59 protein-coding genes and 1 tRNA gene (2 of these 60 only partly in view) are annotated in these 57,671 nt (G+C 40.8%); 25 read left to right on the plus strand and 35 right to left on the minus strand.

Translation table 11 applies throughout. The features are described 5' to 3' along the window. The 3 genes in view from J0X13_RS01360 to folP are tightly spaced (at most 44 nt apart) and all read right to left on the minus strand, a layout consistent with a single transcriptional unit that may run on beyond the window. Positions 1-602, minus strand: the 5' portion of a protein-coding gene (locus J0X13_RS01360; protein WP_207069695.1) for a DUF3667 domain-containing protein. Its footprint begins 166 nt before the window's first position; the window shows 602 of its 768 coding nt (coding positions 1-602); the start codon lies at positions 600-602; its stop codon lies off the left edge, out of view. Continuing rightward, positions 599-1,387: a diadenylate cyclase CdaA gene (gene cdaA / locus J0X13_RS01365; RefSeq protein WP_207030517.1), complete on the minus strand. Its 789-nt coding sequence runs from the start codon at positions 1,385-1,387 to the stop codon at positions 599-601. Before cdaA ends, J0X13_RS01360 begins: the two co-directional genes overlap by 4 nt. A gap of 44 nt (positions 1,388-1,431) precedes the next feature. Next, positions 1,432-2,265: a dihydropteroate synthase gene (gene folP, locus J0X13_RS01370; protein ID WP_207069696.1), complete on the minus strand. Its 834-nt coding sequence runs from the start codon at positions 2,263-2,265 to the stop codon at positions 1,432-1,434. A 95-nt stretch (positions 2,266-2,360) separates the two neighbouring features. Here folP and J0X13_RS01375 point away from each other — a divergent pair, with 95 nt between their 5' ends. From J0X13_RS01375 to J0X13_RS01400, 6 genes are all read left to right on the plus strand, one after another. Continuing rightward, entirely contained in the window at positions 2,361-2,903 is a 543-nt protein-coding gene (locus J0X13_RS01375) for a DUF1599 domain-containing protein (RefSeq protein ID WP_207030519.1), read from the plus strand. Then, the gene (locus J0X13_RS01380; protein ID WP_207069697.1) at positions 2,900-3,994 is read left to right on the plus strand and encodes a BT_3928 family protein; all 1,095 of its coding nucleotides are present in this window, start codon (positions 2,900-2,902) and stop codon (positions 3,992-3,994) included. The genes J0X13_RS01375 and J0X13_RS01380 overlap by 4 nt, the downstream gene beginning before the upstream one ends. A gap of 30 nt (positions 3,995-4,024) precedes the next feature. Further along, positions 4,025-4,774 carry a triose-phosphate isomerase gene (tpiA, locus tag J0X13_RS01385; protein ID WP_207069698.1) on the plus strand — a complete coding sequence of 250 codons (750 nt, stop codon included), beginning with the start codon at positions 4,025-4,027 and terminating at the stop codon, positions 4,772-4,774. Positions 4,775-4,777: 3 nt separating this feature from the next. Beyond that, positions 4,778-5,611, plus strand: a complete 834-nt coding sequence (gene prmA / locus J0X13_RS01390; RefSeq protein ID WP_207069699.1) for a 50S ribosomal protein L11 methyltransferase — start codon at positions 4,778-4,780, stop codon at positions 5,609-5,611. A gap of 22 nt (positions 5,612-5,633) precedes the next feature. Beyond that, positions 5,634-5,909, plus strand: a complete 276-nt coding sequence (locus J0X13_RS01395; protein WP_207030523.1) for an ATP-dependent Clp protease adaptor ClpS — start codon at positions 5,634-5,636, stop codon at positions 5,907-5,909. Positions 5,910-6,074: 165 nt separating this feature from the next. Beyond that, complete coding sequence (locus J0X13_RS01400; protein WP_207069700.1) at positions 6,075-6,686, plus strand: hypothetical protein; 612 nt, start codon at positions 6,075-6,077, stop codon at positions 6,684-6,686. Positions 6,687-6,744: 58 nt separating this feature from the next. Here J0X13_RS01400 and J0X13_RS01405 read toward each other — a convergent pair whose 3' ends face one another. Next, a complete protein-coding gene (locus tag J0X13_RS01405; RefSeq protein WP_207069701.1) occupies positions 6,745-8,352 on the minus strand; it encodes an amidohydrolase family protein in 1,608 nt (535 codons plus the stop codon). Between the two features lie 210 nt (positions 8,353-8,562). Here J0X13_RS01405 and J0X13_RS01410 point away from each other — a divergent pair, with 210 nt between their 5' ends. The 6 genes from J0X13_RS01410 to J0X13_RS01435 all read left to right on the plus strand — a co-directional run bounded on the left by J0X13_RS01410 (position 8,563) and on the right by J0X13_RS01435 (position 16,761). Continuing rightward, positions 8,563-11,334 carry a TonB-dependent receptor gene (locus J0X13_RS01410; protein WP_242535588.1) on the plus strand — a complete coding sequence of 924 codons (2,772 nt, stop codon included), beginning with the start codon at positions 8,563-8,565 and terminating at the stop codon, positions 11,332-11,334. Between the two features lie 41 nt (positions 11,335-11,375). Further along, positions 11,376-12,662: a DUF4249 domain-containing protein gene (locus tag J0X13_RS01415; RefSeq protein ID WP_242535589.1), complete on the plus strand. Its 1,287-nt coding sequence runs from the start codon at positions 11,376-11,378 to the stop codon at positions 12,660-12,662. Further along, positions 12,647-14,017: a DUF4249 domain-containing protein gene (locus tag J0X13_RS01420; RefSeq protein WP_207069704.1), complete on the plus strand. Its 1,371-nt coding sequence runs from the start codon at positions 12,647-12,649 to the stop codon at positions 14,015-14,017. Before J0X13_RS01415 ends, J0X13_RS01420 begins: the two co-directional genes overlap by 16 nt. 11 nt (positions 14,018-14,028) lie before the next feature. Beyond that, entirely contained in the window at positions 14,029-15,804 is a 1,776-nt protein-coding gene (locus J0X13_RS01425) for a hypothetical protein (protein ID WP_207069705.1), read from the plus strand. Between the two features lie 48 nt (positions 15,805-15,852). After that, complete coding sequence (locus J0X13_RS01430; RefSeq protein ID WP_207069706.1) at positions 15,853-16,293, plus strand: hypothetical protein; 441 nt, start codon at positions 15,853-15,855, stop codon at positions 16,291-16,293. Positions 16,294-16,374: 81 nt separating this feature from the next. Beyond that, a complete protein-coding gene (locus tag J0X13_RS01435; RefSeq protein ID WP_207069707.1) occupies positions 16,375-16,761 on the plus strand; it encodes a VOC family protein in 387 nt (128 codons plus the stop codon). 66 nt (positions 16,762-16,827) lie between these two features. Here the strand turns inward: J0X13_RS01435 and J0X13_RS01440 are convergent, their stop codons facing one another. The 20 genes from J0X13_RS01440 to J0X13_RS01535 form a co-directional block, all read right to left on the minus strand. Beyond that, positions 16,828-17,163, minus strand: coding sequence for a GIY-YIG nuclease family protein (locus J0X13_RS01440; RefSeq protein ID WP_207069708.1), 336 nt, complete (start codon positions 17,161-17,163; stop codon positions 16,828-16,830). Between the two features lies 1 nt (position 17,164). Then, positions 17,165-17,581 carry an ester cyclase gene (locus J0X13_RS01445; protein ID WP_207069709.1) on the minus strand — a complete coding sequence of 139 codons (417 nt, stop codon included), beginning with the start codon at positions 17,579-17,581 and terminating at the stop codon, positions 17,165-17,167. Further along, complete coding sequence (locus tag J0X13_RS01450) at positions 17,578-18,267, minus strand: DUF6624 domain-containing protein (protein ID WP_242535590.1); 690 nt, start codon at positions 18,265-18,267, stop codon at positions 17,578-17,580. The genes J0X13_RS01445 and J0X13_RS01450 overlap by 4 nt, the downstream gene beginning before the upstream one ends. A 28-nt stretch (positions 18,268-18,295) precedes the next feature. Beyond that, positions 18,296-19,366, minus strand: coding sequence for a serine hydrolase domain-containing protein (locus J0X13_RS01455; protein ID WP_207069710.1), 1,071 nt, complete (start codon positions 19,364-19,366; stop codon positions 18,296-18,298). A 1-nt stretch (position 19,367) separates the two neighbouring features. Then, positions 19,368-19,802: a MarR family winged helix-turn-helix transcriptional regulator gene (locus tag J0X13_RS01460; RefSeq protein WP_207069711.1), complete on the minus strand. Its 435-nt coding sequence runs from the start codon at positions 19,800-19,802 to the stop codon at positions 19,368-19,370. Positions 19,803-20,931: 1,129 nt separating this feature from the next. Next, positions 20,932-23,109, minus strand: coding sequence for a TonB-dependent receptor (locus tag J0X13_RS01465; protein WP_207069712.1), 2,178 nt, complete (start codon positions 23,107-23,109; stop codon positions 20,932-20,934). Positions 23,110-23,620: 511 nt separating this feature from the next. Beyond that, complete coding sequence (locus tag J0X13_RS01470) at positions 23,621-23,995, minus strand: group III truncated hemoglobin (protein WP_207069713.1); 375 nt, start codon at positions 23,993-23,995, stop codon at positions 23,621-23,623. A gap of 44 nt (positions 23,996-24,039) precedes the next feature. After that, positions 24,040-24,363, minus strand: a complete 324-nt coding sequence (locus tag J0X13_RS01475) for a hypothetical protein (protein WP_207069714.1) — start codon at positions 24,361-24,363, stop codon at positions 24,040-24,042. 8 nt (positions 24,364-24,371) lie between these two features. Then, positions 24,372-25,088 carry an iron-sulfur cluster repair di-iron protein gene (gene ric / locus J0X13_RS01480; RefSeq protein ID WP_207069715.1) on the minus strand — a complete coding sequence of 239 codons (717 nt, stop codon included), beginning with the start codon at positions 25,086-25,088 and terminating at the stop codon, positions 24,372-24,374. A 79-nt stretch (positions 25,089-25,167) separates the two neighbouring features. Further along, on the minus strand, positions 25,168-25,602 hold the full coding sequence (locus J0X13_RS01485; RefSeq protein WP_207070782.1) for an RrF2 family transcriptional regulator: 435 nt from the start codon (positions 25,600-25,602) through the stop codon (positions 25,168-25,170). A 143-nt stretch (positions 25,603-25,745) separates the two neighbouring features. Further along, a complete protein-coding gene (locus tag J0X13_RS01490; RefSeq protein WP_242535591.1) occupies positions 25,746-26,909 on the minus strand; it encodes a hypothetical protein in 1,164 nt (387 codons plus the stop codon). A 72-nt stretch (positions 26,910-26,981) separates the two neighbouring features. Continuing rightward, positions 26,982-27,764, minus strand: a complete 783-nt coding sequence (locus J0X13_RS01495) for an ABC transporter permease (RefSeq protein ID WP_207069717.1) — start codon at positions 27,762-27,764, stop codon at positions 26,982-26,984. Continuing rightward, positions 27,757-28,467 carry an ABC transporter ATP-binding protein gene (locus J0X13_RS01500; RefSeq protein ID WP_207069718.1) on the minus strand — a complete coding sequence of 237 codons (711 nt, stop codon included), beginning with the start codon at positions 28,465-28,467 and terminating at the stop codon, positions 27,757-27,759. Before J0X13_RS01500 ends, J0X13_RS01495 begins: the two co-directional genes overlap by 8 nt. Then, complete coding sequence (locus tag J0X13_RS01505) at positions 28,464-29,714, minus strand: nitrous oxide reductase family maturation protein NosD (RefSeq protein ID WP_207069719.1); 1,251 nt, start codon at positions 29,712-29,714, stop codon at positions 28,464-28,466. The genes J0X13_RS01500 and J0X13_RS01505 overlap by 4 nt, the downstream gene beginning before the upstream one ends. 76 nt (positions 29,715-29,790) lie before the next feature. Further along, positions 29,791-30,246, minus strand: a complete 456-nt coding sequence (locus J0X13_RS01510) for a pyridoxamine 5'-phosphate oxidase family protein (RefSeq protein ID WP_207069720.1) — start codon at positions 30,244-30,246, stop codon at positions 29,791-29,793. 10 nt (positions 30,247-30,256) lie between these two features. Continuing rightward, the gene (locus J0X13_RS01515; RefSeq protein ID WP_207069721.1) at positions 30,257-30,691 is read right to left on the minus strand and encodes a nitrous oxide reductase accessory protein NosL; all 435 of its coding nucleotides are present in this window, start codon (positions 30,689-30,691) and stop codon (positions 30,257-30,259) included. A 10-nt stretch (positions 30,692-30,701) separates the two neighbouring features. Continuing rightward, entirely contained in the window at positions 30,702-31,310 is a 609-nt protein-coding gene (locus tag J0X13_RS01520) for a hypothetical protein (protein WP_207069722.1), read from the minus strand. 123 nt (positions 31,311-31,433) lie between these two features. Next, positions 31,434-33,386: a Sec-dependent nitrous-oxide reductase gene (gene nosZ / locus J0X13_RS01525; protein ID WP_207069723.1), complete on the minus strand. Its 1,953-nt coding sequence runs from the start codon at positions 33,384-33,386 to the stop codon at positions 31,434-31,436. Positions 33,387-33,424: 38 nt separating this feature from the next. Then, positions 33,425-34,006 carry a fasciclin domain-containing protein gene (locus tag J0X13_RS01530; RefSeq protein ID WP_207069724.1) on the minus strand — a complete coding sequence of 194 codons (582 nt, stop codon included), beginning with the start codon at positions 34,004-34,006 and terminating at the stop codon, positions 33,425-33,427. A gap of 5 nt (positions 34,007-34,011) precedes the next feature. After that, positions 34,012-34,524, minus strand: coding sequence for a c-type cytochrome (locus J0X13_RS01535; protein WP_207069725.1), 513 nt, complete (start codon positions 34,522-34,524; stop codon positions 34,012-34,014). 115 nt (positions 34,525-34,639) lie between these two features. Here J0X13_RS01535 and J0X13_RS01540 point away from each other — a divergent pair, with 115 nt between their 5' ends. Then, the gene (locus J0X13_RS01540) at positions 34,640-35,071 is read left to right on the plus strand and encodes an RrF2 family transcriptional regulator (protein WP_207069726.1); all 432 of its coding nucleotides are present in this window, start codon (positions 34,640-34,642) and stop codon (positions 35,069-35,071) included. Between the two features lie 60 nt (positions 35,072-35,131). Here J0X13_RS01540 and J0X13_RS01545 read toward each other — a convergent pair whose 3' ends face one another. Together J0X13_RS01545 and J0X13_RS01550 are read right to left on the minus strand one after the other, a co-directional pair. Then, on the minus strand, positions 35,132-36,361 hold the full coding sequence (locus tag J0X13_RS01545; protein ID WP_207069727.1) for a site-specific integrase: 1,230 nt from the start codon (positions 36,359-36,361) through the stop codon (positions 35,132-35,134). 229 nt (positions 36,362-36,590) lie between these two features. Continuing rightward, positions 36,591-36,664: transfer RNA gene (locus J0X13_RS01550), tRNA-Arg, on the minus strand. A 64-nt stretch (positions 36,665-36,728) separates the two neighbouring features. Between J0X13_RS01550 and J0X13_RS01555 the strand changes: the two genes are divergently transcribed. Next, positions 36,729-37,241 carry an adenine phosphoribosyltransferase gene (locus tag J0X13_RS01555; RefSeq protein ID WP_207069728.1) on the plus strand — a complete coding sequence of 171 codons (513 nt, stop codon included), beginning with the start codon at positions 36,729-36,731 and terminating at the stop codon, positions 37,239-37,241. On the opposite strand, the gene J0X13_RS01560 is transcribed toward J0X13_RS01555, so the two are convergent. From J0X13_RS01560 to J0X13_RS01570, 3 genes are all read right to left on the minus strand, one after another. Next, positions 37,238-37,381 carry an SsrA-binding protein gene (locus tag J0X13_RS01560; RefSeq protein ID WP_207027830.1) on the minus strand — a complete coding sequence of 48 codons (144 nt, stop codon included), beginning with the start codon at positions 37,379-37,381 and terminating at the stop codon, positions 37,238-37,240. The two genes, J0X13_RS01555 and J0X13_RS01560, sit on opposite strands and share 4 nt — an antisense overlap. 521 nt (positions 37,382-37,902) lie before the next feature. After that, a complete protein-coding gene (locus J0X13_RS01565; RefSeq protein WP_207069729.1) occupies positions 37,903-39,681 on the minus strand; it encodes a M56 family metallopeptidase in 1,779 nt (592 codons plus the stop codon). Further along, the gene (locus J0X13_RS01570; RefSeq protein WP_207069730.1) at positions 39,681-40,040 is read right to left on the minus strand and encodes a BlaI/MecI/CopY family transcriptional regulator; all 360 of its coding nucleotides are present in this window, start codon (positions 40,038-40,040) and stop codon (positions 39,681-39,683) included. The genes J0X13_RS01565 and J0X13_RS01570 overlap by 1 nt, the downstream gene beginning before the upstream one ends. 151 nt (positions 40,041-40,191) lie before the next feature. Here J0X13_RS01570 and J0X13_RS01575 point away from each other — a divergent pair, with 151 nt between their 5' ends. Then, complete coding sequence (locus J0X13_RS01575) at positions 40,192-41,130, plus strand: calcium/sodium antiporter (protein WP_207069731.1); 939 nt, start codon at positions 40,192-40,194, stop codon at positions 41,128-41,130. 63 nt (positions 41,131-41,193) lie between these two features. On the opposite strand, the gene J0X13_RS01580 is transcribed toward J0X13_RS01575, so the two are convergent. Then, a complete protein-coding gene (locus J0X13_RS01580; RefSeq protein ID WP_207069732.1) occupies positions 41,194-42,204 on the minus strand; it encodes a glutamine synthetase beta-grasp domain-containing protein in 1,011 nt (336 codons plus the stop codon). Between the two features lie 211 nt (positions 42,205-42,415). Between J0X13_RS01580 and J0X13_RS01585 the strand changes: the two genes are divergently transcribed. The 7 genes from J0X13_RS01585 to J0X13_RS01615 all read left to right on the plus strand — a co-directional run bounded on the left by J0X13_RS01585 (position 42,416) and on the right by J0X13_RS01615 (position 49,346). Then, positions 42,416-44,602 (plus strand): glutamine synthetase III family protein, encoded by a 2,187-nt coding sequence (locus tag J0X13_RS01585; RefSeq protein WP_207069733.1) that lies wholly within the window; start codon positions 42,416-42,418, stop codon positions 44,600-44,602. Positions 44,603-44,681: 79 nt separating this feature from the next. Then, a complete protein-coding gene (locus tag J0X13_RS01590) occupies positions 44,682-45,860 on the plus strand; it encodes an AIR synthase related protein (RefSeq protein WP_207069734.1) in 1,179 nt (392 codons plus the stop codon). A 47-nt stretch (positions 45,861-45,907) separates the two neighbouring features. Continuing rightward, positions 45,908-46,348: a QcrA and Rieske domain-containing protein gene (locus J0X13_RS01595; RefSeq protein ID WP_207069735.1), complete on the plus strand. Its 441-nt coding sequence runs from the start codon at positions 45,908-45,910 to the stop codon at positions 46,346-46,348. 19 nt (positions 46,349-46,367) lie between these two features. After that, positions 46,368-46,805 carry a thioredoxin family protein gene (locus J0X13_RS01600; protein ID WP_207069736.1) on the plus strand — a complete coding sequence of 146 codons (438 nt, stop codon included), beginning with the start codon at positions 46,368-46,370 and terminating at the stop codon, positions 46,803-46,805. Continuing rightward, a complete protein-coding gene (locus tag J0X13_RS01605) occupies positions 46,802-47,797 on the plus strand; it encodes an FAD:protein FMN transferase (RefSeq protein ID WP_207069737.1) in 996 nt (331 codons plus the stop codon). The genes J0X13_RS01600 and J0X13_RS01605 overlap by 4 nt, the downstream gene beginning before the upstream one ends. 12 nt (positions 47,798-47,809) lie before the next feature. Then, positions 47,810-48,019 (plus strand): DUF4266 domain-containing protein, encoded by a 210-nt coding sequence (locus tag J0X13_RS01610; RefSeq protein ID WP_207069738.1) that lies wholly within the window; start codon positions 47,810-47,812, stop codon positions 48,017-48,019. Positions 48,020-48,050: 31 nt separating this feature from the next. After that, positions 48,051-49,346, plus strand: coding sequence for a DUF3570 domain-containing protein (locus J0X13_RS01615; protein WP_207069739.1), 1,296 nt, complete (start codon positions 48,051-48,053; stop codon positions 49,344-49,346). Here J0X13_RS01615 and J0X13_RS01620 read toward each other — a convergent pair. After that, positions 49,327-49,992: an ATP-binding cassette domain-containing protein gene (locus J0X13_RS01620; RefSeq protein WP_207069740.1), complete on the minus strand. Its 666-nt coding sequence runs from the start codon at positions 49,990-49,992 to the stop codon at positions 49,327-49,329. The genes J0X13_RS01615 and J0X13_RS01620 overlap by 20 nt on opposite strands. A gap of 355 nt (positions 49,993-50,347) precedes the next feature. Between J0X13_RS01620 and prfA the strand changes: the two genes are divergently transcribed. Both prfA and pyrF read left to right on the plus strand, forming a co-directional pair. Next, on the plus strand, positions 50,348-51,424 hold the full coding sequence (gene prfA / locus J0X13_RS01625) for a peptide chain release factor 1 (protein WP_207069741.1): 1,077 nt from the start codon (positions 50,348-50,350) through the stop codon (positions 51,422-51,424). Positions 51,425-51,465: 41 nt separating this feature from the next. Continuing rightward, complete coding sequence (gene pyrF / locus J0X13_RS01630; protein WP_207069742.1) at positions 51,466-52,287, plus strand: orotidine-5'-phosphate decarboxylase; 822 nt, start codon at positions 51,466-51,468, stop codon at positions 52,285-52,287. Positions 52,288-52,294: 7 nt separating this feature from the next. Here the strand turns inward: pyrF and J0X13_RS01635 are convergent, their stop codons facing one another. After that, entirely contained in the window at positions 52,295-52,486 is a 192-nt protein-coding gene (locus tag J0X13_RS01635; protein ID WP_207027786.1) for a hypothetical protein, read from the minus strand. Between the two features lie 202 nt (positions 52,487-52,688). Between J0X13_RS01635 and J0X13_RS01640 the strand changes: the two genes are divergently transcribed. Next, positions 52,689-53,201, plus strand: coding sequence for a hypothetical protein (locus tag J0X13_RS01640; protein WP_207069743.1), 513 nt, complete (start codon positions 52,689-52,691; stop codon positions 53,199-53,201). A gap of 195 nt (positions 53,202-53,396) precedes the next feature. On the opposite strand, the gene J0X13_RS01645 is transcribed toward J0X13_RS01640, so the two are convergent. The 3 genes from J0X13_RS01645 to J0X13_RS01655 form a co-directional block, all read right to left on the minus strand. Further along, positions 53,397-54,101, minus strand: a complete 705-nt coding sequence (locus tag J0X13_RS01645) for a DUF4197 domain-containing protein (protein WP_207069744.1) — start codon at positions 54,099-54,101, stop codon at positions 53,397-53,399. Positions 54,102-54,178: 77 nt separating this feature from the next. Further along, on the minus strand, positions 54,179-56,038 hold the full coding sequence (locus tag J0X13_RS01650) for a glycoside hydrolase family 13 protein (RefSeq protein WP_207069745.1): 1,860 nt from the start codon (positions 56,036-56,038) through the stop codon (positions 54,179-54,181). A gap of 31 nt (positions 56,039-56,069) precedes the next feature. Next, positions 56,070-57,671, minus strand: the 3' portion of a protein-coding gene (locus tag J0X13_RS01655; protein ID WP_207069746.1) for a glycoside hydrolase family 65 protein. Its footprint extends 693 nt past the window's final position; 1,602 of the gene's 2,295 nt are visible here — the last part of the coding sequence; its start codon lies off the right edge, out of view; the stop codon is at positions 56,070-56,072.

Here is a 57,671-nt window from a genome sequence, read left to right on the forward strand (position 1 = left end):
TAGAACTGATAAAGTACCACAATCAGCAGGAAGATATAATTGAACAGGTCATAGCGAACATTAAAAAATCCGAAAATAAGAAGTCCTGATAATACTTGAACAAAGGATACTTGCCCGAAAATAAAGGCATTTGCCACCAAGTGTTCCGTGTAGTTCAGTTTTTTCTTGTCCAGGAACAGGAGCCATGTGAACATGGCGTAAATTGGTATGATCAGGTAAGACATCAGACCTTGGTAGTCAAAAACAAAATCCAGGTCGGGTGTTTTTTGGTTGTTCAGACTGTTTTGGGTGAGATGTATATGGTAAACATTTCTTAAAACATAAAACAGGATTCCGGAAAGCGTAACCCCAATGGCAAAAAAGCTGATCGGGTTCATATATCGTTTTCTGGCACCGCTGATATAACTATTGATTACTTCATCGGGTCGGGTAAATAAATGTTTTATTGTTTTAAACAGTGTGTTGTCGAGGTTGAAGATTTGAAAACTGATGTCTTCCCAGACATTCTTAAAGGTCAATCTATGGCGAATTACTTTTGCTCCACAAGTTGGGCAATAACTAAAATCTGTTCTCAGGTCGTTATCGCAATTCTTGCAGATCATTGCTCCAAATCCTTTTTGATTCGCTTTATCAATTCTTCCCTCGCTTTGAAGGGAACAAACTCACCGTTTTTAATATAGGATATAGAGCCCGTCTCCTCACTGACCACTAAACACAGTGCATCGGTTTTTTCTGTGATTCCCACGGCCGCCCTATGTCGCAACCCAAAACGAAGGGGGATGTTACGATCATTGGAAACGGGAAGGATTACCCGCGTTGCGGTAATAAAATTATCTTGGATCACAATGGCTCCGTCATGCAAGGGGCTATTCTTGAAAAAGATACTTTCCAAGATGGGTTGGGTCACCTTTATGTTCATGGCATCCCCTGTAGATTTTACAAAATCCATGGAATTGTTGCGCTCGATAACAATAAGGGCTCCCGTTTTTGAAGTTCCCATCCGTTCGCAAGCACCTACAATGGCCTCTACATCCGTTTTGGTGGAAATTGCCTCCTGTTTTAGAAATTTAAAATGCTTGAAAATATTACGTTTCGAAGCAAAATTGGTAGACCCGATCATTAACAAAAACTTTCGGATTTCCTGTTGGAACACAATGATGAGGGCAATAAGGCCAATGTTCATGAAACCACCGACCATGCTACTGATCATTTTCATCTGAAGCAATTCGGTAAGTTTCCATAGGGCCCAAACGATTACTATCCCGATAAAAATATTGATGGCAACGGTACCCTTGACCAATTTGTAAATATAATAGAGCAATGCGGCCACAAGGACAATGTCGATGACATCCGTAATCTTAAAGTCTAGAAAATTTAGAAAATCCAACCGCAGCGTTTTTGTAAAATTAGCAAAAATAGAAGAACCTCAAATTAGAGCGCATTCTCTTTTAAGGCCTCTACAAGTTTAACACATTCCACGGCTTCTTTTACATCATGCGCCCTAATAATATTTGCACCTTTTAAAAGAGCGATGGTGTGCAAGGCCGTGGTGCCGTTCAAGGCCTCTTTTGGTGATGATTCCAAAACTTTATAAACCATCGATTTTCGGCTCAAGCCTATTAAAATGGGCAAACCAAAGGTTTGGAAAATATCCAGGTGGTTGAGCAGCGTATAGTTTTGTGCCGTTGTCTTGGCGAATCCAAAGCCCGGATCTATAATGATATCGTTGATTTTTTTTGCCGTGGTCTCTTTTACTTTTTCAGAAAAGTAAAACCTGATATCATTGATCAAGTCGTCGTAAGTTGCTTCTTTTTGCATGGATTGCGGGGTACCTTTCATATGCATCATAATGTACGGCACTTGATATTCGGCAATGGTGTCAAACATCACTTGATCCAGATTTCCTGCTGCAATATCGTTGATGATGGCCGCGCCATGTTCAATACTTTCCGCAGCAACTTTACTTCGAAATGTATCTACGGAAATAATGGTATCCGGAAATTTTTTTAATATAAGTTCAATAACGGGAACCATCCGTTTCAACTCTTCTTCTTCCGGAACGTGCTCTGCACCAGGTCGGGAACTGTAGGCGCCCATATCTATAAAAGCAGCCCCATTTTTGAGCATATATTCAACTTGGTTGAGGATGGAAGCTTCGTCCTTGTACTTTCCACCATCGAAAAAAGAATCGGGTGTAAGGTTGAGTATACCCATTACCTTGGGGGTTTTTAGGTCTACAAGTTCACCTTTGCAGTTTATGGTCATAAAAAATATATGCTTTGTTGGGTTTCATTATCTTTGGCAAAGTGCTTGTGGGCACAGATAAGTTGGACGAAATTTACGCAAATTAGCAACAATACATGCAGCAGACTTCCCAACAATACGATGCGGTAATACAAACCTGTCGTGAATTGTTTTCAAAAAAGGCCAAGGATTATGGTACCGCTTGGCGAATCCTTAGGTTACCTTCCTTAACGGATCAGATTTTTATAAAGGCACAGCGGATTCGCGGTCTTCAACAAAACGATGTGCGCAAAGTGGACGAGGATGAGCGTTCCGAATTTATCGGAATCATCAACTATTCCATTATGGCTCTCATACAGATCAAAAAGGGAGTGGTGGAACAACCGGACCTTACCGCAGAAGAGGCCATTGCACTATATGATGAGGAAGTCGCTATCACCAAAAAATTGATGGAGGACAAAAACCATGATTATGGCGAAGCGTGGCGAGATATGCGGGTAAGTTCACTCACGGATTTGATTTTGCAAAAATTACTCCGGGTAAAACAGATTGAAGACAATCAAGGGACGACTTTGGTGAGCGAAGGCGTGGATGCAAACTATCAAGATATGGTTAATTATGCGGTTTTCGCATTGATTCATTTAAACGAAGAAGAATGAAATATTTGGTCTGGATATCAAGAATTATAGTAGGGGTGTTGTTCATTATCAGTGGACTGATCAAGTTGAATGACCCCATGGGTTTCTCCTTTAAATTGGAGGAATATTTTAGTCCAGGGGTATTGGATTTACCTTTTTTAACCCCATTGGCATTGAGCATCTCCATTTTTGTGGTCATTGTTGAGGTAATTTTGGGCGTTTTACTGCTGTTGGGCTTTAAACCCAAATTTACCGTGTGGAGTCTTTTGTTAATGATCGTCTTCTTTACATTCCTCACGTTCTATTCTGCCTATTTTAATAAAGTGACCGATTGTGGGTGCTTTGGTGATGCCATTAAACTAACGCCGTGGGAATCCTTTACCAAAGATGTAATTCTGCTGGTATTTATTTTGATCCTATTTTTCGGTAGAAAATATATTACACCCTTGTTCAACCCCAAGACCAATTGGATTGTTGGTGGAGTGGCTTTGTTGGCGTGTATTTTGTTCGCCAATCACGTATTGGCCCATTTACCTTCGGTGGATTTCAGGCCCTATAAAATCGGAGCAAACATTCAAGAAGGGATGTCCGTTCCCGAAGATGCCCCAAAACCCATTTATGAGTATGCATGGCGTTTTAAGGTGAACGGGGAGGATCAAATTTATGTTACTGATGGTGATTACCCCTCGGTGGATGGGGAGTTTGTCGATGTGGAAACCACAGAGATCCAAGCAGGATATGAGCCGCCGATTCATGATTTTACCATTGAGCAAGAAGGACAGGATTATGCTGGCGAACTACTAGAAGTGGATAAACTGGTGATGGTGATTGCATACGATATAGCAAAAAGTAACCTTGATGCCTTTGAGGGAGTTGCCGAGGTTACAGCAAAAGCTAAACAAAATGGCTATAAGGTCATTGGCATGTCCGCTTCGAGCAGCGATATGGTCAATCAGATAATCGATACCTATGGGCTTGATTTTAAATTCTTTTTTACAGATGAGACCACTTTGAAAACCATTGTGCGTTCCAATCCCGCTATTTTGGTGCTCAGCAAAGGAACTATTCAGCAAAAGGTCCATTACAACGATTTTGACGAACTTACTTTCTAATCATAACACTAAAGAAAAAACCAAAATAACATGAGAACAAAGATTGTAGCAGGAAACTGGAAAATGAACAAGAACCTTCAGGAAACAGAAGAGTTGTTGGCCGAGCTTTCCGCTAAACTACCCGATACCGATGCCGATGTAATTGTAGCGCCAACGTTTGTAAACCTTCAAGCCGCAAAGCAAGCACTTCAGGATTCCAAAATACAGGTTGCGGCCCAGAACATGCACTTTGCCGAAAGCGGAGCCTACACAGGTGAGATTTCTGCTGATATGCTGCTAAGCTTGGGTGTGGATGTTGTGATCTTAGGTCACTCCGAAAGACGTGCCTACTTTGGTGAAGACGATGAATTATTGGCCAAAAAGGTGAAAACCGCTATTGATAAGGATTTGAAGGTGATTTTCTGCTTTGGTGAAGAATTGGAAGATAGAAAATCCGATAACCACTTTGCCGTAGTGGAAAACCAATTAAAGAATGCCTTGTTCGACCTTGATGCCGGCGCTTGGAGTAAAATAGTACTTGCTTATGAACCTGTTTGGGCCATTGGTACCGGCGAAACTGCAAGTCCGGAGCAAGCCCAGGAAATGCATGCGTTCATCAGAAAAACCATTGCAGATGGATTCAATGCGTCCATAGCCGAGGATGTATCCATCCTATACGGAGGAAGTGTAAAACCTGCCAATGCAGCTGAAATATTTTCCAAACCTGATGTTGATGGAGGTTTGATCGGGGGTGCTTCATTAAAGGCGGAAGATTTCACGGATATCATCAAGGCGATTTAAAAAATGTCCTTGGTTTACCTCGAATACGATTTTAAAGTAAGTCCCCTCCAACCTGCAACCGATATTTTGATTGCGGAGTTGGGGGAATTGGGATTTGAAAGCTTTGTGGAAAACGAAACCGGTCTTTTGGCCTACATTCTCAAATCCGAATGGCAGGAAGATGTATTGGAGAAACTTTTTGTTACTCAGAATCCAAATTTTGAAATCAGTTGGACCAGCAAGGAAATTGAACAGCAGAATTGGAATGCCGAGTGGGAGAAAAACTTCCATCCGATAAAGGTGGGCGACCGTTGTATGGTGCGTGCGCCCTTTCATGAAGCTGATGAGGTGGAGTACGATATTGTGATAGAGCCCAAAATGAGTTTTGGAACGGGCCATCACGAAACTACGCATATGATGCTACAGCATATTCTGGATAATGATTTCGAAGGAAAATCGGTCCTGGATATGGGGTGCGGGACCGGCGTTTTGGCCATTTTGGCCAAAAAGAGAGGAGCTGCTGATACGGAAGCCATAGATATTGATGAATGGTGCTTTCTAAATACCCAGGAAAATGTGGAACGAAACGACTGTTCCGATATTAAAGCCTTTCAAGGTGACAGTAGTTTGCTCAAAGGCAAAAAGTTTGATGTTATTCTGGCCAATATCAACAGAAATATCTTATTGGAGGACATTCCTGTTTATGCAGATTGCCTTAATAAGGGAGGGACACTATTTTTAAGTGGCTTCTATTTGAGGGATTTAGATGCAATTTCTTCAAAATGTGGTGCCTACGGTTTGGAATTTGAAAAAAATCTGGAGAAGAATAACTGGGTTGCAGCAAAATATGTAAATTAGAAAGTAGTAAACTTCGTTAGCTATGGGTACTAGAGAAAAAGAGTTGGAAGATGTCCTTCTGGAGGAAGAAATCACTAATGAACATGAGATAGTTCTTTTTAATGACGATGTAAACACTTTTGATCACGTCATAGAAACCCTTATAAAAGTATGCGAGCACACCCCTGAACAGGCAGAACAATGTTCCTTGATCGTACATTACAAAGGAAAATGTACGGTAAAAACCGGGGAGTACTCTTTTCTAAAACCCAAATGCAGCAAGCTGTTACAGGCTGGCTTGAGCGCTGAGATTGTTTGAAGCCATCGTTGTGTATTTTGTTAATTTTAGAATAATTGAATTTTGAATGATACTTCAAAACAAAAAGTTGATGAATTCTTTACCCTGACTTAGAGTAGCTTACCGTCCCATTTCTTTACATTTAGCCACAATAATCAAAAAAACACTAACCACCCATTCTGAAAAATGAGTGAATTTTTTAAGGCTGAACTAAAAGATCGTTTTTTGGAATATGCTCTGGAGCGAAGTGACTATTTTGAAATCCAAACTCTTTACGACGAATTTTTGAGGCCCAATTACAGTCTGGAATACGTTCAGAAACTGGTTAAGGAAATCCAAACGTACGACCCGGATTTATTGGATGTAATGAGCGGCAATGGAATGGACATATTTATGTTGGCATCCACACCAAGTACAGAAGATTTTTTGAATGAGGGAGGGTTTATGAATCTTTATGTAAAAGAAGAGGAAAAATGGGATACGTTTTTGGGACAATTGTCCAATACCCCAAAACTCTCCAAGGATGAAAAGAGGCGCCTTAAAAAAAGCGCACCAACTTTGAAACGGGAAAAGACATTGCTTATTGGTTTAATTACGGCGGTGGCCATAAGTTTTTTGTTTACCGTGGTCAGTATTTTTAAAGAAACATTGTTTGAACCGGAATATGTTCCTGCCGATGAGTTTGAACGTAAAATGGACCAACTACGGGAGCAATATATTTTAGAGAACGAGAAACTTCAGCTAGAACTAAAGGAAACCCAGCGGATACTGGATTCTTTGGAAAACAAGAAGCTATAAAAAAAGCTGCAACCTTTAATTTGCAGCCTTTTTTGTTTGCGGAAAACGTAATGTTCGGCTAAGGCTTCATCCCTGGCTGAACTATTTTATAATTGGATTCAGCCTTGGCTTCCTCCACAATTTTCCTTACATCTTCCAATAGCTTTTTGGCATCATAAATAATACCATCCTTTATGGTGTACTTTACGCCCCCTACACGTTCAATGGTATTGTCTTCCTGTAGTTGAATTGCACCGGTACCGTAAAGGGATTTAAAGTTTTCCAACGGATTTTCCTCGGTAATTACAAAGTCCGCCAATTTCCCCACTTTAATGGTTCCAATTTCATCGTCCAATCCAAGGGCTTCAGCTCCGTTCAGGGTAGCTGCTTTGATTACTTCTAGCGGATGAAACCCTGCTTCGCGCATGAGTTCAAGCTCCCTGGGGTAAGCGAATCCGTATAGTTGATAAATAAACCCGGCGTCGGTACCAATGGTGACCCTTCCACCTCTGTTCTTGTACTCGTTCAAAAAGGTCATCCAAAGCCTATAATTTTCTTTCCAGTTTATTTCTTGTTCCGTTCCCCAATAATGCCAGTAAGAACCATGGGACTGTCTGCTGGGAGCATAAAACTCCCAAAGGGAGGGCAGTGTGTATTCTTCATGCCATTCGGCGCGTCTGGCTCTTTGCAGGTCCCTGTTGGCTTCGTATATGACCATGGTAGGGGAGATGGAAAAATCCAAGGAAATCAGTTCCTCCATAACTGCATTCCATTTATCGGAAAAAGGTTTTGCGGCTTGTGCCCACAGTTGACCGGCTTCACCAAAACGATCTTGTTCGTTTTGGTAATTGTAATCCAAAGAATAGTTCTGAACTGTTTTGTCATCGAACATGGCTTCGGGCAAACCGTACCAATGTTCCATGGAGGTTAGCCCAGCTCTTGCACTGTTCAGTACGTTCCATCTGCCTACGTACAACTGAGCGTGGTGTGTCTTGGATCGCAATCCCAATTTTTTGTTCTCGTCCAATGCGGCTGTCATCACTTCTGGCAGGCCTCCTCCAAATTTAATACCGTCGGCACCTTTTTTAGCGTTGGCACGTACCCATTCGCGGGCAGCTTCAGGAGTTGTGATGTCCGCACGGCGGCGCTCACCGTTCAAACTGTTTCCAAACCAATTGTATGCTTGAATTCTTGGGGCGGTAATTTCGTTTTTGGCACTTTTTTTCTTTTGGTCAAGTACCCAATCAATTCCGTTTCCTGATCCTGGATCGCAAATAGTGGTAATGCCGTGTCCCATCCATAATTTAAAAACATATTCCGCAGGAGTTCCTTGTGAGCTGCCACCGATGTGTGCGTGCGTATCCACAAATCCCGGCATTAAATACATTCCCTCGGCATTGAGCTCCTTTCCACCTGGTTTTAGTTGAGGTCTTCGGTCGGGGTTAATGTCCATTCCCGGGAAACCTACTACTTGCACCGATGCGATTCGGTTGTTCTCCACTACAATATCCACTGGGCCGATAGGTGGGGACAGTGTACCGTCAATAACCGTAACACCTCGAATGATCAATTGTGACCATGGGCCTTCGCCTTCCGCTCTAGGTGGGGCTTTTTCGATTTGGGCATTGGAATAGAATCCCAACACTAAACAGACAATGAATAAAGTTTTGGTTGTAAATGTCTTCATATGATTGGCTTAGTTGTTTTTTTTAATCAAATATAATTCTCGTGGCAATCTAACATTCTTATTGATGAAAATTTAATGTTTTTTGAATTTAGACTGAAAAGAATAAAGATTTAATGAGCTAATTTAAGCAACCTATTGAAATTTTGTTAAATTGACGTATGCTAATTCAACAAACCATTGACACTTTTTCTTAGACCTCATTCTTTTTTTTTGAAAAAAGGAAGTTTATTGACCATTTTTTTGATGGTACAATTGACGTTCTCACAAAATACATCCATTACTATTTCGGGTGATTCAAAAACACCTTCCGAATTCTTTGCCGAATTGGAGGACAAATCCAATTATACCTTTTTCTACCTCGATGATTGGATTGAAGATCTAGAGATAAAAGAAAACTTTGTGGATGCATCGATTTCCGAAATCCTTGATACAATTCTATCGGGCACAACATTGAACTTTTACCTATTGGAGGAGGAAAAACGCGTGTTTTTATTGCAGAATACAGTGGTTTATGATCAATTGCCCCCGAGCTTCTATCAACAAAATGATTCAATGGCCAGTGTCCAGATTGCCTCGGAAAGTAGGGGTAATCTTCCCCCGCCTACATTTTATAATGATGAAGTGTCTCAAACAGCACAAAAATTGCCTGTTGTGCGCATCGGTAGGGCCGATGAACAGAATTTAAAGTCAACCTATCAATTGTCGGGAAAGGTAATTAATGCCCAAACGGGTGCGCCAATTCCAGATTTGGCCATAAGGGTGCGAGGAAGCGGTCGTGTTGCGGTAACCAATGAGCAAGGGGAGTATGAGCTCGTTCTTCCAGCTGGCTATAATTTGATATCAACCAGTGCTATGGGGATTCGAGATTCGGAACGTGAAATTATAATGTACAACAATGGCACCTTGGACCTTCAACTGCAAGAGAGTTTGGAGCAATTGCAAGAGGTTGTGGTCGAGGCGGATGCCGTAAGCAATGTGGAAGATGCCGTTTCGGGGAGTGAAGAGATAAGTTCCGAGGAATCCAAGGATATTCCGTTGGTACTCGGTGAACGAAATATTTTAGAAGTGGCCAAAGCACTTCCAGGAATTTCTTCGGCAGGTGAAGGTGCTACAGGACTAAATGTACGTGGGGGTAAAACCGATCAAAACTTGGTGCTGTTGGACGATGCGGTTATTTACAATCCAACGCATTTCTTTGGAATTTTTCAAGCCTTGAACCCGTTTACCACAGAAAAAGTGAATATTTATAAAGGAGCACCTCCAGTGGAATTTGGCGGACGGCTTTCTTCAGTACTGGATATCGAGACCAAAAACGGGGATACGGAAAAAATTTCGGGTGAAGGTTCCATTGGTCCGGTCACAGGCAACTTGGCCTTGGAGTTTCCGATAAAAAAGGATACCTCTTCCTTAGTTGTAGGTGCCCGTGGAGCTTATGCCGATTGGATTTTAAAAGCATTGGATGAAGAGTCCTTGAACAATAGCGAGGCTTCCTTTTTTGATGGTATCATAAAATACCATCATAAGTTCAGCGAGAACAGTGAAATCAGGGGAACTGCCTATTACAGCAAGGATAATTTTAGTATAACCTCGGACTCGCTTTACAATTACAGTAACAGATTGGGTTCTGTTCGGTGGGCCCACAAGCTTAACGAGAAAAGTACCGGAGTGCTTACGGCAAGCAACAGTAACTATAATTTTGGTATTGATTATGAAGGTGAGGGCAACAGTAATTTCGAATTGGATTACACCATAAATGAATCGGAGTTGCGCTATAAATTGAACACTCGATTAAATGAGACGCACACTCTGGATTATGGTCTATCGGCAAAATATTACGGAGTGGAACCGGGAAATGTTGAGCCTAAAGGTCCCAACTCCAACGTGGAACGCATTTCCATTGATAAAGAACAGGCGTTGGAGGGTGCCCTCTTTATAGGTGATGAATTTAAGGTATCGGAAAAGTTGCTTTTAAATGTTGGGGCACGATATGCTTTTTATGCGGCCATGGGAGAGGCAACACAAAATACCTACCAAGAAGGTGCACCACGGAGTGAATCCACCGTTCAAGATACTATAAGTTACGACAGCGGTGAGTTTATTAAAACATATGGTGGTCCAGAAGCCAGGGTATCGGCAAGGTATTTGTTCACCCCCGATTTCTCGGTCAAAGCCAGCTTCAACAACTCATATCAATTTATCCACACGCTCTCCAATAATACCACGGTGTCCCCCATAGATACCTGGAAATTATCGGATTTGAACATTAAGCCCCAAAAAGGATATCAGGCCACTTTTGGTTTTTTCAAAAATCTCAATGACAATATGTATGAGTTGAGTTTGGAAGGGTACTATAAACAAATGGATGATGTACTTGATTTTAAAACAGGGGCGGACCTTTTGCTCAATGAAAATGTGGAGACCGAAGTGCTCCAAGGAGAAGGTAAAGCCTATGGCGTTGAATTCTTATTGAAGAAGAACAGGGGCGACTTCAACGGCTGGTTGAGCTATACCTATTCTCGTTCTAAGTATAGATTTGATGGCGATACCAGTGAGGAACGTATCAATAACGGGGAGTTTTTTCCATCTAATTTTGATAAGCCCCATGACCTAAGTGTTATTGCGAATTACAAGTTTACAAGACGATATAGTGTGTCCATGAACTTTGTTTATCAGACGGGAAGGCCCATTACCTATCCCGTGGGGACCTTTAGGTTCAATAATGCGGATTATGTAACCTTCAGTGACCGGAACAAATTCAGGATACCCGACTACTATCGATTGGATTTAGGAATCAATATCGAAGGGAACCACAAAAAGAACAAACTAGCGCATAGTTTTATCACCATTCAGGTGTACAATGTGTTGGGCAGGAACAACCCATATTCTGTCTTTTTTGTAACGGAAGATGGTGAAGTTAAAGCATTGCAAAGCTCGATATTTGGAGTTCCAATTCCTTCCATAACCTATAATTTCAAGTTTTGATGAATTGTAAAGGAGGCTTATATCGAATAATTTTGGCTATCATGCTCCTTACATTACTTGGAGCATGTCTGGATGAATTGGAAATAGAAACACTCAACCAAGATGAGCAATCCGCTGCCTTGGTTGTGGAGGCCGTTCTTACAGATGAGATGATTACCCAGAAGGTATATTTAAGCCGAAGTAGTTTTCGCTTGGATCTGGAGACCGATACCGTTTATAACCCGTTTATCCCTTTGGGAAGCCGTACCCTTGATTCTGTGGATATGGAAGGAGGGGCCACCGTACGTGTGCTGGGAGACGATGGTGCCGAGTATCAATTTACGGAAGGTGACGAGGGCGTCTATCTTTCCAATCAACCATTTGCTTTGGAAATGGGTGTTGGGTATACCTTGGATATTACAACAAGAAATGGTGTGGAATACATATCGGACCCATTAACTGTTCAGGGAAATTCTCAATTGACCAACATCTACGCCGAAAAGGCTGTTAATGATAATGGAGAGGAAGGAGTGGCCATTTATGTGGATAGCCAACCAATGGAGGGGGAAAGTCAATTTTTTAAGTATGTTTATGAGGAAACTTATAAAATAATACCGCCGTTTACCAGTGATTTTGAGTTCGTTTTAACTGATTATGACCCTTGTGCCCTTCCAGAACCCACCTATAATTTGGAAGTGGTCGAAAAAACCGGGGAAAGCGTATGTTTTAATACCGTTGCATCCGATCAAATAGTGCAGGGAAGTGCATTGGGTGTATCAAACTCCAATGTAAGCAGGCAAATGGTGCGGTTCATAGGGAAGGACAATTTTATTATTTCCCATCGATATAGCATTCTGGTGCAGCAGCAAGTACAGTCGGCCGATGCCTATTCTTTTTATGAGACCCTAAATAGTTTTTCCCAGTCCGGTGATATATTTTCCCAGATTCAACCAGGGGCATTGTACGCCAATGTGCAAAGAAAAGATGGAAGTGCAGAAAATGTTTTGGGTTATGTGGAAGCCGTAGGGGTGTCGGACCAAAGGCTCTTTTTTAATTACGAGGATTTTTTCCCTGATGAGGAATTGCCCCCTTTTCCTTTTAACTGTAATTTATCAAGTCCACCAGAATCTCATATATCGTATTGTTTTTCAGGACCAACAGGGCCTAATCCATGTCCTATTTCAATAATTGAGAGTGTGGACCAAGGTATTATAAGTTTTTATGCATATTACACTGAGGGATCGGTCCCTACCGCCACCTGTCCGGGTCCTTATATTGTGGTCCCTAGAATTTGTGGTGATTGTCTTTTGGGACAAAAAGAGGTGCCGGATTTTTGGATAGAAGGATGAGTTACAGAACATACATATATGGTTTGGTACTTATTTTCTCTGTATATGCCTGTGTAGAGCCTTTTGATGCAACTTCGGACATATTTTCCGACACCAGCATGGTTGGAACTTTGGTGGTAGAGGCCAATATAACAGATGTAGCGGCTGTTCAGAAAGTATTCTTAAGTCGAATGCAGCGCGTGGAAAATGATAGTACTGTGAACGTGGAAGAGCAAAGTCTATTTAATGTGCACACGCCCATTATAATTGAACGCGGACTTGAACCTGAATTTGAAAATGGAGCAAACGTTGAAATTAGAACGGATAATGGCACGGTGTATCCATTTGAAGAAACCGAAGATGGAACATACGAGTCCATAACTCCATTCAGGGCCATGCCAAATAGCTCGTACCAATTGTATGTGTCCACTGCAAATGGGGAAGAATATACTTCTGAACCCATGATGCTTCCCCAAACTTCGAATATTGATAATATATATGCCGAAAGAATGACCAGTGATACAGGGGTTGATGGTGTTGGTATTTTTGTGGATGCTTCCTTTTCGACCGATGGAAGTAAATTGTTCAGATATGCCTACGAAGAGACCTATAAGATTATAGCGCCTTATTGGACTCCATATGAATTCGAAATTATACGTGACCAAACTGAATTCGTTTATGATGATTTGGGGAATGTAGTGGAAACTTTATATCCAGATGTGCAATTGGTTCCTAGGGCAAGGGAAGAGGGTGTGTGCTATAGGACGGATTTTTCTACCGGAGAAGTTTTGTTGAATGGGAACGTGCTTAACGGAAATAGGGCAGAAAGGACCATGGTACGTTTTATAGCCACTGACAATCCCATCATATCCCATAGGTACAGTATATTGGTCAAACAGAGAGGCGTTTCCAGAGCGGCATTCGATTTTTATGAGAAGCTGGTAGCATTTTCTCAGAGCCAATCACTATTTAGCCAGGTGCAGCCTGGTAGCTTGGAGGGAAACGTGTACCATATTGATGGCGATGCCCCTGTTATTGGTTTTTTTGATGTGAGTTCGGAGGTAAGTCAACGTCTGTATTTCAATTTTGAGGATTTGTTTCCTGATGAACCACTTCCGCCATATTTTGGAACCATCAATTGTGAAAATCCAATTGCCCCAATTCTTGGTAATCCTGAAAGGGATGGACCTACCCCTCCAGAAGACCAATGCTCAAGTGGTTTAATAGGTCGAGTAAAACAAGGATTAGTGGAATTCTACCTCGATAATGATGATCCACCTGGCGAATGTGAAGGGCCTTATTTGGTGGTCCCTGCGATATGTGCTGATTGCAATGTGGTAGGGTCAAACGTAAAACCCGATTTCTGGATCGATTAAAAACACAGCTTATGAAAAAACAATGGACAGTATTTTTGATTCTCGCAGCTTTGGCCTTTCCGATCCAAGCTCAATATGTAATAAGCAGTGTGAACGAGTTGCAAAACTTGAAAAGTCTACCGCAGGAAAAAGTCTATGTACACCATACCGGTCCCATTGTGTTCACGGGAGAGTATTTGCACTATTCCTTTTATTGTTTCAATGCACAGAACAATCGGGCCAGTACAATTAGTTTTGTGGGGTATGTGGCCTTGGTCAACCAACAAGGAGAGTATGTAATGGAACAAAAAATCCGTTTGGAAAGGGGTAAATCCCAAGGGGATTTTTTCATCAATACCGATGTGCCCTCTGGAAACTACAAATTGCTTGGGTATACCCAGTGGATGAAAAACAATGGGTTGGAGCAAGTGTTCAAGGATGATTTGGTGATTATCAATCCATACCAAGTGGATCAGTCCCAACTTTTGCCCGATACCTCGGGTGAGATAACTGCCGATAACCCCCGGTCTTTTAGTCGACCAGTTGACTCGTCGGTTGTACAAATAAAAATATCCGATACGAATTTTGGAACTCGTGAAAAGGTAAATTTCACCCTAAAAAATTATAAGGCACAATTGGGGCAGGGGAGTTACACCTTAAAAATCCAAAAGAAAGATGAAATGGCCGTACAACCTCCTAAAAACGCCATAAGCTATGCCAATGATTATTTGGATGTAAAAGGAGAGTTGAACAAAACAGTGGGCGATAGCCTCTTTTTGCCAGAACAACGGGGCGAACTTTTATTTGGTAAAGTTACGGATGATACTGGAAATCCGGCGTCTGATACTAAAATGGTGATATCCATTCCAGGTGAGGAATTTCTTTTAAAATTTGCCACTACCGACAATAATGGGAATTTTTATACCTATCTGAGACAAGATTACAAACAACCAAGGGCTATTATGCAGATAGCGGAAAATGACCCGGACGTTGAAGTGTCACTCGGCTCATTGCCAAACCTTGATGCTACTGGATTGAACTTTGGTCAATTTTATTTAAAGCCACAATACTCGGATGAAATAGAGTCGCGTAGCGTTTATAATCAGTTGGAGAACCAGTTTTTCTCTGTAAAACCCGATTCCATTCTTTTAGGAACGCCTATCGATCCTTTTAATGGTGGGATTCCGGAAACCATAAATTTGGATGATTTTACACGTTTTCCCACTTTTCAGGAAACTCTTGTGGAAGTATTCAATTACGCGGGCTATCGGAACAATCCGAATGGTAGCGATTATATACGAATTGCTCAGGATTTTGAGACATACAATGAGCAGGCCAATGATTTTCCAGCAATTGTATTGTTTGATGGTGTATATATTCCGGACCACGAAAAAATAAAGGACTTTGATGCCAAAAAAATTGAGTCCATTAGTTTGGTAAGGGACCAGTTTAGACTAGCTGGCAAGGATTATCAGGGAATGATGGTGGTGAAAACAATTGAAGGGGATTATTTTGAAAACTATGCTCCCGAAAATGGAATCAATGTGCCTTTAGAAAAGGCTGTTTCGAAAAAAAATTATTTTAAACAGCGTTACGTAGAGGGAAACAGCAAACAATCTAGAATTCCTGATTACCGAAGAATTCTATTCTGGGAACCTCACGTTGAGGTTGGTAATACCGATTTGCAATTTGAATTTTATACTTCAGACCTTACTGGGGAATTTGAAGTGGTTTTGGATGGATTTACCACTTATGGTAAACCGATTACGGTCTATAAGACCATTGTTGTGGGAGAAGATAGCCAATAATTGTATTTTTACTGATAGCAATTCTGCTAGAATTAATTCCATACTACAATGAAAACACTCCGAGCATTTATTATCCTGAGCGTATTTACAACTTTGACCATGTCCAGTATTTATGGACAACGTAAGCTCGATGAACAAACCGTTGCCGATTTACAAAAGACGAACCAATATGCAATTGGGGTCAGTGATGAGCGCTTTTTTAAGGGAGCCTTGAATATGTATGATTTTCTATTGGAGAACGGAGTGGAAATTAAGGATTACGAAGTGGTCGTTAAAGGAAAGGTAGTGGCCGATTTGGTAAAAGGTTCTGAACTGGAAACCTTTTTTCAAAAATATAAGGGCAAAGTGCGTATAAGTATTTGCAGTGTGGCCATGGGAAAATTAAATGTTTCGGAAGAGGATCTGATCGATGGAATGGAGCCCATACCGACCTGGTCTGTTCGAATATTACAACTACAGGCCAAAGGATATAACACTTTGACTTATTAATAGGTCCCAATTAACGAAAGCATATCAATAAACCTTGCAATGACCACTGCAAGGTTTTCTTTTACAGAAAGCTATAAACAAATGAACTTAAACCAAGTTAACGTTCCATCTTTGGATTTGGAAAAATCAATCCCATTCTATGAAAAATTGGGTTTGACATTGATCGTTAAATCATTGCCCCATTATGCGAGATTTGAGTGTCCTGATGGTGGTTCTACTTTTTCGATTCATCTAACGGATAAACTGCCAAAAGGCGAAGGTATTTATGTGTACTTTGAATGCGATGATCTGGACGAGCGAGTTGAAAAACTCAAGAAAGAAGGGGTTCAATTTGATCAAGATCCAGTGGATCAAAAATGGTTGTGGCGAGAGGCTCGGCTGAAAGACCTTGATGGAAACCAGCTCATCCTGTTTTATGCCGGTGAAAATAGGTTGAACCCACCTTGGAGAATCAATGATGCGGATTAGTTTGGATACAAACAAATAATTTATCGACCTTTTCTTTGAAAATAGATGTTCATGGACTATAGGTAATCAATAAAGATTTCTATTATCCAATTCCTGAAGCACAATGTCTTGAAGGGTATTTAATTCTGAATTATAATTAGTGTTTTCCCCTTCTTCGATTTTAAGCTCAGAAAGCACTTCAAAAGTAAAGTTTTCCTCTCCGTACCTATTCCAGTCCGCTTGGAGGTCCTTGTTTCTGTGGTTACCAAATTTCAGTTCCATTTTATGTCTGTTCCATTTGGATTCCATGTCTGGGCTGTTATCGATAAAAACCCTGTTATTCGAAATATTTTTAATTTGGAAAACCCCCATAGGAAATTTCATTTGTTTGTATTGGTCCTTCAGTTCTTTTCTGGTCATCATGTTATAAAAATCCTAATTGTTCCATTACTGTTTTCCGGTCAAAAATTTGTGTGTGGCCGCTGATTAAATTGTCCTTAAAATGATATATGGTCATCCCTTTTGTTTCGATTGATTTATTCGTAGGTGGAATTTCTCCTATGTTACCAAGGTTGGTGCCCGTCAATATCCAAGTGGCTGCAACATAATGCTCGTCCTCGATTGTTGAAGTTATTTCAAAGTTCATGTCGGGAAATGGGCCAAACGATGCTGATTCCATTCTGTGTATAAATTCGGAATGTGATAGTGTTTTTCCCTCCCATGGGTCGGTTGGGTCTAGATGGATAGTGTATTGTTCATGAATATAGTTTTCAACATTATCTAGATGCTTTTTATTCCAAATCTCATCCATAAACTCTCTTAAAAAAAGGGCTTTGTTCATTGTTCTTTGATTGATTTGCTTTTAAATGCAGCGGTTCTTTTTATTTGGTTTTCAAGGTTCCATTCCAAAGGAAACCTTCGGTTTTGTAAATACTCATCCATTGGCTCCAGTCCGATTTCAGCTCTTCTTTGATCTACGTTTTCTGGGTCGGCGATGGGCCAAACATCAAAGGTGTTGGTTTCGGGATAATATTTGATTTGCCCCCCATAAATTTGTAGCTCCCCTCGGTCGGTTGCGATCCTGTCTTCCGTTCTTGCCAATAACCAAGGACTTAATTGCTTGTTTTTGGTGGCTTGGTGCATTAACGGAAGATACTTTAGGCGTATTTCGGGACTACTGTGCTGCAGTACATTGCAGATGGTCAGGTTGCCCTGCTCCCCGATTACTTCTAGTTTTGGCCAGCCATCTTTCAAGATTTCAGCTATTTTTCCCTCGTTGACCTTATGGTTCTTTTTATACTTGGCCTGATATTTTTTATACTCTTCTGATTCGTCACCATATTTATGGAAAGCCGAATCCCGTTTTCTAATTGGTGTTTGTTCCATTTCCCAAATGGTATCCAATACAGCAACTACATCAATCCTTTGAGGTGTTGCTGCCTCATCTTGCTTTTTTGGATCCTTTTTTCCGACACAACCCATTATTGTAATCACACAAAATAAAAGTGCTGGCTTACATCTTATCATTGTAGATTTTGCGAATTTGTATGTTACTTTATCGGCCATCATATATTTCAACAGCTTTTTGCATGACCTTCATTTGGGTTTGAATGGAGTTTCTTCTTCTATACACACTATTGGTTTTAAAGGCCAAAACAACATCTATTTCAGGATAAACTGTAATGTTTTGTCCTAGGGCTCCTTGGGCCGAATAGGCATTCTTTAATCTGGGGTCGTTAGTGTTTTCAATGAGCCACCACATATAACCATAGCCTAAGTCCAGGCCATCTTCCTTAAGTAGGGGCACACTTTTTTGCGCTTCCGAATAAGAGGTTCTCTGTTTTGTGATTTCTTGCACCCAATCCTCAGAAATTAGTTGTGAGTCCTTCCATTCCCCATTACGGAGCATTAATAGTCCAATACGGGCCATATCCCTAGTAGAAAACCACATGTGGTATGCAGGAAACTTGGATATGGTGTTGTTGCCGCTTTTCTTTTGAAGGGTTCTGTCCCAATCCTGCATTTGCAAGGGTTTGGCCAATTGGGCTTCAATTTCATCGTAGATATTGCTTTGGGTCTCTTGCTCAAAAATGTATCCGGCCACATTAAAGTCCCAATTATTGTACAGCCAATGACTTCCCGGAGCAACTGAACCTCTTTCTGGAGCAAATCTTCTGAAATCACCACCATTTGAGCCTCTTAGGTATACTCCAGAGCGGGCAGCTATTAAATCCTTTATCGTGGCCTTTTTTTCTTCGGGTAAGAGTTCGGTAACATCATTGATGTTGAGTTCGTCCAATGTGTTGTCCAAATCAATGGTGCCATTTTCCACATATGTACCGTACAACATGGAAAGAATGCTTTTTCTACAGGATGCTATGTAGCTATTTTCACTAATGTTTCCATATTCCAATACAATTTGTCCGTTATGTACAAGGACCAGACCGGTTATGTTGGTACTGTCTATGATATATCTTTTGAAATTGGTCCGATCGGTATCGGGCCAACCCGTTGCTTCCGGATTTTCGGCTCTGGACCATGTTTCATCGGGATAGGTTTGTGCTTCACTTTGGCAACTTGACAAAAGGAAGGTCAAAGAGCAGATTATCAATAATGCTTTTCGCATATTACGCTTTGTTTAAATTGGAAACTATTTTATTCAGTGTCTGCTCTAGTTGAACAAGTTCTTCTTCGGATATTCCGGCAAAAGCCCTTTTTCGGTTTTCAGCAATTACCGGTGCCAGTTTTTCCAGCACGTCTTTTCCTTTGGAGGTCAATTCAATATGGAATCTTCTACGGTCTTCTGGGTTAATGGACCTGTCCAGGAAACCCTTTCGAACCATAAGGTCGATCATGCGTGTTAAGGAAGCATTATCTTTAAAAACCAATTCTGCAATTTCATTTTGACTTAATTCTGGACGGTCATTCAAGTATTGTAAAACCAATTTTTGGTCTACGGTGATATCATCTACAACCTTTAAAAAATTCTGTCTGGAGAACTTCCTATATGTTTTGATGGTACGTTCTATATGATAGAAAACCGATTTTGCTGGAACTTTCACGAAAAATTATTTGATACAAATATAATTGATATATCAAATAAATAAAGATTCCAATGAAAATTTAATGTAGACCTTATTAAGGTCAATTGATATTAAATGATTGGGCAATACTTTGTTTTTTCCGGGCAAAGCCCAACTTTGAAAATGGTCCAAAAAAAAACGCTCAAGCAAGCTTGGCGTTTTTTTTATCGAATGATGTCTTCGTGACCGCGGCAGGATTCAAACCTTATTCCACAAGCCCTATATCTAAAGGATTTTAAGACCTTACAAAATCTGTTGACCGAATTACTGCCCTTTAATTTGGGCAAAATTCTAGATGATTCAACTTTCAATGTAAAGGTAACAATTTCAAATGCATGAAATTACTTCCAATAAATATTTGTCTTTTTGAATTCCCAAATACTTACCCTTAACTTTTGCAAGTGGTTCCTGTTTCAATTTTATAGTGTTCGATTAGATAAGCGTGAAGTACAATTGAAATAGGGTGCAATAACCTATTTCCAATAATTGAAGACTTCAATGTTCCATCTTATTGAACATGGCTATTTATGTTTTCTTTGCTAGCAAAGAAAATATGAAGAGCAAGAGGATAGCGTGCTAGCGCATCGCTATTGATTCATTTTCCTTCGGAAAAGCCCATGTTTTAGGGGTTTTTGAAGAATACCCGCTCTGTGGGTTTACTTCACTTTTAGCTTAAAAATACTCTCAGCCCAATAGAATCAAGGAATTTTTAGCTTAAAAATTGAATTTTGATGCTTTGAATCAAGAGATCTCAAGTTCTTTAAATGTCATGGTTTTGAATCTTGAAAAAGTTATCTTTTCACGGAAAAGGAGGTTTAGCCCAGTAGAATCAAGGTGTTTTTCAAGGAAACTGGCCAATAATAAGGTGCTTTTGATTAAAGTTTACCTCGCGCAGTAGTATTAGTTAGTGGTAAGATTTGGGGCTTGCAGCACTCCACTTCGTTGCGTTCGCTTTAACATAAACCTTAAAATAAGCCAATAGTTGTTATTTCAAGTTTGGTTTATATTCTGATTAACTAGTACTCATTCAATTCTACTGCTTTAAATAAATTGTTGTTGATTATAACTGGTTTTGAGTTTTGAAAATCCATTTTATTAGCCGATGATATCATAGTTTTAGTTTGAACCCACCATTGATCACAAACCCATCTACTGGAGCATATATCTCAGAAAATTGCGGGTCGCTTAAATTGCCGGAGTATATGGTATCGAAACGTGTTTGCCGAGTATCCAGAAAGTTTTCAAAATTCAGGAAAATAGAAAAACTATCGCTCAGCTTCTTTTCACTCATCAAGCCCACAATCCAATAGGATTGGCCAGTCTCCTCGGAAGAGAGCTTTTGGGGACTGTAATAATAGCCTTCCAGCCCGACCCATAGGTCACCTTCCTTCTCATACATCAGTACGTTGTTCAATCGATGTTTTGCCACTAGTGGAAAATCGGAGACTGTTCCATTTTGATGTTGCTTTACATTAGCATGGGTATATCCGGTAAACAACTTGAAGTTCCCGTATTTGATTTTGAGATTGACCTCCGCACCGCGGGTATCCACAAATCCATTGGGTTGTCTAAAGGAATAAAAACCATTCCCTTCCGATTCCAACAACATGGGATCATCGATTCTGGTATAAAATAATAGAGTATTGATGGACATGGTCATGCCCGGCATGGGCACCCATTTATAATTAATGTCAAAATTACCACCCAAGGATCGTTCCAAATCGGTTTGATCGATATCAATGGGTAGCACGTTCCTAAACTGTAAACGTTCTGCATCCTCCGTAAAAACCGTTGGGGTCTTATAGCCCATTCCACCGCCCAATCGAAATGTCAGTGTTTGACTTGGTTCATAAAGTAAGGATAATCTGGGCAAGGCCAGAGCGCCATAATTGGAATGGAAGTCGGTACGAAGACCGGTTTCCAAACCAAGTTCTTCGTTGATTTGCCATACATTTTGAGCGAACAATCCAAAAATCTGATAGGATTGGTCCAGTGCAATGGACTGATCTTCCCTAGTATCGTTAAAATATTCCGTCCATAGATTGGTCCCGAACACCCATTCAGGACCATCCTCTGTACTGGTTGAAAAGTTCACTTCACTAAAGGAAGAACGTTGATAACCCGAAAAGGTAAAATCCGGAATCTGGATTGTACGATCGTAAAAACTGAAGCTGTTTTTGACTTCCAATCGATTTTGTTTGTTAAAAGTATGTTTGAACCCCAATTGAGTGGAAACCCGTTCGGTTTGATTCGACTCAAAATATGGATTGTCCACAGGCTCTCCCTTTACATAGTCCATATTACCGCCGAGACGGTCTTCCCAAATGGCATTGATTCCGAATAACAGTTCGGTTTGTTCCTCGAGGTACCAATATAGTTTAGGGTTCAACGTGAATCTATCGAACTCTGGAATGGCCGTAAGCCCAATATCGGCTGGGTCATAGGGAGTTCCCAAATTATAGGAGGCGAATACAGTGGTTCCCAGCTTTTTGAATTTCTGAGAATAGAAGCCGCTCAGGTCCAAGCCTAAGGCCGAAGTACCATTGGCCATGAAACTGAGTTCGGGCTCATCTTCAGGGGTCTTGGAAATCAGATTGACAAGGCCGGCTATTGCACCACCACCGTAGAGGGTGGAACTGGACCCTTTGATGACCTCCACTTGTTTGAGGTCCAAAGGCGCTATTTGCATCAGGCTCAACCCACTGGCAAACCCGGAATACAAAGGGAACCCATCCCGAAGTAACTGGGTATACTTCCCATCCAGCCCCTGGATACGGATACTGGAATTATAACTGGTGGCCGAGGTTTGCTGTGTTCGGATACCCGTACTTTCGTTGAGTAACATGCGGATGTCCCCAGGTTTCATATTGCCCTTTTCCGAGAGCTCCTCCCCGGCAATGACCTCCACCCGTGTTGGGATGTCCTCAATGGTTCGGGTGCTTCTAGTGGATACTAAGGTGATCTCTTCCATTTCCTCGGTCTGGGGAACAAGATAAATGGTCTGATTTTGTTGTGTTGTATTCAAAGGAAAACGAAAGCTTCGCTCCAGCTTCGCATAACCAACATAACTCAATTGCAATTGATACGTTCCATTGGGTATATTTTCAATATGAATTTTACCGGACGCATTGGATATAGCCCCAATATCAAGTGAGGGCAAAACGGCGGTTACGCCGATCAAGGGTTCTTTATCAATGGAATCCTTGACCACAATATCAAGGGTATTCTGTGCTAGAACAGGTACCATCCCCAAAAAAGAGAGTACCAGAAATACTTTGAATTTCATTTTTATGGTTTTTGAAGTATGATTTTCTTGGCCGAATCCACGGCCAAGCTTATTTTGTTAATGTAGACTATACTTCAAAGTGACGGGGCGGTTTCAAGGTGTGGAAATAGACTTCTTTTGGGTTCAATTCTTGAAAATAATCTATAGTGGATTTGATAAGCATTTCGCTTGTAACAATATCCAGGAACCCATAATAGGTCAATGTAAATCCGGAACATCTTCCACAAGTGTAGAACGGTGAACAAGGAGCCTCTTTTTCATGTCGGTCGTCACTTGATTCATTTTCACCGCTGTCCCTTATTGATAAAGTCTCAATGCAGTTACCAGTTTCCTGACAACAAGGATATGACGATAGGAATATCGTGAGTAAAGACAGGAGTACACAGAGAAACTTCATAGCGTAAAGATAACAAATGCTATAAAAATCTTGAAGTTTAACGAGGGTTGCCCTTGTTTATAAACGGGGGTATAAGCAAGAAATAATAATAGGAAAGGGAATGGAAATACTTTTTTATTGTTGTAAATAAGTAATTTTAATTTGGAACATTTCAGCCATTTTCTCTGCCCTTAGCTTGGCTACCTTGGCTTTTTCCCCTAGGAAGTTTTCATCCACGGTCTCAAAAAACAATTGTTTCCAACGTTCAAAATGTTCACCCTTAACTGGAAGTTTCACATGGGGTGCAAATGGACTTCCAGAATAGGTGTGCTCCTCTAATAGAATCGTTTGCCAAAACCTGTACATCTTTTCTAAATGTACAGGCCAATTATCTTTAATAACACCATTAAAAATAGGGGAGAGCAGCTCATCCTTCCTCACCCGATCGTAAAAGGTATCCACCAATATTTTGATGTCTTCCAAACTTTCAATTTTGGTTCTCCGTGTCATATTCTTGTGTATTTAATGAATGTCCAAGTTGTGAATTGGATAAATCATATAAGATTAATAACTATAACAATAAGACTGAAGAGTGTAGTAAGGATTAACAGGTTAAAAGTAATCAAGGGCTTTAACTGTGCCAGCACAGCGCCATTGAATGCCATACAGAATATAGTTACAAAAAACAATAAGATCATTTTGAGCAACATATCCATATCCCCCATTAAAAGCATCATGGCAGCTGCCGAACCAAGACAGCTTTGACCAATGATGGCTATGGTCGAATACCCCATCTGGCCTTTTTTGAACTCCAAGAAAAGCTGATTGTGCAAGTTCGTTACCCTATTATTGCTTCGATTGACTCCATTGGTAGCCATAGGAATGTTTATTTGTTAGAGAGTTTACTTTCCAATGTTTCCGCTTTTGGGAACAAGATGTTGTTTTCCAAATGGATGTGTCGATGGAGGTCTTCCTCAAATTCCTGAAGGAGCGAAAAGGTGACCCGGTAGGTGTTGCAAGCATCGGCGGGGGGCGTGTAGTCATTGCTCAAATCAGCTATTTTTCGGAATCGTTCTCCTTCATTGTCATGCTCTTCCATCATCATTTTGATGGGATTTTTTACGGTTCCAAAATGAGATTGCTCCATAGGCGAACCTTTAGAAGACCCATTGACCATTTTACGTACCCAAGGAAAGAGGACCAACTCTTCTTTTTTCATGTGCATGGCCAATTCTCCAGCCGAGGTGTGAAAATATTCCGAAATTTGATGTAATTCAGGATGACGGTCTCCGTGCACCTTGCAAAGTTTGACCAGATATTGCTTTAGAATTGGTATTTGTTGCTCCACATACCTATGGTGTTTTTTCTCAATATAATCGATTAACAAATCCAGAGGCCAAGTCTTAAAATCGGGTTGATCATCTTGGTCTTGCTGCTGTACGATATCAAGTTCTTGTATCAAGCCTTTCAAATCCAATCCTTTTCTATCCGCAATTTCTTTGAGGGTACGGTTGCCTTTACAGCAGAAATCAATTTTGTGGTTTTTAAAGATTTGTGCGGTACGGTAGTCTTCCGCCACCATTTGTCCAATAGTTTTTTCCATGTTTCAATTTTTTTATGCTATACAATCAGTTTATTCACATTAATCGGATAAAATTGTCCGAAATAAAGTCAAAAATTTTTTAACGTTTCAAAAAGGTCATACCAACCTCCAACCCCATGGCCAATTCATATAAGTTTGTGCTTGCCAACATTTTACTTAAATTGGTTCTAATATCAACGAATTTATCGTGCAAGGGACAAGGCTGGTTCGCATTACACTCCTTGAGTCCCAGACCACAACCCTTAAAGATTTTATCCCCATCGATAGCCTTGACGATCATATTCAATTTTACATTGTTCATTTCCTCTCGATCAATTTCAAAGCCACCGGTAGGCCCTTTTACCGATTTTACAATATCGTTCCTAGTAAGTAATTGTAGGGTTTTGGCAGTAAAAGCAATGGGTGAATCTATTTCCTCGGCGATCTCATTTACGCTGACACGTCTTCCTTCCAAAGATTGGAGTGTAATATATACCGCAGCGCGTATGCCATATTCACAGGCTTTTGAAAACATCATGAGGAAACTTTTATAGATACAAAGATAACATTAAAAATAAATCGGACAAAAATGTCTTTTATTTATTTTAAATCAAAAATTCACTTGATAATCAAATATACTTTATTGGAGGGTAATCCAACACAGATTGACAATATATCTTAGGTTAGAGCACGGTTTTTTATGAGCATGATGGCAATGCCGATAGGAATCAGGAGAGTTGCCCAGGCCATTAGCTTCCCTTGTCCCTCGAATATGCCCCATCCCTGCCAAGCAGCAATACCCTTGTAGAATATCAGAGCTTCGGTAAGGATAAAACCCACGAAATACCACGGAAAGGATTTTGTTGATATTCGAAACATCTCAAAATAATCCATGAAAAAGAACAAAGCCATGCTGATGACGCCCAAAAAAGTCAAGTGCAAATACCCGATTGTAAAGTCTAGATACTTAGCTGCCATAGTTGAAAAATAAGGGAGTACGGTCAGTAATTGAAGCACGATTTTAATCAAACCCATCGCCACTACTAATTTAATGAGCAGGGTTTGCAATTTTGTTAGTGATAATTCAAAGAACTGATTCTTGATCATTCCCCACAAGCATGCAAATGCATAGAGTTGAGCCATCGCACCAAATCCAGCCAGTGTATAAAACCCAAAAGGGGGCTTTGTCCAAAGAGTGGATAAGAAAAAGGTAAATACAATGCCCAAGTTGAAGCTCAAAAAAAAGTGGGTGAAGGATTTTTTGGGAATTTCCAACCCATGTTGCTCCCAAACAAAAAGGAATATCCCCACTACCGCAAGAATCATCCACCCATTGTACTGAAAATGCAAGTAAAAATATATGGCCAGTCGATACCAAATGGATTGAGGGCCTAAGCTGTTCATGATGGCTCCCAAGGCCCAAGGCCCCAAACTGGAAATCATCATATAAATTAGGGCTGCTTTGGCACATTTTAGCCCTTTGCTATGTTTATATTTTAGGTCGATGTTTTTCCAAAAATGATATACGTACACATAGGATACGATCAGGAACAATGTGGAAAAAACTATGGAAAAGAGTGCATACCCTTGAAATGGGAAGGTCAGCAGCATCCCGATCAATGTGGCTTGTGTAAACCAAAAAATACGTTTGTACGTTCTGCTGGATTTCTTTTTCTCCAAAAAGCAAAAATGTAGCAAAGTGGTCAAAGCAACATACACCCATCCCAATAAGGCTATGTGCGAATGGCCATGGACAACAAACCTATAATTGAAATCCAAGCCAAGAATAGGGTAGAAGCGTAGCAATAAGCCAAGTATGGCTGCCACGAGAAAATATGTCATGGCCATTTGGAGATGCGATCGATATGATTTACCCTTCACGTTAAATGGTTTGAAAAAATGCTCCAATCAAGATTAAAAATCTTTTTTACCAGCTTTGTATCGTAATCCCAATATAGGCAGTATGGTCCACAATAGAAGAATGGCCAGTGAAATCAAGAAACCTAGATTGGTACCAAAGAACTGTTTGAAAATGGCTCCTGTGTACCCCAATAAGGCAGAAATATCCAATTTGAGCAGTATCAATATCCTGGAAAGATCAATGGGGTTGAGTATGGTGGACACCAAGGAGAATGTGTCCAAAGGGTATTCTTCGAAAACGATGAGCGACATCAAGAACAGTCCATCGTAGACCACAGCCAAGAAAAGCCAAAGCAACACGGCATAGCCAAAACCTTTGATTTTATTTTCATTGGATATGGCAATTACAAAGGACAGCCCCACAAAAATGAAGGTCAAAAAAGCCCCAGTGACCAATAACAGGGAAAAATCAAAAATGGCATTGCTCCGTAAAAGTCCGTACAGTACAAATGGGATCCCCAATCCCAATACCAAGCTCAGGGTCAGTGAGCCTGCCACTCCAAAATATTGCCCCATAAATATGGAGCTCCGCTTAATAGGTTGGGCCAAGAGGAGTTCGGTAAATTCCCGTGAATTGTAGTAGTACATTACTCCAAATATGGTACCAATCAAGGGAATCAGGACAATAATCACGTTCATTAGGGTAATCACGGCTTTGGAGACATCGTTGTTCAAGAACAACAAAACAAAACCCAGGGCGAGGTAAAACAAAAAGTAAACATAGCTCCAACGGCTTCGTATAAGATCGTAAAAACTGTACTTCAATATTTTAAGCATGGCTAGCTGTTGTTATGGCCGCAATGGCGTGTTCAAAATTGGTTTGTTCGGTCTGTTCCATAAGTTTTCCGATACTCCCTTTAAAATAAATTTCTCCTTCCAACAGGTATACAATCTCATCGGCCACTTCTTCCACAAACTGCATGATGTGCGAAGTGATCAAAATGGTTTTTCCATTGGCCTTTTCTTTTTGGATCAACTCCTTTAAATGAATCAATGCCTTGGGATCCAAACCTGTGGTAGGTTCATCTAAAATAATCAGTGGACTAGCAAACATAAAGGTCAGAACAATGTTCACTTTTTGTTTGGTGCCCCCGGATAGGGTGGCTAGTTTTTTGTTCAAAAACGGTTCCAGTCCAAAGAGGTTGATGAGTTCGGCTTCTTCACTTGGGCTGTTTCTGAGATCCTTGATCATGCCAATCAATTCCTTCACCTTGATATTGGGCGGGAAATTGGCAATTTGGGGGAGGTAATCAATTTTTTTGCGGTATTTCCATCCTTTTTTTATGGGTTCTCCCAAAACCGAGATTTGTCCTTTATTTGGGATCACCATGCCCAAGATACTCTTGATCAAAGTGGTTTTTCCTGAACCATTTGGCCCGAGGATGGCATAAATGTTACCCTTGTCAATGCTTAGGTCAACTCCTTTCAAAACTTGGTTCTTGCCAAATTGCTTGTGAAGATTGTTTATTTTAATGGTCATGATCGTACTTTCATTAAAGGTTGGGCATCTTTTAAATTATCGGGCGTAAAAACCGGGGAGACCCTTTCGGAAAAATCAATAATGTCCATAAAAAGACTCCTTAATAGCACAATGGTCTCCGGAGTGCGGTTGACAACATAAGAAAATAGTTTCACTGGACGATAAGGGACATCCCCAATGCCGTCCTTATCTAAATCGTATCCCGTGTAACTGCTCCAGAAATTACCCTCAAAGACATTATCGTTGAGTTTGCTGTTGTAGGAGATGTCAAATGAATTGTAAAGGAAATTATTTCCTTTGAAGCTATTGGTATAGCAAGCTCCAATTACACGTATGGCCCAACCATTGCCAATAAAATCGTTGTTGGTGTACTTGATTCGGTTGGATCCCTCTATGTTGATGCCGATGGTGTTCTCCTCAAAAATATTTCCACTGATCTCTGCATCATTGATTTCTTTCAATAACATGCCATAGGCAGCCGTACCCCAATTCTTCCGAAAGGTGTTGTTTTTCATAGTGATGAATTTGGAGAACATCACTGCGACACCAGCACCATTATTTTCAAAAGTATTATTGGTATAGACATCATTGTTCGAGAACATGAAATGGAGGCCATAGCGAAGATTGTCCATGCTCACATTGTCAGTAATGGTAATTTCATCGGAAAATTCGAGGTAGATGCCGTCCCGGGTGCCCTGTACATGGTTTTTTAGCACCTCTACGTCTGAAGAATACCAAAGTTGTATCCCATTGCCTGAGTTGTATTCGTCGACAGCTTCCCCTATGATTCTGTTGTGGTAGACTTTGCCATGGGAGGATTTCTCCAAATAGATGCCAAAGAAAAGCTGTTCCAAAACCATGTTCTGAATGAGGAAATTTTTGCTCTGTACCACTCGTATCGCCGCATTGTCCTTGGTATAACTGACCCCTACATTTATGATGAATAGACCATCTAAAGTAACATGGTCCGATGTAACCCTAAAAATCTCCCCTTTTTTTTCACCATCCACGATAGGATAACCAATTCCTCTTATTACTAAGGGTTTATCCACCAATATTTCAAATTCCCGATACCTGCCCTTTTGTATCAATAAGGTATCGTAGGGCTGGGCTAGGGCAATAGTCTCCTTAATGGAGTTGTGCTCGCAGTCGCTACAAACATTCCATGTTTTCGCCCAAACCAAAGATGTCCACAGCAGAAGCGGCAGGGCTAGGATAAATTTGTGATGTGGATGGAAGGTTGACATATAGTGATTACTGTTTATGAGGTTCTATATTTATATCCATTTAGGTTTGTTTTTCCAAGTCTCCGTTAGATGTAACCTATAATTCCTTTACTAACTTTCCCGTAATGTCGGTAATTGCTATGCGATATACCACTGGCATTTCTGCTTCTTGTAGCTTTCCGGAAAAATGACTTATAAAATGTGGGCGCTCTGCATTTTTACGGTCTATGGTGCGCTGTACGCCTTCCGCAAAATGCTTTAAATATTGCTTGGCAGCATCTCCCGCAAGTTCTTCAAATCTCCCGTGTACTTGTATCGACTCCCAATGACGGAATGACTCGATTCTATCGACTTGAAAAGAGACTTTGTCGTGTTTTCTTAGAGCATTGATTCTATGTCCGTTGGAAGCAAAACATAAAATACTCTTTTCTTCCTTAAGAAAATAGTAGGTCGACGGTACCACATAAGGTTCGTTGTCGGCTATATAGGCCAAACGACCCAAATAATTGTCACTCAAGAGATGTTCACATTGTAAGGGCTCCAAATCAATCATTGTACTCGTGTTAAAGTTTAAACCTTTTTTTTAATTCCGTCCACGTATATAGTTTGCCGCCATTGGCATCCAAGGTATTTTGGGCGGCCTGTTCCTGCTCAAATGCACTCAAATATGCACCCATGGGACTCGGGATGTTTTCACTGATTAAATACGTGGCTTTTGTGCCGTCTACCAAAGAACCGGGCTGGTCAAAATCGTTGACCATGAACAATGCCATGGTAGATTTGTCTTCATCCTTTAATTGGTTCATCATACACTCAATGGCATCAAAATTAAAGACCTTACCTTTTTGGGTAACCAATTGTGCTGCATGTTGTTTGTCCACAATCGTCATGCTACAGTAATGACAGCCCACATGGCCATAATCAATGGGTTTTGGTCTTATCGAACAACCTGAAGTAAGACCCAGGACCGTCAATAACATAATTATCTGTTTTTTCATTTTGAATTATTTATTGTTTTGAGTTTTTCCATCCCAGGAACCCTGCAAACAAAGTGAGCATCATCCCCACGAACATTAAATAAGCACCACTGGATGGCAATGAAGTGACATCAAAATTCAACATTTTGACATGTCCTAACAATGGCGGCTTGTAGGTCATGGGGCTACCATCAGGATTGGTCAATTTCATAATGGCATTGGGATCTAAGTTGGTACCATAGTCAATCAACCATTCATTAAAATCGTACATGCCCAAAATACCAAGTAGGGACATGAGCAGGAACCATCCAAAAAACCATTTATAGCTTACTTTATTTAGATATCCCAAAATACCGATCAACACACCGATTCCCACCATGATTCCAATGATCAAAGGGAAAGTGCCGAACTCCCACATCTCCTCAGGTTTTGGCAACGTATGCATTCCAATATAGTGGTTTAAGCCATCGATGTTCTGGATATCAAACTCGTTTACGCCTTTAAGACCACTAATGTGGATATTCAATCCCAACGGGTCAGGATATTGGGGCGCTCCCAACATGATATTCCAGAGGGGGAAAATATACAATCCCAACAGGAAGAGCGGGCCAACAATCATTACTATACTAGCCTTTTTCATTTTTCTAGATTTAATGGTTACAAACTGAATGTTGTTTTTTGGTCAAAGGTTGTATGTCAATTTGTAAAAAAGCGGGCAGGTCTTGGACACAGCCCGCTTGATTATAGGGTAAATCAATCCGAATTATTCACCCAAAGACCATTTGAGTTCTACATTGGAATTGGCCGGGGAAACCCTAACATATCCTTGCATTTCTTGGTGCAGAGCAGAACAGAAATCGGTACAATAGAATGGCCATACCCCAACTTTTTTGGGTTCCCAAACCGAAGTTTTGGTCTGTCCGGGCATTATGAGAAGCTCAGAGGTGTTCTGTCCTATCATCGCAAAGCCGTGGGGTACATCGAAATCCTGCTCATGGTTGGTAATGTGGAAGTATACCTTATCCCCAACTTTTATGCCCTCGATATTATCCGGGGTAAAGTGACTTCGGATAGTGGACATATAAATATGCACTTCGTTTCCGTCACGAACCACCTTGGAATCAGTAGACGTTTTTACCGCATAAGGGTGTTCGTTTTCATCCAAGCGATAAATTTTCTGCGATTTCGGCGCCAAAATCTCGGCAGGTATTCCAGCAGCATAGTGGGGCTCACCATGAGTTGGGAAATCATAGATCAATTCCATTTTGTCTCCAGAGATATCATAAATCTGAGCCGAGTGTTCCATTTCAGGTCCTGTGGGCAGATATCGGTCCTTGGTAATCTTGTTCATGGCCACGACATACTTACCGAATGGTTTTCTGGAGTTCCCTCCAGGAATCATCAAGTGGCCTACCGAATAGTAGGTTGGTTTTCTGTCTATTACTTCCCAGGTTCCCAACTTCCATTTTACCACCTCAGAAGAGATGAAGAACGTGGTGTAGGCATTGCCTTTTCCGTCAAATTCGGTATGTAGGGGCCCCAATCCGCCACTTTTGACCTGACCTGCCAATACATCCTCGAACTTAAGGATTGGAATCCCATAAGCTTCCCCATCAAATTTTTCACCTTCAATGGCAGCAATCATTTTGTCAAAGGAGTGTACGGTCAAGTCTGCGGAGAGTTTACCATTCCCGATAATGTATTGACCAGTGGGGTCCACATCACAACCATGAGGGGATTTTGGTGTCGGTAAAAAGTAAACCGCTCCAGGGACTTTCAATGGGTCTACAGTCAAGACCTCTTTTTTCATGGTCGTTGTAGCTGTGTGGCTACCTTCATCATATAGATTGTGGGCATAGTTGGCGGGCATTTTGGTACCTCCACCATTGTTCACGTATTCCTCGATTTTCTTCCAGTTGACCGCTGCAATGAAATCCTTGTCGTTTTGTGAGGCGTTGACTTCTTGAAGTGTATGAGCTTCTTCAGTATTATAAGTAGTGAAAAAAAACCAACCATGGGATTTACCCCTTCCAGGGTGCGAAAGATCATAGTTGAACCCTGGCATCAACAATTGGAACTTAAGGTCCATGTGACCATGTTCCGGGTCTACACTGATAAAAGACAATGATCCCTTGAAGTTACTTTTGTATTCGTTAATGGGCATGTCTCTTTGAGGGATGGGTACGGAAAAACGAGTCCCCGCCACTACATATTCGGTGTTTTCGGTAATAAAGGAGGAACTATGGTTACCGGCACTGTTGGGCACCTCTATGATTTCCTCTGTTTCAAAGGTGCTCAAATTAATACGGGCAATTCTTGGCGTATTGTTACCGTTTATAAAGATCCATCGACCGTCCAATTCCCCATTGGTTTGGGAAATATCAGGGTGGTGGGCATCATCCCAAGGCACAAAACCATGGGAAGTGTTGAGCATGGGCTTGGTTTCTTCGGAATACCCATAGCCCGATGTTGGGAATTGGGAGAATACCGGAATCTCTTTGAACATTCTACCTGAAGGTAAACCGTAGACAGTAAGGTTACCACTATACCCACCTGATAGGAAAGCATAGTACTCATCTTGCTCACCTGGAGCCACATATACTTTTTCGGCGGCACTAGATGAGAGCGCCCCGTTCGAACTTTGTTTTTTTTGACCACAGGAAACCAGCAGTAGGGTAGCTCCAAAGGTCATTATTAAACGATTATGGATTTTCATTGTATTAGGGTTTTTATTTATTCAATTATGATATTTTATTACTGGGTAGGGGGTAGGATTACTTTGTCCACTACATGGACGATTCCGTTTCCTGCCGGGATACTGGCAATTATTTTGGCCCCACCTATATAAACCTCACCGTCTTTTGTTTCTACGGCAACGTTTTGATCATTGGCTTGTCCCAATTTTTTGAAGTTCTTCAAAAAGTCCTTGGAATAGTTCCCTGGGGTGACATGATATTTGAGAATGTTTGCCAAGGATTCTTTGTTCTCTGGTTTTAACAGGTCCTCGACAGTACCTTCCGGGAGTGCATCAAAAGCAGCATTGGTGGGTGCAAAGACCATTAAAGGTCCAGCGTTGACCAAAACATTTTCCAATTGTGCAGCTTGCACCGCGGCCACAAGGGTCGTGTGGTCATCGGATTGTAAAGCTATCTGCAAAACATTTGGGGTAGACTCGTCATCTTCGATAAAGGCTTGTCCCTTTGTGTATTCTGAGGCAACGGTGGGTTCATTTTGACCCGTGTCCCTTGTTTCGTTTTGGGGCCCATTTTTACAGCTACTGGTTATCGTTAGCAGCGCAAAAAGACCCATCATACGGAGTTTAATGGTTGATTTCATAAGGTTTATTCTAGGGTTCTGAAGTATTCGAGAATGGCTCTAGCTTGGTCTTCGGTCAATCCTTGGTTGGACATGGGCGACCCATTGAACTCTTTCAAAAGGTCTTTGGCAAGCGGGTCTTGTTGTACCATTTCCTGTGGGTTCAAAATCATGTTCATGACCCATTCAGGGGTTCTTCTCTCCAAAATTCCATTGGGTGGGGGACCAATGAATTTTTTACCGATTCTGTGACAGGCCAGACACATTTGGTCATAAACCTTTTTGCCATTTTCTGCCATGGATTGGTCGATTTCGGGAGTCAATTCAACGGATTTAACGGGGCCAACACCCTTAGTGGTTAGGTCCACACGTTCAGAAGCCTTGACCTGATCAGTGGTGTTGGTTACTGCTGGCTGTTCTGTTTGAACCTTTTTGCGTTGTACGCTAAATCCATCATCTTTCTTTTCTTCCTTCTTTCCACCACAACCGATCATGATCAGGGCGAAGAGTAGCGTTATACTTTTTACTGTTGCTTTCATGTGATAAATGGTTAAAATTTCGTTTCAAAAGTATGTAGCCATAATCACCTATAACATGATTTTAATCATAAAAAGGATAAAAATATCTTTTAATCTTTGACTCATATTTTTCGCCATGCTTTCCAATTCATCCAAATATGCCATTAAAGGAGTACTTTATTTAGCATTGAACTCCAATAGGGACCATAAAATCATGGTAAGGGATATTTATCCTGTAGTGCATGTGCCCGAAGCTTATTTGGCTAAGCTATTACAAGAACTCTCACGGCATGGTATCATCTCTTCAACAAGAGGACCAAAAGGAGGATTTTATTTGAGTGAAGAAGATAGAAATCACACGCTACTGGAAATTGTTAAGGTTATAGATGGAGAGAATCGACTAAATTCATGTGTTATGGGTATCCGTAACTGTGATATGGATAATCCTTGTGTTCTTCATAAACTTGTTGGAGGCAATAAGTCTAAGTTCATTAGTGTTCTTGAGAGCACAACAATTTTGGACTTGGTTGATGGAAAGCAGGACATTGAGGAGTTTTTTCCATCGTAAATTTTACCCTTGGATTTCATTAACCTACCTTACTAGTTTTGAACAGTTAATACATAGAAGTTAACTCTTTAGCTCAAGCTTTTTTTGCAAGGCTATCATGTCCTCAGATAATTTTTTATCTAATACACGAGCATAAATTTGTGTTGTGGCCAATTTGGTATGACCTAGCATTTTGGAAACCGTTTCAATAGGTACGCCATTGGATAGCGTTACCGTTGTGGCAAAGGTGTGCCTTGCCATGTGAAAGGTCAGGTTCTTTTTGATGCCCACTGCATCAGCAATCTCTTTCAAGTATAAATTGGTCTTTTCATTGGTAATCTTGGGTAATATTGTCCCTGAGTGCGTTGTGACAGGATGGTTGCTATATTTATCCAGTAATTTTTTGGCAGGTTCCAATAGGGGGACTCGAACAGAAGTTTTGGTTTTCAATCTTTTTGTGGTAATCCATCTATTGCCATCCATACCAGTAATAATATTGGTTGCTGTCAACTCCATTATATCGGAATAGCTTATGCCGGTGTAGCAGCTAAAAACAAAAAGGTCCCTGACCCGGTCCAAACGGTCAATGGGAAATTTATAGTTTTCCAAATTGTTCAGTTCATTGGCACTTAAAAATTCTCGCTGTTTTTGTTCAAATGTGGGCTTCCAACGTAGAAAAGGATCTTTGTCTATCCATTCCAATTGATAAGCAAGATTGATTATTTTTCTAAGCCTTTGTAGATGCTTCATCACCGTATTATGGCTCATTGCCTTGGGATGACTCTTTGGATAATAATTAACCAAAAACATTTCAAGATCTGAAATGAATTTATAATTGAGTTGGTTTAAATTGATGTCCGTGGTTTTGAGATTTTGCTGTAGAAACCTATTGATGTAATTTTCGGTGACCCCAAAGTTTCGTATAGTGCCCTTGGCAAGCGTGTTTTCTATTTTTCGGTTATGGTATTCCAATAACTCCAACAGTGTTTTGGAATTGATGCTATCACCATTGTAGATTGATTTGACCAATTGTGGGGTTATAAGGTCCCCTTTATATTTCAGGTCTTGATATATGTTAAACAATCTGGATCGGACAAGGTTTAAATAATAGTTGATTTCCTTGGCCTCCCTTGTTTTGCCTTTTGCCTTTTTGTTTTTGATGTCCCAAAGATGAATATCGACTTTTCTTTTTAGTCCAATATTGGTTCTTTTTCCATTGATTGTTACTCTTGCGTAGAGCTCAGCACAGTTATTGGAGCTTCTTGACTTGTTGATCCAGAAGAGGATCGTGAATGTGTGAGATGTTTTCATACCTATGATTTTAGCATTAAAAAAATGTTAATGAAAAAGCCAAATCAACTGTATGTCAATGTTTTGCGAGGTTAATCGTCAACAGTGTTGACGACCTAATTTTTGTTGACCGATTTGTTGACGAATCAAAGCAAAATAAACCAAATTAAATGGTACCCTAAAAACGCCGAAAACCTTGCAATCACGTAGATTTTGCAAGGTTTTCCATTATTTTGGTATTGCTACCTAGTGACCGCGGCAGGATTCAAACCTGCAACCTTCTGAGCCGTAATCAGATGCGCTATTCAGTTGCGCCACGCGGCCTTATTTAAGGGCTGCAAATATATTTCTTTTTAACTTTACCACAAAACCCTAGCATACAAAAATAATGGATTTTGCATCCTACATTCGTGATATTGAAGACTTCCCCAAGCCTGGAGTTGTTTTTAAGGACATTACACCTTTGTTGAAAGACCCAAAAGCTTTTCAAAAAGCAGGCGATGCGCTCTTGGGTTTTACACATAATATGCAAATAGATAAGGTAGTGGGAGTGGATAGCAGAGGTTTTATTTTTGCTCCTATGTTAGCCCAAAAGTTGGGAGCTGGTTTTATAACCGTTCGTAAATCAGGAAAACTCCCCTATAGTACAATCTCTGAATCCTATGATTTGGAGTATGGCACAGGAATTCTTGAAATGCATTCAGATGCCATTGAAAAAGGGGACAGGGTGTTGGTACACGATGATGTTTTGGCTACAGGAGGTACTGCCCAAGCGGTATGTAAACTTGTGGAAAAATTGGGTGGTGAAGTAGTCCAATGTAATTTTTTGATTGAACTTACCTTTTTAAATGGAGCGGAAAAAATAAAGGGTTACCCTAAAGAGGTACTTCTCCAATACTAATCCAATGCTTTTTTGGTGATATAATATCGCCATCCTATAATGGCCATTTGTAATTTGGATGCCTTGGCAAGGTCCAAACCTTTTTTGCTGTAAGATGGGAGCAGAGCCTTGTTGATTTTTGCCAAAATCTTATAAAACATATCAATGTATTGGTTTTGACAAATATAAGTAAAGCCGTTTACAAGCTATTCAGGTCAATAGCAATGTGGCAACTCTTTACGGTTTTAAATAAATATAACCGTTAAGAGTTGCACAAGAAGTGTGATGAAAAACTTTACAATTGCTATCATTTTTTGATTGATTTTAAATTTACAAAAACAGTTATCTTACTATTATTTCCTCGAATATAGAATGATAAAAGTCATGGTTCCAAGCATTTAGTTTAAAATTTATGGAATTGAATACGAGATTGTATCTTTAAAAACGTATGGCCTATATAACTGTAATGTATGCCCTTGTAAAAAGTAACATTTTTAAACCTTAAATATAAATTATGGTATTAAAATGTTAGAATTGTAGGGGTGTTTTGGGGTGTAATTTAAAAACCTAGGGAGATTTCGTTTAAAAACAAGGCTATTTTAGTGTTTTCGTTTGGGCACAAAAAAAGAACCGCCCCATAAGACGGTCCCTTTACCTTGTTAAAAAAAATGGTTTTTAAAAACTAGTTGCCTTTTTTAGTGGTGATTTCCACAACTCCGTTTTTAGCCTTTTTACCGTATTTCTCGATGGCTTTGTCTCCCTTGAAAACATTTATGTTCTCAATATCCTCTGGCGATATTTTTTTAAGGTCTTTGGATTTCACTTTTTTGCCATCGATAAAGTATAACGGTGCCTCTTTCCCATCACTTTTTATGTAAAAGAAACGCCCGTCATCATCACCACTGATTACCTCATCATCGTCAGAATCTTTGATGATCATTACATTGGTACTTTTCTTTACTTCTATCTCTTCACCATCGGAGTCTATAATTTTCATTACATGTACTCCATCTTTTTTGTTCCCGAGCTTTTCAATCATTACATGTTTATCGTCATCATTTCTTTTTACAATGAAAACACTTTCTTTCTCATCATCGCTATCCAGATGGATGTCCATGCTATGGAGCTTATCTTCACTTACTTCTTCCCCATTGATGATTACTTTCCTTTTACCATCAACCTTTTTTACGATGATTTCTTTTTCATCTGAAGTACTCCACGAAACATTTCCCTTGCCAATTGTATGAATTTGGATTTCATTTTCCTTATGGGCATTCCAAAAAGAGACGGCATTGTTCTCATCATCGTACAAGACTGTTATGGGGTTAATGGGGCCATCTGAATTACTGTTGTAATTACCGCTAAAATTTTTTCCCTCGGAGTTTTTACCGCTTAAGTTCAATGTAATTGAAATGATTTCCCTGTCATCGTTCCGAACAGTGGTATAACTGAAATCGATACCATCTTTTGCCAAGTCTTTTTTAATGTTGTCCAACTCGGCATCGGAGGTGTTTTTATCTATGGTCAGCTCCACAGTTTTTTCGTCCGTAACAATTTCACTGTCCATTAAATTCTCCACGCTGTCCGGATTTTTGTAAAGGTAAGTTTCCTCAATACTGAAGCTCACCAAGAACAGGCCCAATAAAGGGGCTACCACCAGGGTCTTAAGGATATTGATTTTTTTGGATTGATTTTGATTTAACATGACTATTCGTTTTTTGATTAATGAATTATAAAATGAATTGGCTAAAGCGTATTCTTGTGTATCTACCGCCTGCTTTAGCATCAGGTATTGGTAGGATTTTTTATCATCCGTTTGGGCTATGGCAAAATGGTCGGCCAGGTATTCCAGATTTTGCCTTACCGCGCTTTTGTACATCCAGAGTACCGGATTGAACCAGAAAAATATCTTCAAGACCTCCAGTAGTAAGATGTCCACAGTGTGATATTGGCGTGCATGGACTTTCTCGTGTTCCAAGACCGAATGGAGTTCGTTGGCTTCAAAAAGTCTGGGATTATAAAATAGGTAGTTAAAAAAGGAGAAAGGGGAGATGTTCTTTTCCGTTACTAAGTGCATAAACGGAGTTTCCCTTCTCTTATGGGCATCTTTGGCCAAGTGTTTCAAAGAAATCAGTTTGAACAAAAATTTCACGAACAAAAAAGCACTTATCGTAATATATACTGTAAAGAGTATGTTCTGCGGCGTAAACAAGCTGTTTTCGGCTATGGTCGAGATAGTTTGAGTGCCTGTGTCGGTAGCCTTGACAAGCATTGGCTTGGAAACCACAATCGTTTTCTGGATCTTGATCAGTGGAAAAACAAAAGAGAGCAATAATCCCGATAAAAGGAACAACCTGTTTTCCTTGAAGAAAGTTTCCTGCTTCAAGAAAATATGGTATACCGCCAAAAAACCTCCGGATATAAGGGCGGATTGTAAAAAGTACATAGATATCGATTCCATTATTTCTTCTTTTCTATTAGGTCAATAATTTCTTTTAGCTCAGTTATCGAAATTTTTTCTTCCTGCGCAAAGTGGGATACCAAACTTTTAAAGGAATCATTATAATAATCTGCAATGGCTGCGTTCACATACTTTTTGCGATACTCTTCTTTACTTACAATAGGGAAATATCGATGGGTGTTGCCAAAGGCTTCATGATCCACAAATCCTTTTTCCTGCAGATTCCTAACAATAGTGGATAAGGTGTTGTAGTGTGGTTTCTCGCCCTTTATTTCCTCAAGGATTTCCTTTACAAAAGCCTTTTTCAGCTCCCAAAGGATTTTCATGATCTCCTCTTCCTTATTGGTCAATTTTTGCATGATGTAATTATTATATGATCAAACGTAATACTAATCTGTTAGTTAAACAACTATTTTTATAGTTTATTAACTATTTTTATAGTTTTTCTTTTTGAAGGATCCTTCTTTGTTGAGTAAATCTTACATTATCTTTACGCGAAAATTTACTTTTTTGGGAAATCTACTTTTTATTGTTTTGGGATTGGTTCTGCTGATTGCAGGGGGGAATTGGTTATTGAAGTCTGCCGTTGCTTTATCCTTACGCTTGTTTATCCCCAAAATTGTTATTGGGATGACGATAGTGTCTTTCGCTACCTCCGCCCCAGAACTCATTGTGAGCATAAAAGCTGCCTTAGATGGTTTTCCAGATCTTTCTTTGGGCAATGTAGTGGGGTCCAATATCGCCAATTTGGGATTGGTTTTGGCCATTACCGTTATCATGGGCAGTATAGATGTCAGGAAAAGTTTTTACACTACGGATTGGCCTGTTATGATCGTTGCTTCCCTTCTTTTCTGCGGATTCATTTATTTTGATGGGGTGTTGGAACAGTATGAAGGAATAATTCTGGTCTCCCTCTTATTTATCTTCCTGGTGTATTTATTAAGGTTCCAGAAAACAGCGGTTGTGGATGAAATGCCGGAAGATGATGTCCCCTTGCCTTTGTATAAGATTGTCCTCTTTTTGGGGATTGGGGGAACGGCGCTTTGGGGAGGATCCGAATTGCTCATTGATGGGGCAGTGGGTATGGCATCTTCATTTGGTGTAAGTGACCGTGTTATAGGTATTACCATTGTATCGGTGGGAACCAGTATTCCGGAATTGGCCGCATCGGTAGTGGCGATCATCAAGCAAGAAAAGGCGATTTCCTTGGGAAACCTCATAGGATCCAACATTTTCAATTTATTGGCTGTATTGGGTATAACTTCAATAATTACTCCCATAACTGTTATGGACGAGGGCCTTTTATCCAGTGATATTTTTTGGATGCTGGGTATATCCTTTCTTATTTTCCCATTGGTGTTTTTCCCAAAAGGATTGCGTTTGGGTTGGAGAGATGGTTTGGTGCTTTTGGCCTTTTATGGCACCTTTATCTATATGACCATAAAATAAAAACCGCCCCATAAAGCGGGACGGTTTTTAATCTATAATCAACAACTAATTTATAAACGTGTTTTAAACTTTTGCAGATTTAACCGTTTTAACGATCACAGCTGCAACTTTGTATGGATCGGCATTAGAAGCAGGTCTTCTGTCTTCCAACCATCCTTTCCAACCTTTTTCAACGGTCATAATAGGAATTCTGATGGAAGCACCTCTATCGGAAACTCCATAGCTGAAATCGGTAATAGAAGCAGTTTCATGCTTACCGGTCAATCGCTCATCATTGTACTCACCGTAAACTGCGATGTGTTCTTTGGTTACCGGACGGAAAGCTTCACATACTTTTTCATAAGTTTCTTTAGACCCGCAAGTTCTCAACAAGGTGTTGGAAAAGTTGGCGTGCATACCAGAACCGTTCCAGTCACCTTTAATTGGTTTTGGGTGATACTCGATATAATATCCGTAGCTTTCTGTCAATCTTTGTAGCATGTAACGCGCCACCCAGATTTCGTCACCGGCCTTTTTGGCACCTTTGGCGAACAATTGGAATTCCCACTGTCCGGCGGCAACTTCTTGATTGATACCCTCAAATTGAAGTCCAGCATCCAAACAAAGATCTGCATGCTCCTCAACAAGGTCTCTCCCCCAAGTGTTTCTTCCTCCAACGGAACAGTAATATAGACCTTGAGGTCCTGGATAGCCACCAACAGGGAATCCTAAAGGTAGGCCCGTAGAAGTATCCATAATAAAGTACTCCTGCTCAAATCCAAACCAGAAATCATCGTCTTCATCATCAATGGTAGCTCTGGAGTTGCTCACGTGAGGAGTTCCATCAGGATTCAATACCTCGGTCATTACCAAATAACCATCTCTTCTTGCCGGATCAGGGTAAATGGCAACTGGCTTCAATAAACAGTCAGAGGAACCTCCTTCGGCCTGTTTTGTAGATGAACCATCGAAAGACCACATTGGGCAATCTTCCAGTTTACCACTAAAATCTTCTTCTATTCTAGTCTTACTTCTGATGTTGGCTGTTGGCTCGTAACCATCCAACCATAGATACTCTAATTTAGATTTGCTCATAATTCTGGTAGTTAATCGTTCTCAATTTTATGATTAACAAAAATAGTTTTTTCATTTAATTATCAATGTTTTATGGGGGTAAAATCACAAACTTGTGTTTATTATTTATATTACCCCTATTTTAAGAAGGGTTGAATGAAAAAAAAGTAATTTTTGCAGTATATATTATTAAATTCTTAATTGTAGATTTGAAAATTAAAGATTGTTGAAAATGCCTAATACAAGATTCCAGGCCCTGGTCGAAAGCCGTAACAGGGAACATGCCAATATTAATGAAACAGGGAAACGTTCCGACCTTTTTGGTAAGAATGTTTTTAATGAGGATAAGATGCTTCAGTTTCTCACAGAGGAAGCTCTCGATAAAGTTAAATCTGCCATTTTTCAAGGCACCAAAATAGATCGGAAAATTGCTGATCAAGTGGCGGAAGGTATGAAGGCGTGGGCGCTTTCTATGGGAGCCACACACTATACCCACTGGTTTCAGCCATTAACCGGTGCAACAGCGGAAAAGCACGATGCATTCTTCGATATTCTTCCCAACGGAAGGGCCATGGAGAAATTTGGGGGAGCACAGTTGGTGCAACAAGAACCCGATGCGTCCAGTTTTCCGAGTGGGGGAATCAGAAATACATTTGAAGCAAGGGGCTATACCGCATGGGATCCAACCTCGCCGGCATTTATATATAAGACAACCCTCTGTATTCCAACCATTTTTGTAGCGTATACCGGTGAAGCCTTGGATAACAAAGCTCCATTGCTAAGGGCATTACATGCTGTGGATCAAGCCGCAACGGGCGTAGCGCAATATTTTGATAAAAACGTGAAAAAGGTACATGCCACCCTGGGTTGGGAGCAAGAGTACTTTTTAATAGATAAATCTCTGGTGAACTCTCGATTGGACCTTTCCGTTACCGGAAGGACTTTGGTAGGCAGTTTTTCGGCCAAGGGGCAACAATTGGACGATCATTACTTTGGTGTGATTCCACCACGTGTTCTTGGTTTTATGAGTGAACTGGAAAAGGAATGTACCAAATTGGGTATCCCGGTTAAAACCCGTCACAATGAGGTAGCACCCAATCAGTTTGAGCTGGCTCCCGTCTTTGAAGAGGCAAATCTATCCGTAGATCATAATCTGTTGTTGATGGATGTGATGGAAGAGATAGCCGACAAATACAACTTTTCGGTCTTGTTCCACGAAAAGCCCTTTTCTGGAATCAATGGGTCGGGCAAACACAACAATTGGTCTTTGGGAACCGATACGGGCGTTAATCTATTGAGCCCTGGTACCACACCCATGAAGAACCTACAGTTTTTGACTTTCTTCGTGAACACCATCAAAGCTGTGGATACCTACGAGGAATTGTTGAGGGCATCGATTGCCTCCGCGAGCAACGATCACCGGTTGGGAGCCAATGAGGCACCGCCACCGATCATATCCATATTTATAGGTCAACAATTGAGTGATGTGCTCGATGAACTGGAAGGCGTTTCCAAAGGAAAATTGTCCCCTCAGGAAAAAACAGAGCTCAAGCTCAATGTTGTGGGTAAGATTCCAGAGATATTACTGGACAACACCGACAGGAACCGGACATCGCCTTTTGCCTTTACAGGGAATAAGTTTGAAATGCGGGGCGTTGGGGCCAAAATGAACTGTGCCAAGCCCATGACCATGCTCAATACTATTGTGGCCAAGCAGTTGACCGACTTCAAAAAAGAGGTCGATGCCCTGATTGACAAGAAAAACTTGAAAAAGGATGAGGCCGTATTCAATGTACTTCGGGAATACATCAAAACTTCCAAGCGTATCCGTTTTGAAGGTGATGGTTATGGTATAGAATGGCAAGAAGAAGCCAGGAGGAGGAAACTGAGCTTTAACAAAAATACTCCAGAAGCCCTTCAGGTAATTACATCAAAGGAAAGCTACGAGCTCTTCAAACAAATGGATGTTATGAACGAAGTGGAACTCAAGGCGCACAAGGAAGTGGAATTGGGCGCATACATTTTCCACATTCAGATTGAGGGGCGTGTATTGGGTGAAATGGTCTATAACCACATCATTCCCGCCGCAGTGAAGTATCAAAATATGCTGTTGGAAAATATTCATGGGCTAAAAGAAGTCTATGGGGCAGCACATAAAAAGGTAGCTGAGGGCCAATTGAACATCTTGGAACAGATCGGGGAGCACATTATGGAGATCAAAAAGCTTACCGATGAAATGGCAGATGCCCGCAAACGTGCCAACGGCATGTCGGTAGTGGATAAAAAGGCCCAGGCCTATTGTAACAACGTGAGGCCCTATTTTGAAAAAATCCGTGAGCATTCAGATACCTTGGAGAAACTGATCGCCGACGAATTCTGGCCCTTTACCAAGTACCGCGAAATGCTGTTTTCCAAATAGAACAATACACAAAAAGGAAAAGACGGAAAGCATATCAATAATTTGATGGCTTTCCGTTATTTTTGCCCAAACCTTTCATATGTCATCGGATACCAGTAAAAGATATGCGCAACGAGGTGTTTCTGCCTCCAAGGAAGATGTGCACAACGCCATCAAGAACATTGATAAAGGACTTTTCCCGAAAGCGTTCTGTAAAATTGTGCCCGATTATTTAACAGGTAGCGAAGACCATTGTTTGGTAATGCACGCCGATGGTGCAGGAACCAAATCCTCTTTGGCCTATATGTACTGGAAGGAAACCGGAGATGTTTCCGTTTGGAAGGGGATTGCCCAAGACGCACTCATTATGAACGTGGATGACCTGATCTGCGTGGGTGCCACCGATAATATTATGCTGTCGTCCACCATTGGGCGTAACAAAAACCTGATTCCCGGCGAGGTGATTTCAGCTATCATCAATGGAACAGAGGAACTTATATCCGATTTGGACAAGCATGGGATTACCATCCGTTCCACGGGAGGTGAAACTGCCGATGTAGGCGATTTGGTACGTACCATAATCGTGGATTCCACAGTAACCGCAAGAATGGAACGAAAAAATGTCATCGACAATGCCAATATCAAGGCAGGAGATGTTATCGTAGGTTTGGCTTCCTTTGGAAAAGCGAGTTACGAAACCGAGTATAACGGAGGAATGGGCAGTAACGGTTTGACCTCTGCTCGACACGATGTGTTTTCTAAATACTTGGCCGATAAATATCCAGAAAGTTTTGATGCATCAGTTCCTGAAGAGTTGGTGTATTCGGGCAATACCAAACTAACGGACAAAGTTCCGGATTCACCGCTTGATGCGGGCAAATTGGTATTGTCGCCCACACGAACGTATGCGCCCATCATAAAAAAAATACTGCAAAAAGATACTTCTGACGAAATTCATGGAATGGTACATTGCAGTGGCGGTGCGCAGACCAAAATCCTTCACTTTGTGGAGAACCTTCACATTATCAAGGACAACATGTTTTCCATTCCACCTTTGTTCAAACTCATTCAAGAACAATCTGGAACGGATTGGAAAGAAATGTATCAAGTGTTTAACTGTGGCCATCGCATGGAGCTGTATGTAGATGAGAAGGTCGCGGAAGAAATCATTGCCATTTCCCAAAGTTTTGATGTGGATGCCCGGATTATTGGGAGAGTGGAATCATCCGAAAGTAAAAAATTGACCATCCAAAGCCCGTACGGCAAGTTTGAGTACTAGCATACGATTTCTCTCGAAATAGCGTTTGATAATATAAACCTCACGCTATGGAAAGAAAAGAGTTTCTACGAAGTTTGGGCGCAGGAGCTGCCTTTGCCCTTACATTTCCTTGTTTGCAAGGATGTTCTAAGGATGAAGTTGATGGTAACTTAGTGGAAGAACCCACAGGAGTTGATTTTACTGTCGACCTTACTTCAGCCGAAGCATCCAACCTTTCCGAAAATGGTGGTTTTATTTTGAAGAACTTAGTGGTTATAGCCAGAAACCTGCAAGGTGAGTATGTGGCGGCAAGCCAGGTTTGTAGCCATCAATCCTACGATCAGGTGCGTTTTGTGGATCAGAGTGGTGGTATTTTCTATTGCGATGTCCATGGTTCACGATTTGATCAAGATGGGACCCCGCTCAATCAAGTGGATGGAAACCCAGCTAGAGCTTTGAAGGTTTACAATACGGAACTCAATGGCTCCATATTACGGGTTTATGAATAGTTTTTGAATCCCAAAGCGAATGAAAAAAGTAATCTACATATTGCTATTTGCCAGTTTTGGTATGCTTCAGGCGCAACAATGGCAAGAGAATTTTGATGATGCGCTGGCCAAGGCCTCCGCTGAGGACAAACCCATTGTTCTGGTGTTTTCGGGCTCCGATTGGTGTGCCCCCTGCATCCGTTTAAAGCGACATGTTTTTGACAGCGATGAGTTCAAGGCATATGCTTTGGAGCATTATGTAATGTACGATGCAGATTTCCCACGTAAGAAGAAAAACCAATTGCCGGAGGAAAAACTTAATGTAAATAAGTCCTTGGCAGAAAAATATAACCCAAGAGGTTATTTTCCATTGGTTGTGGTTATTGACAAAGACCAAAATGTTTTGGGAACCACAGGTTTTGTGGCCCGAACCAGTCCTGAAAAATACATCAAGACCCTGAATAAATTCCTAAAATGAAAACCTTTGTTGCCTTGGCCTGCAGTCTTTGTTGCCTGCTGTCGTTCGGGCAGTCGAGGCAAACGGATGTCACGGTAAAAAAGACCCTGAAATTGATGGGTACCCGGTTCGAGATTACCGTGGTGGCGCCTAACGAGGAAATTGGATATATCAACATAGACGAAGCTGTATCCGAAATTGAGCGAATAGAAAATATCATTTCATCCTGGAACGAAAAGTCAGAAACCTCTTTGATCAACACAAATGCGGGGATAAAACCCGTTAAGGTAAGTCACGAGTTGTTTAATTTGATTGAAAGATCCATCAAAATATCCGAAATAACCGATGGGGCCTTTGACATTACCTATGCCTCTATGGACAATATCTGGAAATTTGATGGTACAATGGATAAGGTGCCGACCGAAGCGGAAATCGAGAAGTCGGTTTCAAAAGTGGGGTTTGAAAAGATTCAACTGGATGCGGAAAACCAAACCATATTCCTCCCTGAAAAAGGGATGCGGATTGGATTTGGTGCCATTGGTAAAGGCTATGCCGCCGATCGGGCAAAGGACCTTCTCGTTTCCAAGGATGTAAAAGGTGGAATCATAAATGCCTCTGGAGACTTGACAACCTGGGGCACTAAGATAACGGGCGAAAAATGGTTGGTAGGAATAGCCAATCCACTCAGTAAGGATAAGGTGTTTAGTTGGTTGCCCATTGTAGAGTCCTCTGTGGCAACTTCAGGAAACTACGAAAAATATATTATGCTAAATGGGGAAAAATATTCGCATATCATAGACCCCAGAACGGGTTACCCGACCAAAGGTATCAATAGTGTTTCCATTTTCGCCAAACAAGCAGAATTGTGCGATGCTTTGGCAACTGCCGTTTTTACAATGGGCCGTGATGTTGGCTTACATATGATCAATCAGATTGATGGGGTAGAGGCTGTTGTAGTGGATTCCGAGAATAAAGTTCATAAAAGTTCAGGTATCATGTTCGATACGAATTAGTACATTTAATGTATGGGAAAACCTTTTTTTTTAATGTTGCTTTTGATTTTTTCAAGTTCCTGCGTAGCTGTTCGTGAATACGATAAGGTATATGTGAACGATGAAGAAATGCAATTGAGCGCAAGACCGTGCGAACGGTTCGAGACCAATTTCCATATTTACAGGGAAGCTTCCTCTGGCGCCAATGGCGGCAAAACAGGAGGTGGATGTGGATGTAATTGATAATGAATCTGTCCAATCGATTTAAAAGCTTATGATCCATTTGTCCAAATCAACAAAATCCGTTTCCGTAGTCCTGTTCTTTTTTGTGACATTGATGGGATGGGCACAGCAAGGAGACACCTCTTACAAGCGAAGGGTTTTGGAGGCAAGTGAGGTCGATTTGTTGTTCAGTTATTACAACCAAGATGGGCAAAATGCTGCCGTAACCGGAGGTGAAGGCACCGAGGAACTAACGGATGCCACTTCCAGTATTGTCCTTCGAATGCCTATGAACGAAGATGATATTTTAACGGTGGATGTTGGGCTGTCGGCCTATACTTCGGCATCTTCCAGTAACGTGAATCCGTTGGATGGAGGCCTCAATGTTACTCCTTTTGATGCTTCTTCGGGTGAATCACGAAAGGATGTGTTGGCCTATATCAATCCAACCTATCAGCATAGCTCGGACGACCGGAACACTATCTGGAGTGCCAATGCCTATTTTTCATCGGAATACGATTATTTTTCAATAGGGTTTGGTGGTAGTTTTACCAAATTGTTCAATGAAAAAAATACTGAAATTACACTAAGCGGTCGTGTGTTTTTGGATAAGTGGAATTCACAATACCCGATAGAGTTGCGCGATGGTTTTTTTGATGATCGCATTACGGGAAACGGCACATACAGTCCACTTTTTAGGGAGTTTGATAATGAGAACAGGAATTCGTATTCACTTTCCCTAAGCTTCTCCCAGATTTTGAGCCAAAAATTGCAGGGAGCGTTGTTTGTGGATTTGGTTTCCCAGAACGGATTGTTGAGCACTCCATTCCAACGGGTCTACTTTTCTGATTTTGAGGATTTTTATATTGATGAATTCCAATTGGCGGACAATGTGGAGCAATTGCCCGAAAGCCGTTTTAAAATACCTGTGGGCGGTCGGTTGAATTATTATTTGAACGATCTGGTGATTCTACGCTCCTACTACCGTTTTTATTGGGACGATTGGGGCATAAGTTCGCACACGGCAAGTCTGGAAGTTCCCTTTAAGCTTACGGATAAATTTACCTTATATCCAACCTACCGCTACTATACCCAAACCGCTGCGGATTATTTTTATCCCAAAGAGCAGGCGTTGTCCACTTATGAGTTTTATACTTCGGATTATGATTTGTCCAATTACGATGCCCATCAATATGGGATAGGGGTACAGTACAAGGATATTTTTACAAGTGCTCGAGTCCTTAATTTTGGATTGAAAACCATTAACCTGCGATTCAGCCAATACGATAGGAGCAATGGCCTCAATGCGTTCATCGTTACCTTGGGAACTACTTTTGTTGGGAATTGATAGGTAAATACCCCTCACTTTCGAGGTCTTCCATATTGTGGATCAATTTAGAGCACCCATTTTTTAGGAAATACAGATCATCACTTAACGACACTATTTCCTCATACAAATGATCCGTAAGTAGTATGATTTTATCCACTTTTTTATGCTCAATGATATCCTTGATTTTCGAAACGTACAGGGGTGCTAAATTGGAAAAAGGTTCATCAAGAAGGATAATATTTTTGTCGCTGTTCAATATGAGGTAGGTTTCCAACAATCTGAGTTCACCACCGGATAGATTGGAGGTATAGTGATTTTTAAAGGGTTTGAAGTGTTCAAAATCATTTATAAAGGTCCCCCAATCAACATTGAACAATTTGAGACTGCTGCCAACTTTCATAGTTCTGGTAAGTAACTTTTGCTGAGGCAAGAAAGCCACTTGATTTCTTTGGAACAATGGCGATTTTATCAATTCGCCATCAATACGGATGGATTTGTATTTTGGACTTAAACTTCCGAATAAAATATGGAGCAAAGAAGTTTTTCCAGAGCCGTTTCTTCCCAAAATACCAGTGACTTTTCCGCTTTCGGCTTTTAAATATATACCTCTCAAAATGGTTTTGCCATCAAAGGAAAGTTCTATGTTGTCGATTTCTAGAACCAAAAGAAAAAGATGATATAAATAATTACGGATATCAGTAAATCAAACAGAAAAGAGAGAGACAATAAACCGACCTTGGAAATCCCGAAGTTTTGATATAAAACCAAATCTTTTGAATATCTTGAATCTGAAAACCTTAGGATGAACAATCCGATAAAAACCAGTTTCAAAGCAATTATGGAAGAAAAAGGTGCTTTAAAAAACATGAACAGAATTGCTATCAATGTGGAAGCCAAGAGAACGGTTTTGTAGAACAGAAAAACCAGTAGGTATGTTTTAATACGGAATAATGGAACCATGGTATTTATTAAATGTACAAATTAATCGTAAATTCGCATTCCTATAGGAGGATTGATTTATGCTAGACAAACTCAACATCGTAAAACAGCGTTTTGATGAGGTTTCGGACCTGATCATACAACCCGATATTATTGCTGACCAAAAAAGGTACGTAAAGCTCAACAAAGAGTATAAGGACCTTAAAGTGCTCTGCGATAAGCGTGACGAATATATTACACTTACCAAGAATATTGAGGAGGCCGAGGAAATCATCGCGGATGGAAGTGATGAGGAAATGGTGGAAATGGCCAAAATGCAGTTGGATGAGGCCAAAAGTGCCATGCCCAAATTGGAAGAGGAAATCAAATACTTACTTATTCCGAAGGACCCTGAGGACGAGAAAAACGTAGTAATGGAGATCCGTGCGGGAACGGGAGGTGATGAGGCCAGTATTTTTGCGGGCGATTTGTTCCGTATGTACACCAAATACTGCGAATCCAAAGGCTGGAAGACCAATGTTATCGACTTGAGCGAAGGAACTAGCGGCGGATACAAGGAAATCCACTTCGAGGTGAACGGCGAAGATGTTTACGGAACGCTTAAGTTCGAGGCGGGGGTGCACCGTGTACAGCGTGTTCCACAGACCGAGACCCAAGGTAGGGTACATACCAGTGCAGCTACCGTAATGGTGATTCCCGAAGCAGAGGAGTTTGATGTTCAGATAGACCCAAAAGATGTTCGGATCGATTATTTCTGCTCGTCGGGACCCGGTGGTCAGTCGGTAAACACCACATACTCTGCAGTGCGTTTAACCCACGAACCTACGGGTATTGTGGCGCAATGTCAGGATGAAAAATCCCAGCACAAAAACAAGGACAAAGCGTTTAAAGTGCTTCGTTCCCGTTTGTACGATATGGAATTGGCCAAAAAACAGGCTGAAGATGCCGCCAAACGTAACTCTCAGGTAAGTAGTGGTGATCGTTCGGCCAAAATCCGTACCTACAATTATCCGCAGGGCAGGGTAACCGACCACAGAATTGGACTGACCCTTTATGATCTGCAAAATATTATGAACGGTGATATTCAAAAAATAATCGATGAGTTGATGCTGGTGGAAAACACCGAGAAACTCAAGGAAGCTTCGGAGATATTTTAATCTGTTAAATTCAATTCCCGTACGGTCGAGACCCCATCAAAATGAAGATTGAAGATTTAATTGCCCAAATACATCAAAAGAAATCGTTCCTCTGTGTTGGTCTCGACACCGATTTGGATAAAATACCGAAGCATCTTCTAAAAGAAGAAGATCCCATTTTTGCTTTTAATAAAGCCATTATTGATGCCACACACGCTTATTGTGTGGCCTATAAACCTAATATTGCTTTTTATGAGGCCTATGGTCTTCAAGGGTGGAGGTCCTTGGAGCGAACCATGGAGTATTTGAATGCAAACCACCCCGAAATATTCACCATTGCGGATGCCAAGCGCGGGGATATAGGGAATACTTCCACGCGCTATGCCAAGGCATTTTTTGAAACGATGGACTTTGACTCTATCACCATTGCACCCTATATGGGCAAGGATTCTGTGGAACCCTTTTTGGAGTTCGAGGATAGGCATACCATTTTATTGGCCCTTACATCCAACCAAGGTGCTTTTGATTTTCAGACCAAAATAGTGGACGGGCAAGAACTGTACAAAGAAGTGTTGTCCGTTTCCAAAACGTACAAAGGCTCAGAACGGTTGATGTATGTGGTAGGGGCAACGAAGGCCACGTATTTGGAAGATATCCGAAAGATTGTTCCAGAAAGCTTTTTATTGGTGCCCGGGGTCGGTGCACAAGGTGGAAGTTTGCAGGAAGTGTGCAAATACGGAATTACCAAGGATGTAGGTTTGTTGGTGAATTCTTCCCGTGGCATTTTATATGCTTCCAACGAGTCGGATTTTGCAGAAACTGCCGCAAAAAAGGCAAAGGAAATCCAGCAAGAAATGGAAATTGAACTGGCTAAACTGAAATAGGGCTCACCTACAAGCTTTCCAAAACCTTTTTGATACTCTGTGCTTTGCTTTTAAAGAATTCGCCCAACTGATTGTCCTTTCCGGAAACACTTGCAGCTTTTTCCATAAAATTTTTGTGCATTACCTCCAAAACCGAAGCGGCTTGGCTTAGTCCTGTAATGGGGGTAACCGATCCAACTTTGCAATATTGATTATTCATAGCCCTCAAGATTTGTTAATAACAAAGATACGTTCAAAACAGGCATATAGATTATGATAAATGTTGGTATACACCTAGAAATCAGGTTATTTATCTAAAATTTAACGTAACCCCAACCATTTTGGTGGATTTGCTTACATTTTGTTAGAATAAAATTAACGTACCTTTAAAAGGTACTGGTAGGCAGGTAAATAAATCTCTTATGCGAAGGTTGGTATGTATTTTCACTTTGTTTTTTTGTCTTGGTTTGCAGGCACAAGAACCGGCAAATTGTAATTGTTGCTCCAAGGACCATAAAGCTTTTGATTTTTGGATCGGCGAATGGGAAGTGGTCAATTCCAAAGATGGCTCCCCGGCAGGTTCCAGTGTAATCCAAAAGGAGGAAGATGGTTGCGTAATCAGGGAAAATTGGACCAGTGCCAAAGCGGGTTATACTGGGACGAGCCTTAATTTTTTCAATGCCCAGAGTAATCAGTGGGAACAATTGTGGATAGATAATGGCGGTTCTTTTTTAAAATTGAAAGGAAATCGTAAAGGGAGCCAAATGGTTTTGATGTCCGAAGAGTTCATAAAAGCTGACGGCAAAAAATATTGGAACCGTATTACTTGGACCAAGAACAACAATGGAACGGTAAGGCAGCTATGGGAGGTTCTTGATGAGTCTGGGAATGCCTCTATTGCATTTGATGGACTTTACAGAAAGCATACAAAATAAAAAACCGGTGAGGAACACCGGTTTTTAAACTAACTAACTCAAAAAAATGCTAACTCAGATAACTTGTACAAAATTCAATTTTAACCTTCAGGTCAAGGTTAATTTAACTTTAGGATTTTGTTATAATTATACTTAATTATTACAGTTATAACGCATTACCTATAAAGTTATTACATTTTTCTGAAAAAATTGTGATTAATCTTGCAGAGCGAATACTTTTTTTAACAAATTTGTTGTACGAGACGAAACTTTTGTCCTAATTTCCTTTTCTTCAACGGCAATCATGGTATAGACTCCCTCCAAGGCTTCATTGGTAGTATAATCGGTTAAATCTGGATTGACATTGTTTGTCAAAGGTAAGCTGTTATACTTTGTGATAATGTTGCTCCATATTTGGTCTGCACCTACTTTTTGAAAGGAGTTTTTAATAATAGGATTGAATTTATTGTATAGCTGGATCCTTGTAGCTTGCTGTAAATATTGGGTCGCTGCGTTATCGTTCCCCAACAAAATCTGTTTGGCATCATTAAAAGTGATACCCTTTACGGCATCTACAAAAATGGGCGTAGCTTCACCAACGGCATCCTCTGCAGCACGGTTAATGATTCTCAACCCTTCATCTGCCAAACTGGACAAACCAATATCTCGAAGCGTTTTGTCCACTTTCTGTAATTCCTCTGGAAGTAGGATTTTGACCAATTCATTTTTGTAAAATCCATTTTCTCTGGTCAGTTTGTTCACTTGTTTTTCAATGCCCATGTTAAGGGCTTCCCGCAATCCTTGTGCAATTTCGGCATTTCCAATTCCATTTGTTCCTTGGGGCAGTTGGTTTACAACCTGTTGCAGTTCAGCACATCCTACAAGTTGAAATGCTAAAAAGCATAGCAATAATCTTTTCATGGTTAAATGTTTAAATTGATATGAAAATACTTCGAATCACCTTAAAACCGACTGATTTTGAAATTTTTTAGGTGAAATCACCTTAATTCAAAAATCAACCCGCTTTTGGCGCTAATTTCCAAGGTTTGGTGCAACTCGTATTCAGCGCCTGAAATTATTTCCCATCCTTTATTGAATCCTTGCATACCTTCCGAAAATCGTTCAAGGTTAATTTTTTGGTCTTTATCGGAATTGTTCAAAACGACCATTACGGTTTCATCAGGATCATTGGGCAAGTATCTAAAATATACGTAGATGTTCTTAACAGGGGAGAAGTGAAGTGTTTTCCCAAAATGAACGGCTGGTTGGCCTTTTCGCCAGTTCAATAGTTTTTTGGTAAAATCATAATACTTGTTTTGTGCAACAGTTCTTCCATCGTTGGTAAAGGCATTATGTTCATCTCCTGGCCATCCACCTGGAAAATCCCGGCGAATATCACCATCGCCTTTACTTTTGTCCCCCAACATTCCTATTTCATCACCATAATAGATTTGGGGTATTCCTCGCAATGTCAATAGTAAGGTGAGTGCCAGTTTGTATTTGTCCAAGTCGCCCTCAAATTCCTGATTGATACGATTAACATCATGGTTGCCCATTTTTATCAATAGATTATTGATGTTGGGATATAGGAAATCCTTGGTCAAATGGTCATAAACCCTATAAAAGCCATCACTCCAATTCTGCTCATCCTCATGGAAAACTTGTAATAGAATATCGTGCAACGGGAAATCCATCACTGTTGGTAAATTGGAATTAAACCCTTGTATGGCACCAACTTTACTGTCCTTTTGCCAATAGGCGATATGGGCCGTGTCGTGCATAAAAGTTTCCCCCATAATATTAAAGTTGGGGTATTCTTCCATCACTCGGGTCACCCACTCGGTAATTCCCTGCTTGTCATTGTAAGGATAAGTGTCTACCCGGATGCCATCCAAATCCCCGCTTTCTATCCACCAAATGGCATTTTGCACCAAGTAGTTGATCACCATGGGGTTGCTTTCGTTCATGTCGGGCATGGTGTAATCAAACCAGCCATCCATGCAGCCCTTGGCATCAATTTTTGATGCATTGGGATCAAATTGAGTGGTTTGGATGTAATTGCTTCTTTTAAAGCCATTTTCCCCACCTTCCCAATAATGAATCCAATCTTTGGATGGTAGATCTTGAATGAGCCAATGGCTTATGCCCCAATGGTTGGGAACAAAATCCATAATATGTTTCATGTTCCGTTTATGGAGTTCGGAAGAAAGCTTGGCAAAATCTTCATTGGAACCGTAACGCGGGTCAATTAAATAAAGATCGCTACTGGCATAGCCATGGTACGAATAAACTTTTTCGTTATCCAAAGTGAGCGGTGTGCTCCAAAGGGTGGTCGCTCCAAGTTCGTGGATGTAGTCCAAATGATCAATGATTCCTTGAATATCGCCGCCATGTCGCCCACCTTGATGATCTCGGTTGGCTTTTTCTATAGTTTCCGGTGTACTGTCATTTGATGCGTTTCCATTGGCAAATCGGTCCGGCATTATAAGATATATGACATCCGATGAGTCGAACCCTTTTCTTTGTTCTGAATTTTCCCTTCTTGCTTTGAACTCATAATCAAAAGAATCAATTGTTCTTCGACCCTTTTTGAGGGATAAGGTTTGAATTCCAGGGGAGATCCCGTACGTGTCGACCGTCACAAATAAATAATTTGGGTTTTCCGTTTTCACTACCTTTTTGATGGTAATGTTCCCTGAAAATTCAGGGACTAGGTCGCTTATGTTGTCGCCATAGACCAAAACCTCTAATTCTGTCTGTTGCATCCCGACCCACCAGTTAGGCGGTTCCACCCGTTCTATTTGACCCGATGCCACCCCACAAATGGTGAATAGAACCAGAGTTATAAGCTTTCTCATAAATATATGTTCAGTTGAATGTTCCTCCTTTTTAGGATTGATGGGAAACACGCAACGGTTGCTCGTTAACGATTACCTCAAGGGCATCACCTTCGTCAATAGTAAATGCTGCTCCATCCTGCGTAACGGTTACTTTCAAAATACGATTCCTAAAGTTGATTTTAAAGGAATACATATCCCATTGTTCTGGTATTTTGGGAGAAAAACAAAGTTTACCATCCTTAATTCGCATACCACCGAAACCTTCTACAATACTCATCCAGGTTCCGGCCATGGAGGTAATGTGCAATCCTTCTTCTACCTCTTTATTGTAATCGTCCAAATCCAATCTTGATGTACGGAGATAAAAAGTGTAGGCTTGCTCCATTCGGTCCAATTTTGCGGCTTGAACAGAGTGTACGCATGGAGAAAGCGAAGACTCGTGAACGGTGAACGGCTCATAAAAATCGAAATGCTTTTCCAGTTCTTCGTTGGTAAAATGGTCTTCAAAGAAATAGAATCCTTGGAGCGTGTCCGCCTGTTTGATGTATGGAGAACGTAAAATCCTGTCCCAGCTCCAGTGTTGGTTGATCGGGCGTTCTTTTTTATCCAAATCGGCCACGCGGACCAAATCCTTGTCCAAAAATCCATCTTGCTGGAGGTAAACGCCATGCTCTTCAGAACGAGGGAAGTACATATGGGCAGCTACTTTTTTCCATAGCCCTGTCTCGTCATTGGTCAGTTGGGTCTTCTCCATCACCCTTTTGTAATCTTCTGGATAGTTCTGTTGCACGTGTTCCAATTGCTCCAAGGCATATTCCAAACACCATTTGGCCAAGTAATTTGTGTACCAATTGTTGTTTACGTTATTTTCATACTCGTTTGGGCCGGTTACACCGAGCATTACATATTTGTTGCGATGTGCGGACCAATTTACCCGCTGCTGCCAAAAACGAGCTATTCCGATCAGAACTTCCAATCCCATTTCTGGAACGTAGCTGTAATCTTCGGTGTATCTTGTGTAGTTGTAAATGGCATATGCTATGGCTCCGTTCCTATGGATCTCTTCAAATGTGATTTCCCATTCGTTATGGCATTCTTCACCATTCATGGTAACCATGGGGTAGAGGGCCGCCCCATTTTTAAAACCGAGCTTTTCAGCGTTTTCGATAGCTTTCTCTAGATGGTTGTACCTGTATGTGAGCAGTTTTCGGGCTACTTCCTGATTTTTGGTCGCCATATAAAATGGAAGACAGTAAGCCTCTGTATCCCAATAGGTACTTCCACCATACTTTTCCCCTGTAAATCCTTTGGGGCCAATATTCAATCTGGAATCGGTTCCAGTATAGGTCTGGTTCAGTTGAAAAATATTGAAGCGAATGCCTTGCTGAGCTTTAACATCTCCGTCGATGTAGATGTCGCTCATTTCCCAAATTTGCCCCCAAGCTTTTTTCTGTTCTTCCAAAAGACCATCAAAGCCAAGAGATGAGACTTGGTCCAGTGTTTCGTTGGCAGCTTCGATTAATTTGTTGGCCTTATGATTGCGGTCCACCGTGTATCCGCCAAATTTGACCAAGCTTACTTTTTCTCCTTTTTTTATGTTTTGCACGAATTGAAAGCCAATGGAAAGCTCTTCTTTGGTTTCGGAATCCGG

The sequence above is a fragment of the [Muricauda] lutisoli (nom. illeg.) genome (assembly GCF_017313105.1).
GTDB classification, from domain to species: Bacteria; Bacteroidota; Bacteroidia; order Flavobacteriales; family Flavobacteriaceae; genus Flagellimonas; species Flagellimonas lutisoli.

What these genes read in the sequence shown, in the direction of transcription:
- folP (WP_207069696.1), bottom strand. Translation starts at nt 2,265, where the DNA reads ATGACCATAAACTGCAAAGGTGAACTTGTAGACCTAAAAACCCCCAAG.
- J0X13_RS01375 (WP_207030519.1), top strand. Translation starts at nt 2,361, where the DNA reads ATGCAGCAGACTTCCCAACAATACGATGCGGTAATACAAACCTGTCGT.
- J0X13_RS01380 (WP_207069697.1), top strand. Translation starts at nt 2,900, where the DNA reads ATGAAATATTTGGTCTGGATATCAAGAATTATAGTAGGGGTGTTGTTC.
- tpiA (WP_207069698.1), top strand. Translation starts at nt 4,025, where the DNA reads ATGAGAACAAAGATTGTAGCAGGAAACTGGAAAATGAACAAGAACCTT.
- prmA (WP_207069699.1), top strand. Translation starts at nt 4,778, where the DNA reads ATGTCCTTGGTTTACCTCGAATACGATTTTAAAGTAAGTCCCCTCCAA.
- J0X13_RS01395 (WP_207030523.1), top strand. Translation starts at nt 5,634, where the DNA reads ATGGGTACTAGAGAAAAAGAGTTGGAAGATGTCCTTCTGGAGGAAGAA.
- J0X13_RS01400 (WP_207069700.1), top strand. Translation starts at nt 6,075, where the DNA reads ATGAGTGAATTTTTTAAGGCTGAACTAAAAGATCGTTTTTTGGAATAT.
- J0X13_RS01405 (WP_207069701.1), bottom strand. Translation starts at nt 8,352, where the DNA reads ATGAAGACATTTACAACCAAAACTTTATTCATTGTCTGTTTAGTGTTG.
- J0X13_RS01415 (WP_242535589.1), top strand. Translation starts at nt 11,376, where the DNA reads ATGCTCCTTACATTACTTGGAGCATGTCTGGATGAATTGGAAATAGAA.
- J0X13_RS01425 (WP_207069705.1), top strand. Translation starts at nt 14,029, where the DNA reads ATGAAAAAACAATGGACAGTATTTTTGATTCTCGCAGCTTTGGCCTTT.
- J0X13_RS01430 (WP_207069706.1), top strand. Translation starts at nt 15,853, where the DNA reads ATGAAAACACTCCGAGCATTTATTATCCTGAGCGTATTTACAACTTTG.
- J0X13_RS01435 (WP_207069707.1), top strand. Translation starts at nt 16,375, where the DNA reads ATGAACTTAAACCAAGTTAACGTTCCATCTTTGGATTTGGAAAAATCA.
- J0X13_RS01440 (WP_207069708.1), bottom strand. Translation starts at nt 17,163, where the DNA reads ATGATGACCAGAAAAGAACTGAAGGACCAATACAAACAAATGAAATTT.
- J0X13_RS01445 (WP_207069709.1), bottom strand. Translation starts at nt 17,581, where the DNA reads ATGAACAAAGCCCTTTTTTTAAGAGAGTTTATGGATGAGATTTGGAAT.
- J0X13_RS01450 (WP_242535590.1), bottom strand. Translation starts at nt 18,267, where the DNA reads ATGATAAGATGTAAGCCAGCACTTTTATTTTGTGTGATTACAATAATG.
- J0X13_RS01455 (WP_207069710.1), bottom strand. Translation starts at nt 19,366, where the DNA reads ATGCGAAAAGCATTATTGATAATCTGCTCTTTGACCTTCCTTTTGTCA.
- J0X13_RS01465 (WP_207069712.1), bottom strand. Translation starts at nt 23,109, where the DNA reads ATGAAATTCAAAGTATTTCTGGTACTCTCTTTTTTGGGGATGGTACCT.
- J0X13_RS01470 (WP_207069713.1), bottom strand. Translation starts at nt 23,995, where the DNA reads ATGACACGGAGAACCAAAATTGAAAGTTTGGAAGACATCAAAATATTG.
- J0X13_RS01475 (WP_207069714.1), bottom strand. Translation starts at nt 24,363, where the DNA reads ATGGCTACCAATGGAGTCAATCGAAGCAATAATAGGGTAACGAACTTG.
- ric (WP_207069715.1), bottom strand. Translation starts at nt 25,088, where the DNA reads ATGGAAAAAACTATTGGACAAATGGTGGCGGAAGACTACCGTACCGCA.
- J0X13_RS01485 (WP_207070782.1), bottom strand. Translation starts at nt 25,602, where the DNA reads ATGTTTTCAAAAGCCTGTGAATATGGCATACGCGCTGCGGTATATATT.
- J0X13_RS01490 (WP_242535591.1), bottom strand. Translation starts at nt 26,909, where the DNA reads ATGACATATTTTCTCGTGGCAGCCATACTTGGCTTATTGCTACGCTTC.
- J0X13_RS01495 (WP_207069717.1), bottom strand. Translation starts at nt 27,764, where the DNA reads ATGCTTAAAATATTGAAGTACAGTTTTTACGATCTTATACGAAGCCGT.
- J0X13_RS01500 (WP_207069718.1), bottom strand. Translation starts at nt 28,467, where the DNA reads ATGACCATTAAAATAAACAATCTTCACAAGCAATTTGGCAAGAACCAA.
- J0X13_RS01505 (WP_207069719.1), bottom strand. Translation starts at nt 29,714, where the DNA reads ATGTCAACCTTCCATCCACATCACAAATTTATCCTAGCCCTGCCGCTT.
- J0X13_RS01510 (WP_207069720.1), bottom strand. Translation starts at nt 30,246, where the DNA reads ATGATTGATTTGGAGCCCTTACAATGTGAACATCTCTTGAGTGACAAT.
- J0X13_RS01515 (WP_207069721.1), bottom strand. Translation starts at nt 30,691, where the DNA reads ATGAAAAAACAGATAATTATGTTATTGACGGTCCTGGGTCTTACTTCA.
- J0X13_RS01520 (WP_207069722.1), bottom strand. Translation starts at nt 31,310, where the DNA reads ATGAAAAAGGCTAGTATAGTAATGATTGTTGGCCCGCTCTTCCTGTTG.
- nosZ (WP_207069723.1), bottom strand. Translation starts at nt 33,386, where the DNA reads ATGAAAATCCATAATCGTTTAATAATGACCTTTGGAGCTACCCTACTG.
- J0X13_RS01530 (WP_207069724.1), bottom strand. Translation starts at nt 34,006, where the DNA reads ATGAAATCAACCATTAAACTCCGTATGATGGGTCTTTTTGCGCTGCTA.
- J0X13_RS01535 (WP_207069725.1), bottom strand. Translation starts at nt 34,524, where the DNA reads ATGAAAGCAACAGTAAAAAGTATAACGCTACTCTTCGCCCTGATCATG.
- J0X13_RS01540 (WP_207069726.1), top strand. Translation starts at nt 34,640, where the DNA reads ATGCTTTCCAATTCATCCAAATATGCCATTAAAGGAGTACTTTATTTA.
- J0X13_RS01545 (WP_207069727.1), bottom strand. Translation starts at nt 36,361, where the DNA reads ATGAAAACATCTCACACATTCACGATCCTCTTCTGGATCAACAAGTCA.
- J0X13_RS01555 (WP_207069728.1), top strand. Translation starts at nt 36,729, where the DNA reads ATGGATTTTGCATCCTACATTCGTGATATTGAAGACTTCCCCAAGCCT.
- J0X13_RS01560 (WP_207027830.1), bottom strand. Translation starts at nt 37,381, where the DNA reads ATGTTTTATAAGATTTTGGCAAAAATCAACAAGGCTCTGCTCCCATCT.
- J0X13_RS01565 (WP_207069729.1), bottom strand. Translation starts at nt 39,681, where the DNA reads ATGGAATCGATATCTATGTACTTTTTACAATCCGCCCTTATATCCGGA.
- J0X13_RS01570 (WP_207069730.1), bottom strand. Translation starts at nt 40,040, where the DNA reads ATGCAAAAATTGACCAATAAGGAAGAGGAGATCATGAAAATCCTTTGG.
- J0X13_RS01580 (WP_207069732.1), bottom strand. Translation starts at nt 42,204, where the DNA reads ATGAGCAAATCTAAATTAGAGTATCTATGGTTGGATGGTTACGAGCCA.
- J0X13_RS01585 (WP_207069733.1), top strand. Translation starts at nt 42,416, where the DNA reads ATGCCTAATACAAGATTCCAGGCCCTGGTCGAAAGCCGTAACAGGGAA.
- J0X13_RS01590 (WP_207069734.1), top strand. Translation starts at nt 44,682, where the DNA reads ATGTCATCGGATACCAGTAAAAGATATGCGCAACGAGGTGTTTCTGCC.
- J0X13_RS01595 (WP_207069735.1), top strand. Translation starts at nt 45,908, where the DNA reads ATGGAAAGAAAAGAGTTTCTACGAAGTTTGGGCGCAGGAGCTGCCTTT.
- J0X13_RS01600 (WP_207069736.1), top strand. Translation starts at nt 46,368, where the DNA reads ATGAAAAAAGTAATCTACATATTGCTATTTGCCAGTTTTGGTATGCTT.
- J0X13_RS01605 (WP_207069737.1), top strand. Translation starts at nt 46,802, where the DNA reads ATGAAAACCTTTGTTGCCTTGGCCTGCAGTCTTTGTTGCCTGCTGTCG.
- J0X13_RS01610 (WP_207069738.1), top strand. Translation starts at nt 47,810, where the DNA reads ATGGGAAAACCTTTTTTTTTAATGTTGCTTTTGATTTTTTCAAGTTCC.
- J0X13_RS01615 (WP_207069739.1), top strand. Translation starts at nt 48,051, where the DNA reads ATGATCCATTTGTCCAAATCAACAAAATCCGTTTCCGTAGTCCTGTTC.
- prfA (WP_207069741.1), top strand. Translation starts at nt 50,348, where the DNA reads ATGCTAGACAAACTCAACATCGTAAAACAGCGTTTTGATGAGGTTTCG.
- pyrF (WP_207069742.1), top strand. Translation starts at nt 51,466, where the DNA reads ATGAAGATTGAAGATTTAATTGCCCAAATACATCAAAAGAAATCGTTC.
- J0X13_RS01635 (WP_207027786.1), bottom strand. Translation starts at nt 52,486, where the DNA reads ATGAATAATCAATATTGCAAAGTTGGATCGGTTACCCCCATTACAGGA.
- J0X13_RS01640 (WP_207069743.1), top strand. Translation starts at nt 52,689, where the DNA reads ATGCGAAGGTTGGTATGTATTTTCACTTTGTTTTTTTGTCTTGGTTTG.
- J0X13_RS01645 (WP_207069744.1), bottom strand. Translation starts at nt 54,101, where the DNA reads ATGAAAAGATTATTGCTATGCTTTTTAGCATTTCAACTTGTAGGATGT.
- J0X13_RS01650 (WP_207069745.1), bottom strand. Translation starts at nt 56,038, where the DNA reads ATGAGAAAGCTTATAACTCTGGTTCTATTCACCATTTGTGGGGTGGCA.